The following is a 48,827-nucleotide window of genomic DNA, read 5'->3' as shown; positions in this document are numbered from 1 at the left end:
AACATCCAGAGCGATGGTCAAAAGAAGAGCGAAACTGGCAACCAATAGGCGCTGTGGCGTTAAATCCAGAGCAACATAAAGAAGTTGCTTAACAATTTAGGCGACAACTGTCTTGAAAAACGCCGCATTACTAAAATTAGGCCAACAGGCCTGTATCAAGCAAATCTAATCTAGGCATGCGAAACAAGCTTTGGGGCATAAATGATTTGCATACCTTGCTTGCAATTGGTGTGATTCAACTCTGAACTTGAGGACGTTGAAGAAAATAGCGTGAGCCTGACAGGACGTCAGGCTAGCTTTCGCGGTACAGGATGTACCATCGGAAGCGTTAGCATTTTCGAATAAGTCCGAGGCCGATTCCAAATAAAGCCCAAAGCTGGATCAATCCCCATGGCGACCTTTTCGCAGCTGTTGTTTTGTAAATAGCGAAAATGTTGCGGGGCGGCTGGGAGTTCCAAGAGGGAACAGCCGTTGGTTTCCTCTTGGTCTGGTGTGGGCGAAGCGCCACGACCTTTGTGGCCGTAGGCCATTTCAAATAAAAATATACTACGGTTATTTACCGTCCATCGCTCGACGTTTTTTAAAGTCAGATTCTTCTAGCCATTTTGGCCAGTCGTTGTTGTTGGCAAGCTTTTCAATAATGTCACTGATTAAAGCGAGGTCTTGCTCGACTCCGCCTAAATTCCAGCTGGCATCATAATCGTCAGCATCTTGATGATATTTATGAGCAATGTAGTCTGGGTCTGTATCACCTAGGCTCATAAACATTAACCCTGGCACTCCTTGTTGGGCTAAGGCAAAGTGGTCTGAACGGAACATTAAGCCATTTTGTGGACGAGGATCTGCTTTTACAGTGCGCCCTTGTGCTTTGGCGGCATCATCTAAATAGGTCTCTAACTCAGACACACCCTGGCCGTAACGCAGGATGTAATTAACACCTTTACCAACGTTCATGCCGTCTATGTTTAAAAACGACACGAGTTGTTTAGTCGGTACCGGAGGATTGGCAGCAAAGTATTGCGCACCAATAAGGCCTGTTTCTTCTGCGGTAAAGGCAGTAAACAATATAGAGCGTTTAGGGACTTTATTTTGTGCTTTGAAATGACGCGCTAACTGTAATACTCCGGCAACACCTGAGGCATTATCGACAGCACCGTTATAAATGCGCGTTTTGCCATCTTGCACTGTTTTACCTAAATGATCCCAATGCGCATGCATAACAACCCATTCATCGGCTTGTGAACTGCCAGGTAACATACCTGCTACGTTATAAGAGGTGGCCAATTCGATTTGGTTTTTGAGGGTTAAATTGGCTTTAAGTTTTAGTGGTATCGCTTTAAAACCTGGCTTTGCGGCGGTGAGTTTCAGAGTGTCGTAATCAAGGCCTGCTGCGCTAAAGATTTTTTGTGCACCGTGATGTTGAACCCAACCCATGACACCGATGTGAGATTGATTTTTGTGGTTATCCACTAAGGTATATTTGGTATTGGTGTTGCTGTTTTCAACGACGTTCCAGCCGTAGGCTGCGGGTGCAGTTTCGTGCACAATAAACACCGCTTTGGCGCCCTGCCTTGCAGCTTCTTCGTACTTGTAAGTCCAGCGGCCATAGTAGGTCATGGCATTACCTTTAAAAACATCAGGGTCTTGAGTGGCAAAACCTGGATCATTGACCAGCATAATCAGCGTTTTACCTTTCACATCAACATTGGCGTAATCGTTCCATTGGTATTCTGGTGCATTGATACCGTAACCCACAAAAACAACGTCGCTGTTGTCTAATGACACTTGTGGCTGAATTTGTTCGGTGCGGGCGGTAAAGTCGCTGCCGTTATTTAGCACCACATCAGCAATGGTTAGCTGCATGGTTTGATCGGCTGTGATTTTAGCCATAGGCACAGCTTGACGGTAGCTGTCGCCAAAGCCCGGTTTGAGCCCTATCGCTTTGTATGCTTTCTCTAAATATTCAACGGTCAGTGTTTCACCCTTAGACAAAGGCCCACGACCTTCAAATTCATCACTGGCCAGGGTTTCTACATCTTGACGGTAGGTTTTTTCATCAAATTCAAATGGCGCGGCATTTGCGCTTGGTAATAAAAAAACGCCACATAAGGCTATTAAACGAAAGGTATTCACAGACAACATCCTTTGTAAATAATTAAGAAAATTTATTGTAACAATGACTAGGCATTAGAGCGGACTTCATCCTGCTAGAACACTGCGCGACGATAAAGACTAGGCTAACCAATATAGTCTGATGCGATAATCAGTGCTAGCGCTTTTTTATCGCTATTCAACGGGTTGTCAAAAGCGGTAAGCTAAGCCCGGGTTGGCCTGGTGCTGCTAGGTAACGTTTGTCTATCCATAATCCTATTGCGGCAACTAACACATCACCGTAAAAAATTAATGGAATTTGCTGACGACGCCATGGCGGTATATGACACTCCTGCCAAAGCTTTTTAAGCTCACGCGGTTTGCTGCGCTGCGATGTGGCAAACTGTGGCTGACATTTAATTGCACCAGATGCACCATACTGCACAGTGATTTGTGCTTGATCTAAAGGCAAGGCAAGTAATGGCGTTACTGATGTTGAAATATCTTGCTGTGCAAGCACCTGTGTCTGCATTTGCACACTAAACACCTGCTGCCCTATTTTGCCCGTGGCTTGATTTAGCTCGCCTGCTAATACTGCGCGAATATCATTTTCAAGCTTTGTGGCATCGACAGGTTCAAGCGCTTGATGGCTTAACACATATGCGATATTGGCAAAGCGTTTAACTTGATAATCGCCCCATTGAATGGCCACATTGGCATCATCTTTTGCATCAAGCAGTTGTGACAGTATTTGCTGTAATTGCGATTGCGATGGCAAACTCACACCACAATGCTGTAAATAACCTCGAAATAACAATGCTTGCCATGCAGGCGTTAATTGGCTCAACTGCGTCAGTTTAAACCCACTAGACTCAGTGATTAACCCATCGGTATCGGTGGGTAGAGTTAACCACTGGGGTAAGCGATGACTCACTTCATCATCAATCACTTGTTGTTGCTGTGCACACAATGCGGCGCTTCTTGCTGCTGTGGTGGCAACGCTTGGCCAGCGTTGTTTTAGACGAGGAATAATCTCTAGGCGTAAAAAGTTACGGTCGTAACTGTCGTCTTGATTACTCTCATCTTCTATGTGGCTTAATTGGTATTGGGCAGCAAACTGCTCTATTTGCAGACGGCTAATGGCTAACAGCGGTCTAAGCAACCAGGATTGCTTATATAATTGCATTGGCGCCATAGCGCCCAGACCTTTGGGGCCCTGACCACGTTTTAATGCCAGTAATAAGGTTTCGAGTTGATCATCTTGATGGTGGGCGGTAAGTAAGATATCGCCGGGATTAAGGTAGCGCTCAAACGCTTGATAACGCGCATCACGCGCTTTGGCTTCTAAGCTTTCCCTTGGGCCTTTTTCTACCTTAACCCGCTCTATTTGTACCGGCAGTTGGTAATGATTCGCACGGCTAATACAGTGCTCCACCCACACATTAGCATTAGGGCTTAAACCGTGATGCACGTGAATAAGCAAACATGCAATGTGTGGATGTTTTTGGGCGAAGGCACTTAAGCCAAACGCTAAGACCTCAGAGTCAACACCACCACTGTAAGCCAGCACTAACTTTGGCGCATGCTCATTGAGTTGCACACCTTGTTGGTACAAAGGCAGCACGCTATTTTCTATCAAGGTTAATAGATGTGCGGTTGTTATATTGTCTGACTTCTGCGTGGCATGAGTCATGATATCTGCCTAATTAAACGTAATTTTAACGTTATGTGAACCGAGTAATCGTTCAAGCGACAGCATTAACTCATCGCTTGGGTTGACCCGCCATTCATCACCTAAAGTAATCTTGCCGCTGGCTTCTGGCTTAACATAATTGATCACCACTGGCACCGCGCCATTACGCCATGGCGTTAGGGTTTGCTCGAACGTTTCTAGCCATTCAGGGGTGACATCATTGCCCTGGACATTAATTTCAACCGCTTTGGCAAAGTGACTGCGAGCTTCACCAATTTCGATCACATTACGGGCATTCATACGGTTGCCACCGGAGAAATCATCAAAACTGACATCGCCTTCACAAATGAGAATGCGATCTTTTTCTAGCAAGTGACCAAATTTTTCAAATGGCTCGGTAAATAGCATGATTTCGAGACGCGCACTTTTATCGTCAAGGGTAACTAGACCCATTTTAGAGCCACGCTTGGTGATCATCACTCGGGTTGCTACCACTAACCCAGCCGCTTTAACGGTTTTGCCACGCTCAGTTGGATGAATGTCTTTTAAACGGCCATTAGTGTATTGCTTGAGCTCTTTTAAGTACTGGTTAATCGGGTGTCCGGTTAAGTAGAGCCCTAAGGTTTCACGCTCACCTTCTAACCAAATTTTATCAGGCCATGGCGTGCATTGAACAAAGTTTTGCTTGCTGTCTTCTGGCTCGCTATTAAGCAAACCAAACATATCATGTTGGCCAATCGCTTCAGCTTTGGCATGCTGGGCTGCTGCGCTAATGGCTTCGGGTAAAGTTGCCATCATTGAGGCGCGATGTGGGCCTAGGGTGTCTAATGCCCCTGCTAGAATAAGTTTCTCGATGACGCGTTTGTTGAGCTTTTTTAAGTCGACACGAGCACAGAAATCAAATAAATCGATAAAAGGGCCGTCTTTGCGAGCGTCTAAAATCGAATCAACAGGGCCCTCGCCCACGCCTTTAATAGCGCCAATGCCATAAACAATATTAAGGTCGTCATCAACGGTAAACTTAAACAAGCCTTTGTTCACGTCTGGCGGAATAAGCGGTAAGCCCATGCGCTCGCATTCATCAACTAAGGTGACGATTTTGTCGGTGTTATCCATGTCGGCAGACATTACCGCGGCCATAAACTGCGCCGGATAATGGGTTTTAAGCCACAATGTTTGGTACGACACTAAAGCATATGCAGCCGAATGCGATTTGTTAAAACCGTAACCCGCAAACTTTTCTACCAGGTCGAAAATTTTCATCGACAGCTCGCCGTCGATGCCATTGTTGATAGCGCCTTCTTTAAAGGTGCCACGCTGCTTGGCCATTTCTTCCGGTTTTTTCTTACCCATTGCACGGCGGAGCATGTCCGCGCCGCCTAGGGTGTAACCAGAAAGTACCTGAGCAATCTGCATAACCTGCTCTTGATACAAGATAATGCCGTAGGTAGGTGACAGTAACTCTTTTAACGATTCGTGTTGATATTCAGAGTCTGGGTAAGACACTTCTTCACGGCCGTGCTTACGTTCGATAAAGTTATCAACCATGCCCGACTGCAGCGGCCCTGGACGAAACAGCGCCACCAATGCAATCATATCTTCAAAACAATCTGGCTGTAGACGTTTAATCAAGTCTTTCATACCGCGGGATTCGAGCTGGAATACCGCGGTGGTTTCGTAGCGTTGCAACAACCTGAAACAAGCAGGATCGGCAAGCGGGATGGATTCGATACGAACCGGCTCTTTACCTTCTTTAACTTGGCGCGGATTAATCATCTGCAATGCCCAGTCAATAATGGTTAAGGTCCGTAATCCCAAGAAGTCGAACTTAACTAAACCGGCGGTTTCAACGTCGTTTTTATCGAATTGGGTAACCGGGTTTAAACCTTCAGCGTCGCAATATAGCGGCGCAAAGTCAGTGATCCGTGTGGGGGCAATCACCACACCACCGGCATGTTTACCCGCGTTACGGGTGACCCCTTCAAGGCGGCGACACATGTCGATTAGCTCTTTTACGTCTTCATCTGCGGCGTAGGCTTCGGGTAGCGCTGGCTCAACCTCAAAGGCCTTGGCCAATGTCATCCCAGGTTCTGCTGGGATCATTTTTGTTAAGCGCTCAACAAAACCGTATGGATGGCCTAATACTCGGCCAACATCACGTACAACCGCTTTTGCCGCCATGGTTCCAAAGGTAATAATCTGTGATACCGCTTCACGGCCATATAGCTCGGCTACGTGGTCAATCACCTCGTCACGACGGTCCATACAAAAGTCGACGTCAAAATCGGGCATCGAGACACGTTCAGGGTTTAAGAAACGTTCGAACAGTAAGTCATACTCTAACGGATCAAGGTCGGTAATTTTAAGCGCATAGGCCACCAGCGATCCCGCACCAGAACCACGACCAGGCCCGACAGGAATACCGTTATCTTTACCCCACTGAATAAACTCCATTACGATAAGGAAGTAACCAGGGAAACCCATCTGGTTAATGACTTTGAGTTCAATTTCGAGGCGTTCGTCATACTCACCACGCTTTTCAGCTCTTACCTGTGGGTCAGGAAATAAAAACTCGAGTCGCTCTTCTAAGCCTTTTTCAGACACATCAACTAAAAAGTCTTCAATTGATAAATCGCCAGTAGGGAAGTTCGGTAAAAAGTACTCGTGTAATCGAATGGTGACGTTACACCGTTTAGCGATTTCGACGGTATTTTGTATCGCTGATGGGATATCGCTAAACAGTTCACACATCTCATCTTGACTGCGTAAATACTGTTGGTCGCTGTAGGTTTTAGGGCGACGAGGATCCACAAGGGTAAAACCATCATGAATCGCCACGCGGATTTCGTGAGCTTCAAAGTCATCTTGCTTTAAAAACACCACCTGGTTAGTGGCAACTACCGGCAAACCTCTGCTTGATGCCAGCTCAACCGCCATGTGTAGGTAACGTTCTTCATCGGCGCGCCCTGTTCGGATTAATTCTAAATAGTAGCGGTCGTCAAAGTGTTGTTGGTAAAAGCTCACTAAAGCGTCAACCTGGTTTTGATTGCCTTTTAATAACGCCTTACCAACATCACCTTCTTTAGCACCCGATAAAATAATCAAACCACGGTTAAATTTAACTAACCAATCTTGATCAATCACCACCCGGCCATCAATTTGACCACGTAAGTAAGCTTCACTGATTAATTGGGTCAGGTTTTGATAGCCTTCGTTGTCCATCGCTATAATAGTCAACGCGCAAAATTCTTTTTCAAAGCCTGGCGTTTGCACCCAAAAGTCGGCACCGACTATGGGTTTAATACCCGCGCCATGGCAACCACCATAAAACTTTACCAAGCCGCAAAAGTTGTTTTGATCGGTTAACGCTATTGCCGCCATGTCGAGGCTTTCTGCCGCAGCAATAATGGGCTTAACTTTTGCGACGCCGTCAGACATCGAAAAATCACTGTGAACGCGTAAATGAACAAAACGAGGATCGGACATAGATTAATTATTCTTCGAAAAAGATGAATGTAATAACATGAAAAGCGGGATTTAGACTATCAAACTAAGCAACTTTCTCCAATGATTAAGTCGGTTATTGTCTTTAATATCAAGATTTATTCTGCAGTAAAATACGTTCAGCAACCGGTTTAAAGCTTTTACGATGCTCAGGCAATACGCCGTGCAATGCTAAAGCCTCAAAATGAGCTTTAGTTGGGTAGCCTTTGTGTTTAGCAAAGCCATATTGAGGATATTGTTGGTCTAACATATCCATTTCAGCGTCGCGGGTCACTTTAGCAATAATAGAAGCCGCACTAATGGCTGCTACTAAGCCGTCACCTTTAATCACGGCATGACTCGCAATACCAAAGTCAGGTACGCGATTACCGTCGACGAGTACGCGGTGCGGCTGAATACTTAATCCGGCAACTGCTCGTTGCATGGCTAACATGGTGGCATGCAAAATGTTCAGCTCATCAATTTCTGCCGGGCTAGCTCGGCCAACACTGACACTCAGCGCCTTGTCGATAATATCTTGATATAAGGCATTACGGCGTTTTTCGCTGAGCTTTTTAGAGTCATTTAAACCTGCAATAGGCTTATTGGGATCTAAAATCACAGCCGCTGTCACCACGTCGCCCACTAATGGGCCGCGGCCAACCTCATCAACGCCAGCAACAACACCTTGCGATATCAAATTGACTTGTTCAGGTGTGATGTTTTTTATCACTACCGGCATAGTATCAAGCGTTATCATTAGGATTGTCCTGTTACCAGTAAAGCATCTACAGCATCTGCTGCGCGCTCACTGGCATTGCATTTAAGTAGCTGATGCAATTGCTCAAATCGGGCATTTAACGGCGCAAAATCTTTATTCAACTGATCAATTATCGCGTCTGCAATTAATTGAGGTTGGCAATTTGCTTGCATCAATTCAGGCACAATCGTTTCATTTGCCAGTAAATTAGGTAATGAATAATTGCTGATGTTCATCATCCGAATGGCGATAGCATAAGTTATCGGACTCACACGGTAAGAAACCACCATAGGACGCTTAACCAGCATCGCCTCTAAAGTGGCAGTGCCAGACGCTAATAAAATACAGTCTGCAGCCGCCATCACTTCACGAGAATGACCATCAATAAGATGAATTTCTAAATCAGGAGCATATTGCTTTAACGCTTCAGTAAATTGTTTTTTGCGCGCCTCATTCACTAGAGGCGTCACTAACTTAATGTCTGGATAGGCCTGTTTAACTAATACTGCTGCTTTAATAAAAGGCTCGGCAAGCTGGGCTAATTCGCCCCCACGAGAACCGGGCAATACCGCGAGGTATTCAGCCGTTGGGTCGAGGCCTAACTCAGCACGTGCGGCCAGTTTATCGCTTTGCATTGGAATATCATCAGCCAATGTATGGCCAACAAATGTGCACGGAACTTGATGTTTATCGTAAAAGGCTTTTTCGAACGGCAATAAAGACAGCACCATATTGGTGGCTTTGGCTATTTTAAAAATGCGTTTTGGACGCCACGCCCATACCGAAGGGCTAACGTAATGCACTGTTTTAATGCCTTTGGCTTTTAATTTAAGCTCAACACCAATATTAAAATCAGGCGCATCGATGCCTATAAAGCAATCAGGTGCGAGTTCGGTAATCTGTTTGATCAGACTTGAACGGATCTTGAGTAAACGTGGCAAGCGTGACAGCACTTCGACCAGGCCCATTACGGCTAACTCTTCCATTGAGAATAAGCTTTCAAAACCGAGCGCTTGCATACGCGGACCACCAATACCAATGAAACGGGCATCAGGATGGCGTTTTTTAAGTGATTTAACTAAGCCAGCACCTAAAATATCGCCGGAGATTTCTCCGGCGACAATGGCAAATATTTTTTGAGAACGTTGAGTCATCGTGTCTTCTATCGAATAATGCCGCGACCAGGATGATTAATAAATTCCATAAAGGCTTTTACATTTTCATCTTTTTCAGCCATCTCACTCACTTCAGCGTTGGCTTCTTCAATGGTTAAGCTTTTACGGAACACAGCTTTATACGCATTTAAAATCGCACGCTGGCTTTCTTTGCTAAAACCACGACGTTTTAAGCCTTCAAGGTTTAATCCACGTGGTGCGGCGGGAGAACCCGCTGCCATCACAAATGGCGGCACATCTTGTAATATAAGAGAGGCACCTGCGGTGAAAGCATGATTACCAATGCGAACAAATTGATGCACACCTGTCATACCGCCAAGAATAACCCAATCGCCGACATGTACATGGCCAGCAATTGAAGCATTGTTAGCCATGATCACATTATTACCCACAACACAGTCGTGAGCGATATGCACATAAGCCATAAATAAGCAGTTTGAGCCGATACGGGTTTCGTGATTGTCTTGTGTGGTACCACGATGAATGGTGACAGATTCACGAATGATATTGTTATCACCGATAATTAAGCGTGTTTGTTCGCCAGCATACTTTTTGTCTTGGCACTCTTCACCGACTGATGCAAATTGAAATATGCGGTTGCCTTTACCAATCACGGTTGGGCCTTTAACAACCACATGAGAGCTTATCCATGTGTCGTCGCCAATTTCAACGTTTTCGCCAATGTAGGTCCAAGGGCCTATCGTTACATTTTGTCCGATTTTGGCTGTTGGGTGAACAAATGCTAATTTATCTATCACTTTTTAATCTCTCTACGTGCACACATAATTTCTGCAGAACAAACCAGTTCCCCATCAACTAATGCTTCACCAATAAACACACCAATGCCACGGCGCTCTTTAATCATTTTGACGTGAAAATGTATTTGATCGCCGGGCTCAACCACACGTTTAAAACGCGCTTTATCGATACCAGCAAAATAGTACAATACGTCAGGAGAAGGCTCTGTACTCATGGTTTTAAACGCGAGTAAGCCTGTTGCTTGAGCCATTGCTTCTAAAATCAATACACCCGGCATTACCGGCTGTATAGGGAAATGGCCCTGAAAAAATGGTTCATTAATGGTGACGTTTTTAATCGCATGTAATTGCTCACCCTTGGTGAAATCAACAACACGGTCGATTAACAAAAATGGATATCTATGAGGTAGATATTTAAGGATCTCTTTAATATCCATGGTGTTTAGTTGGTTTGACACACTACATTCCTTAATCAAGGCCGAATATTAGGTTATTCGTCGCCCTTGGCACTTTTTTCGAGCTGTTTAACTCGGCTAAATAATTCATCTAATTGACGGAAACGCACAGTGTTACGACGCCAAAGTTTGTTTTCCATTGCAATAGTAGCAGAAGAATACACGCCTTTGTCACGAATAACACTCGTTACATTGGTCCCACCAGAGACATGAACACCGTCAGCAATGGATAAATGCCCAGAAATTGCACAGTTACCACCAATAATACAGTACTTACCAATGGTCGAACTGCCCGCGATAACCGTACCACCAGCAATCGCACTGTTTTGCCCAATAATCACATTATGGGCAATTTGAATCTGGTTATCGATAATCACACCGTCATGGATTTCGGTAGGTGACAACGCACCTCTGTCGATACTTGTGCACGCACCAATTTCGACATTATTACCAATCCTAACACCGCCGGTTTGGGGTATTTTAATCCAAGTACCACGCTCATTGGCATAACCAAAGCCATCAGAACCAATTACAGTACCAGACTGCACAAGACAGTGTTGCCCCATGTGAACATTATGATAAATGGTTACGTTAGCCCATAGGCGCGAGTCAGAGCCAATAATACTGTCTTGACCGATGACACAACCGGGACCGACTTGAACGTTCTCGCCTAAAATAACACCCGCTTCGATCACCGCATTCGCACCAATAGCAACACCGTCACCAATAATAGCAGAAGGGTCAATGTGTGCCGATGGATGAATTCCTAATGCTTGTTTAGGTGTGGTATCGAGCAGTTGTGCCACTCGGGCAAAACTCACATAAGGGTCAGCAACAATTAATGCATTGCCTTGATAAAATTCAGCTTCTTTTTCGCTCAGCAATACCGCACTAGCTTGAGTTGCCTCAAGCAGTGCACGGTATTTACCATTGGCTAAAAAAGAGAGTTGACCTTGAACCGCATCTTCAAGTGTTGCAACACTGGAAATTACCAATGCTGCATCGCCTTTAATCGTTGCGTTTAATTGCTGGCCAAGCTCTTTTAAAGTCACTTTTTGCATATTACTTATTTGCCTTTGCTTAAGGCTTCAACCACTTTACCGCTGATGTCAGCTTCTGGCTTAACAAAAATAACTGCACCACGTTGTAACACTAGGTCGTAATCTTCTTTACCAGCAATGGTATTTATCGCTTGTTGAACTTGAACTAATAGTTTGTTTTGCTCTTCACCTTGACGACGACGCATGTCTTCATCCAGTGCTTTGCCTTTTAATTGGAAATCAGACTTTAATGATTCCATTTTACGTACTAATTCAGTTTTTTGAGTGTCGCTCATTAATGCGCCGTCTCGTTGTTGCTTTTCAACTAACGTACGCATTTCTTCCTGCATTTTTTGAACTTCAGCAACACGATCGCCAAATTCAGTTTTTAATGACTTTGCAATTTGCTCGCGCTGTGGCAACTGCTCAAATACTTCACCCATATCAACCACTGCGATTTTCTCAGCGTGAGCTAGCATAGGTGTAGCAAGAAATGCCAAAGTAACTAGTGCGCGATTTACCATCTTTTTCAAAGTAGACTCCTTTTAAACTTGTTGTTATCAGCAAAACTTGCCGAGTGTATTTGTTTTAGAACGTTTTGCCAATATTGAACGAGAAAATCTCTGTTTCATCGTCTTCATATTCTTTAATTGGCCAGGCTAAACTGAATACCATTGGTCCCATAGGCGACAACCACTGTACGCTCATACCCCATGATGCCCGAATACGTTCAGGGTCGCTATAATCACTTAACTGAGAAAATTGATCCGAAGGTAAATAACGATAGCCATCATAATCAAATTCAGTATCCCACACGTTACCGGCATCGATGAAGAAGCTGGTACGTACCGAGTTGGTATAAGCTTCATCTAAGAATGGCGTTGGCACGATCATCTCAATACTGGCGGTTGCAATTGCGTTACCACCAATAGAGCTACCATCACTCACATAAACTGAGTCTGGGTCGCCTGGTAAGCTACAACCATCCGCTGATGGGTCTGGCGAACAAGATTCACTACCACGGTAGAGATAGAATGAACGTGGACCCACAGAGTTAGAGGAGAAGCCACGCAATGAACTTGAACCACCTGAGTAGTAGTTCTCCCAGAACGGTAAAATTTGATCATTGTCGTTATAGCTACCATAACCGTTAGCGTAACCTAAATGCGCTCGCGCTAACAAAACAAATCCGTGTTGACGAGTCATCGGGAAATAGAAGTTAGTTTCGAAGTCAGTTTTAAAATATTGTAAATCTGACCCCGGTATCGTCACTTTACCGCTAAAACGTTGCGACGAACCATCTGTAGGGAACGTACCACGGTTAAGCGTACTGCGATACCATCCTGCACTTAGCTCAAAGTTATCAAAACTTAAATCAGAATCGACATCATCAGTTTCACGGTAAATATTATAAAAACGCACCGCTTGTTCGTAAGATGAGATTTCAGAAATGGTGTTATGACGATAACCAATACCACCATTTAAACGGTTAGATTCGTTTACTGGGAAGCCTGAAGTCAATGCAACACCATAAGATTTGTTCTTATAACGCTCAAGGTTAGCTTCGTTAGCATCAAACTCGTTCCAATAAATGCTTCCGCCTAAACTGACACCGTCTTTGGTAAAATACGGATCGGTATAAGACAAGGTCGCACTTTTTGAATATTTGTTGGTGTTAATGCTCACACCGGCTTGGTTACCGGTACCAAGGAAGTTATTTTGCTCAACACCAAACTGTAAGCTAACGCCTGACTCTGTACCGTAGCCCACACCCGCGTTGAACGAACCTGATGGTTGCTCTTTAACGGTAACCGCGACATCAACAAGATCGTCACTGCCAGGCACTTGAATGGTTTCAGTTTCAACCGTTTCGAAGTAACCCAAACGGTTAAGACGAGTTTTAGATTGTTCGATTTGCGCTGAGTTTAACCAAGCCCCTTCCATTTGACGCAATTCACGACGCATCACTTCATCTTTAGTTACGGTATTACCGGTAAAGTTGATAGAGCGAACATAAACACGTTTACCAGGATTAACATTGATGTTGAGAACAACTTCTTTGTTTTCATCATCAATTTCTGGATAGGTTTTGACTTCTGGGTAAGCGTAACCAAAACGGCCAAGGTATTTACTGTACATTTCTTCGGTGAATGTCACATCTGCACCGTTGTACATATTGCCGGGTTTAATTGGCAAAATCGATTTCATTAACTCTTCACGGCCCATAAGGTCGCCCACTAAGTTAACGTCTTTAACCTTGTATTTTTCGCCTTCATTAACGTTAATTGTGATGTACAAACCTTTACGGTCTGGCGTCATCGCAACCTGAGTAGACGTCACTTCAAAGCGAATATAGCCTTGGTTGTGATAATACGTCTTAATGGTTTCTAAGTCGGCTTGTAGTTTTTGCTTTTGATAGCGACGCTCGCCGAATAAATCCCACCAGGCGACAAAGTCTTTAAGCTCAAGCATGCTAATCAGCTCTGAGTCAGAAAAGACTGTGTTACCTACTACGTTAATTTGACGAATTTCTGCCGCAAGGCCTTCAGTAAACTTAAATTTAAGTTCAACACGGTTACGCGGTAAATTTATGATTTGCGCTTCAACTTTAGCGCCATACTTACCCACGCCGTAATAGAAATCTTGCAGGCCTTTTTCAATGCCTGACAACATCGTTCTATCTAACGACTCACCTGATTTAACACCAGAACCATCAAGACTTTCTTGTAGCTGTTCGTCTTTGATGTCTTTGTTGCCTTCAAACGAGATAATACTGATGGTTGGACGTTCTTTGACGTTCACATACAAAATGCCATTTTCATGGCTAATACTGATGTTTTCAAAGTTGGTCGAACCATACAGGCTCTTAATGGCTTGCTGTAATTTAACTTCATCTATCGTGTCACCTACTTTCACAGGCAAACTTAATAGCGCTGCACCGAGAGCAACTCGTTGCAAACCTTCTACTTGAATGTCGGTCACTTCAAAAGGTTGGAAAGACTCTGCCCAACCATTCCCTGAAAAAGACGCGCCGACGAATAACATCGAGGCAAAAATTTTATTCAATCTCATAGAGCACTTCTAATTATTTGTCTGTCCTTGCTCAGAGTCGGGCAAAATCGTTGAATAAGGCTACGCCCATCAACATTAGCAGCAAAGCTGCGCCAAACCTGAAACCTATTTCCTGTACCTTTTCCGGTACAGGCTTACCAGTAATCACTTCTACAAAGTAATACAGCAAGTGTCCACCATCGAGCACTGGCAAAGGCATTAAATTAATAATGCCTAAGTTAACGCTGATGAGCGCGATAAACCCAAGAAAATACACTAACCCGTAACTTGCACTGGCGCCTGCGCCTTGTGCAATCGAGATAGGACCGCTTAGGTTTTTCACCGACACATCGCCGGTAAATAACTTTCCAATCATCTTGAAGCTGACCACAACGAGTTGCCACGTTTTGTCTGCTGCCGCGATGAGCGAATCTACTATGCCATACTCAAGTTCAAAGCGCATATTATCTGGCCATGGTGCTTGAGTTGGGCTTATGCCAACAATACCAATGGTTTGCCCATCTGCGTTTTGTTGTGCTTTAGGTGTCACATCGACATGGATGACTTGGCCATCACGTATCAATGTCATGTTGATTGTTTGGTTTGCCGATGTTTGTACCACATCAACAAAAGCATTCCAATCACTGTAAGGGTTACCGTTAATACTGGTTAAGGTGTCACCCACCTGTAAACCCGCTTGCTCTGCGGCACTGTCAGCACTGACAACGGCAATGGTGGGGTCAATACCTGGGCGGAAAATATGTAAACCTAACGAGGTGATAGGTGAGGTTTTTTCTGGGTCAAACACCCAGTCACTTGTATCTAACGTGACTGTCTTTGTCGGCATATCCATGCCCGACAAGGTTGCTAGCGGCGCGATGGTTAAATCGAGACTGCTGTCTCCAATGTGTCCGACTAAAGCCAGGTTCACTTCTTCCCAAGTGCGCACGTTTTGGCCTGACACAGCAATAATCTGTTGTGGCTCGACCACATTGATGATGCCTGCAGGACTGTCTAATTTGGTGCTATCGATAACCGGTTTAAGTGACGGGGTACCAATTATGTACATAATGTACAAAGCAACAATGGCAAAAATAAAGTTAGCAATGGGGCCTGCAGATACAATGGCAATACGTTGCCATACCGTTTTACGGTTAAAAGCCTGGTCAACTAATTCAGCAGGTACATCTTCAACCCGCTCATCGAGCATTTTAACGTAACCACCGAGTGGGATCATCGCGACCACATACTCAGTACCGTCTTGGCCTACTTTACGCCAAATGGCTTTACCAAACCCAATAGAGAAACGCTCCACTTTGACGCCACAACGACGAGCAACCCAGAAATGGCCGTATTCATGGGCAGTAATTAAAATACCCAATGCAACGATAAATGAACCAAGGCTCCACAAAAAATCTATCATTATTTCCCTGAATTAATTAAGTGTTTTAATTACTGACTTCGCGGTTACACGCGCCTGCTCATCGAGCTGTAAAATATCTTCAATGCTGGCGAGTCGAGTTTGTTGTACCGAATCTAAACAGCGATGATTAACATCCGCTATATCAGTAAAGCGTATCTGACCTTTTAAAAATGCATCAACAGCAATTTCATTGGCTGCGTTCAACACTGTCGTGGCTTCTTGACCTTGTTCACAGGCTTGCATCGCTAATTGTAAACATGGAAAGCGGCTAAAGTCAGGTTCACAAAAGCTTAATTGTCCGACTTTGAAAAAGTCTAAAGGTTCAACACCAGCGTGAATTCTTTGCGGATAGCTCATACAATGAGCAATTGGAGTGCGCATATCTGGATTTCCCATTTGTGCGATAACCGAACCATCTCGATACTGCACCATAGAATGAATCACGCTTTGCGGATGAATCACCACTTTCAGCTGTTCTTTTTGAGTATTAAACAGCCAGCGAGCTTCAATAAACTCTAAGCCTTTATTCATCATAGTGGCAGAATCTACTGAGATTTTAGGACCCATAGACCAATTAGGATGATTACAGGCTTGAGCCGGTGTCATGGCACTTAAGGTGCTTAGGTCGGTTTGTAAAAACGGACCGCCTGAACCGGTTAATAAGATATGTGAAATGCCATGTTGGCCAAGGTCGCAGTAGCCAAGTTGCCCCTGAACTTGCGCGGGTAAACATTGAAAAATCGCATTGTGCTCGCTATCGACAGGTAGCACGGTAGCACCTGAGGCTTTAGCTGTGTTCATAAACAATTCGCCCGACATCACGAGCGCTTCTTTATTGGCCAACAACACACGTTTACCCGCCTTTACGGCATCAAACGTAGGCACTAGACCTGCTGCGCCAACAATGGCGGCCATGACCGTATCGGTGCGACTATCAGTAACGAGTGCATTAAGCGCCTGTGCGCCTGTGGTTACCTCGGTAACGCAACCGGCTGGGAGCTGCGCTTTAAGCTGCATAGCGGCGTGTTCATTAACCATATGCGCGTATTGAGGCTGATGTTGTAAACACAGTGCCAGCATCTTATCGACACTGGCATTGGCCACTAGAGCGTAAACATTAAATTCAGTCGGGTTGTTCGCAATCACACTGAGCGTACTTGCCCCTATGGAGCCTGTTGCTCCTAATATCACCATATTTTGCATTGGCATTACATCCACATTGCAATATAGATAAAGGTAAACACGGGTAAGGCCGCAGTTAAGCTGTCGATGCGGTCTAAAATACCACCATGGCCAGGTAAGATGGTGCCTGAATCTTTAATATTGGCTGCACGTTTAAACATGCTTTCAGATAAGTCACCAAATGCAGAGGCCAATGCAGTGACTAACGTCACTGCAACCAGTAATCCAAGCTCTTGCTCAGGTGCAACATACATAACGCCAGCAACCACAACCATACTAGTAATCAACCCGCCAGCGAGGCCTTCTAAAGTTTTAGCTGGGCTAACGCTTGGCATCAATTTGTGTTTACCTAACGTGCGGCCCGCAAAATATGCACCAGTATCGGTAGCCCATACCACTAGCATCACTAAAAACACCAGTGCGCCACCGTAATAAGGATCAACATTGCTGCTTAACGATTTGAGTGCGATTAGCGAGGCAAAACATGGCACTAATGTGAGTTGACCAAACATCGATTTGAGCATTGGGCTGGTTTGCCAAAACTTGGCACTTTTAGGAAAGCTAAACACCAGCACTGAACTAACAAGCCACCAAAACACACCAATGGTGATGATTGCCAGGTACATTGGGTGTAATTGGCCTTTAAACCACAACACATCAACTGGTACGGTTAAATTAAGCGCGATAAGCAAAAAACCTAAGGTGGCCGTAAAAGACCATTGAGTCGCATTGCATTGAGGGTCAATAAAACTGCCCCACTCTTTTGCTGCAATTAAAAACACTGGTACTAAAACCCATGCAAAGTAATTTGCTGGTAGTAAAAATATCGCCCCGAGTACAATTGGGATTAACCACAATGCTGTTATTATTCGTTGTTTTAGCAAAAACTAATCCTCTTAAATTTTATATTGCGCGTATTTCTTCGATTTGACTCCCAGTCAAACCAAAACGGCGCTGCCGACTAGCAAAAATGACAAGTGCATCGCGAAATGCTTGTTCATCAAAGTCAGGCCACAGGGTGTCAGTAAACACCAATTCGGCATAGGCGGCCTGCCACAAAACAAAGTTACTAATGCGGTAATCACCGCCTGTACGGATCATTAAATCAACTTCGCTCTGATTTTGCATGCATAAATGTTCATTTAGTGCATCTTCAGTCATCTGACTGCTGCTGATTTCGCCAGTTGCGACTTTTTCGGCTAATTTTTGTGCCGCTTGTAAAATATCCCAGCGGCCACCGTAATTAGCTGCCACGTTCAATATTAAGCCAGTGTTGCCTGCCGTTTTTTCTTGTGCGGCGGCAATTTGCTTTTGCAAACGCGGTGAAAAACGGCTGATATCGCCAATAATATTGAGCTTGACTTGGTTTTTATCAAGTAATTTCAATTCGCGCTGCAATACCGTAAAAAACAGCTCCATCAATAAGTTGACTTCTTTGTCTGGACGCCGCCAATTTTCACTCGAAAAAGCAAACAGTGTTAATGATTTAATCCCTAACTGGCTGGCAGTGCTCACTGCACGACGTACCGCTTTAACACCGGCTTTATGGCCAAACACTCGGGCTTTTCCCTGCAGTTGGGCCCAGCGGCCATTACCATCCATGATAATCGCAACATGCTTAGGTAGAGATTGTTTTACAACATCAGATAATTGTCCCGGCAGCAATTGCGAAGCGACTAACTCCGGATCTGCATTTGGATCTGATTCAAACTCAACTGTAGATGACATCTACGGCAATCCTTTATAAAAACAAACGCCGTGTAGTATACCCTTACACGGCGTGTTAACTCTAGCGTCTATGTCGAGAGATTATACTTCCATCAACTCTTTTTCTTTCGCTGCTAAAATGGTGTCGATATTTTTGATGTAAGAATCAGTGTATTTTTGCACTTCGTCTTCACTGCGGCGCACATCATCTTCAGTACATTCTTTGGCTTTTTCAAGCTTCTTAACTTCGCTGATGGCATCGCGACGTACGTTACGGATAGCAATACGGCCATTTTCAGCTTCGTTTTTAACCACTTTGATAAAGTCTTTACGACGCTCTTCTGTCAATGCGGGTAACGGAATACGTAAGGTTGCACCCGCTGTCATAGGGTTTAAGCCTAAATCAGAGCTCATGATGGCTTTTTCTACTGCTTGAACCATAGTACGGTCAAACACAGTGACAGTTAATGTACGCGAGTCTTCAACACCGACGTTACCAACCTGGTTAAGTGGCGCCATAGAACCGTAATAAGAAACTTGAATAGAGTCTAATAAACTTGGGTGTGCACGGCCAGTACGCACTTTAGCCATTTGGTTTTTAGTCGCATCAACGCATTTACCCATGCGCTCTTGCGCATCTAACATAATAGTATCAATCACAATAATTTCCTTTTTGTCACAAATTCATGTGTGCTTGAGCTTTGGTCTAAGAATGACACAAGCAATAAAACAGCTCAAACAGTTAATTTACACTTTGATAAGAATAAATATTATTTGGTATAACTATTTTTTACTTCTGTGATTAAGCAGGTTTTTTACTACTAATAACAGTACCTTCATCTTCACCCATAATCACGCGGCGAAGTGCGCCAGGCTTGTTCATATTGAACACTAAAATTGGCATATCATGATCACGCGCCATGGTAAATGCTGCAAGGTCCATTACTTTTAATTCTGATTCAAGGACTTCGGCATAGCTTAACGTGTCATATTTAACTGCTTCAGGGTTTTTCATTGGGTCAGCAGAGTATACACCATCTACTTTAGTCCCTTTTAATACCACTTCAGCTTCAATTTCAATTCCGCGTAAACACGCTGCAGAATCGGTCGTGCAAAAAGGATTACCAGTACCTGCAGCAAAAATCACTACACGGCCCGATTTTAATAAGCTAATCGCTTCAGCCCAGTTGTAGTCATCACACACACCTTTTAACGGAATGGCTGACATTAGGCGAGCATTAACATATGCACGGTGCAAGGCATCACGCATGGCTAAGCCATTCATTACCGTTGCCAACATACCCATGTGATCGCCCACCACGCGGTTCATGCCAGCTTTTGCTAAGCCTTCACCACGAAACAGATTACCACCACCAATGACCACACCAACTTGAATGCCGAGTTCAACAAGCTCTTTTACTTCTTGCGCCATACGATCAAGTACTTTTGGGTCAATGCCGAAGCCTTCTTCGCCCATTAATGCTTCACCGCTTAATTTAAGCAGAATACGTCTAAACGCTGGTTTTGGATTGGTGCTCATAATTTTCGTCCTGATTATAACAAGACCGCAGCGGTTGCTGCGGTCTTAGGGTACTTAGAGAAAAAGCGATTACGCTTTTTTAGTTGCAGCGATTTGAGCAGCTACTTCAGCAGCAAAATCTTCTGCTTTCTTCTCGATACCTTCACCAACTTCTAAACGAATGAAGTTAGTTACTGTTGCTTTTTTCTCTTTAAGAATTTCGCCAACAGTTTTCTTAGGTTCCATGATGTAAGCTTGACCAGTAAGAGAGATCTCACCAGTGAACTTCTTCATACGACCAGAAACCATCTTTTCAGCGATTTCTTGTGGCTTACCTTCGTTCATTGCGATTTCTACTTGTAGAGCTCGTTCTCTTTCAACAAGATCTGCAGGTACATCTTCAGGATTAACGAATTCAGGCTTAGAAGCAGCAACGTGCATAGCGATATGCTTTAACGTTTCTTCATCAGCTTCACCAGTAACAACAACACCGATACGGTCGCCGTGGCGGTATGAAGATAGGTTAGCACCATCGATGTACTCAACGCGACGAACGTTGATGTTTTCACCAATTTTAGCCACTAAAGCAACACGCGTTTCTTCAAACTGTGCTTTAAGATCTTCAATAGTCACTTTAGATGCTGCAGCAACGTCTAACACTGCGTTAGCAAAACCAAGGAAGTTTGAATCTTTAGCAACGAAGTCAGTTTGGCAGTTAACTTCTAAAAGTGCAGCGAAACCGTCGCCGTTCTTGATTAGAATAGTACCGTCAGCAGCGATGTTACCCGCTTTTTTAGCCGCTTTTGCAGCGCCGCTCTTACGCATGTTATCAATTGCTAATTCGATGTCACCGTTAGTTTCAGTCAGTGCATTCTTACAGTCCATCATGCCAGCGCCAGTGCGGTCACGAAGTTCTTTAACTTGGGCAGCAGTAATTGCCATTGTTAAATCCTCTAATTTAATTCGTCTAATTATGCATTTATAAAACAGGGGCCAAAAGGCCCCTGTTCACCAATTATGTTATTGGCAAATAAGGGAGATGGTAACCATCACGCCTTATTAAACAGCTTCTACGAAACCGTCTTGCTCAGCTTGAACAGCTAAATCTTGACCACGGCCAGAGTTGGCAGCAGCAGCAACAGATGAAGTGTACAAACGAATAGCACGCATCGCGTCGTCGTTACCAGGAACGATGTAGTTAACACCGTCTGGCGCAGAGTTAGTATCAACAACTGCAACAACTGGGATACCTAGGTTGTTTGCTTCTTTAATAGCGATATGCTCATGGTCAGCACCGATAACGAATAATACGTCAGGTAAGCCGCCCATGTTTTTAATTCCGCCTAAAGACTTTTCTAACTTGTCTAATTCGCGTGAACGCATTAGCGCTTCTTTCTTAGTAAGCTTGTCGAAAGTACCGTCTACAGACTGGCTTTCTAGCTCTTTAAGACGCTTGATTGACTGACGAACAGTTTTCCAGTTTGTTAACATACCGCCTAACCAGCGGTGATCAACATAGTACTGGTCACAAGAAATTGCAGATTCTTTGATAGCTTCGCCAGCAGCGCGCTTAGTACCTACGAATAATACTTTACCTTTCTTAGAAGCAACGTTGCTAATGAAAGCTAAAGCTTCGTTGAACATTGGTACAGTGTGCTCAAGGTTGATGATGTGTACACCGTTACGAGCGCCGAAGATGAAAGGCTTCATCTTTGGGTTCCAGTAACGTGTTTGGTGACCGAAGTGAACACCAGCTTGTAGCATGTCGCGCATTGAAACAGTAGTCATTGTATATACCTTAATGTAAGGGGTTAGACCTCCACGCATCCCATGTTTTCGACCTTCTTATTACCGTTGTAATAAAAAAGCACCCCGAAAAATGTGTCGATACGTGTGTGATTTAGTATTTAAGTTAATTGCCATGTATAATGGCCGCCATATTTTACGGTTTGCCGAACTCTTTGTGATGTTTTGTTTAAAATGCCTATAAATAAGCGTTTAATGACAGACAACGACATCGAGCTAACTCGAACCGTACAACAACGATCTTATACACAACGGCGCGCTTTATACCATAATCGGCAACGAATTACAAATTTTTGCCGTAAAATCCTTGGGTAAAACAAGCCAATTTTGACCGCCAAATGATAGAGAGTTTTCATGAGTATTGTGATTAAAAATGCAGACGAAATAGCAAAAATGCGTGCAGCAGGAAAACTGGCTGCGCAAGTATTAGAAATGGTTGCACCTTTTGTAAAAGCTGGCGCGACCACGGACGAGCTTAACGAAATTTGTGCAAAGTATACCGAAGAGCAAGGCGCAATTTCAGCACCACTCAATTACCATGGTTTTCCAAAATCAATTTGCACCTCTGTTAATGAAGTCGTTTGCCATGGCATTCCATCTGGATACGCTTTAAAAGAAGGTGATATGCTCAACATTGATATTACTGTCATTAAAGATGGTTATCATGGTGATACGTCTAAAATGTTTTTAATCGGTGAAGTGTCAGCAAAAGACAAACGCTTAAGCCGAATTGCCCAGGAAAGCTTATATTTGGCGATTCGTAAGGTTCGTCCTGGTTTAAAATTAGGCGAAATTGGTACGACCATCGAAAAATTCATCAAGGCAAGCAAAACAGGGCTTGATAAGTACTCCATCGTGCAAGATTATTGTGGTCATGGTATTGGTTCTGGTTTTCATGAAGAACCTCAGGTTGTACATTACAAAAACAATGACAAAACCGTGCTTAAACCTGGCATGTGTTTTACTATTGAGCCAATGATTAACGCGGGTCGCCATACTACAATTTTAGACAAAAGCGATAATTGGACAGTGACCACATCTGATGGTAAAAACTCAGCTCAGTGGGAGCATACATTACTGGTTACCGAAACCGGTGTAGAAGTATTAACGTTACGCGAAGAAGAAGACTTCCCTCGTATCATTAATCACTAACAGAAAGAGTAAGGATATCAATGAAAACTGCGCTGGCCGCCAAAAATGCATTAATAGACTTAAACCAGCGCTTAGTTGAGCAATACACAGCAAAACACCCTATTGCTGATATTGTTAAGCATCGCAGTCAATTTGTTGATTCTTTATTAACCCAAGCATGGCAAGAATTCGCTTTAAATACTGGCGAACTTGCCTTGGTTGCGGTTGGCGGTTACGGCCGCGGTGAATTACATCCTCATTCTGATATCGATTTATTGTTTTTAGTTAACGATGAACCATTATCTGCCGAGTTAGAAAGCCAATTAAGTTTGTTTATTACTTACCTGTGGGACACCGGGCTTGAAATTGGCCACAGCGTTCGCACGCTTAGCCAAACCATTGAGCAAGGCAAAGCAGACATCACCATTGCCACTAACTTAATTGAAGCAAGGCTATTAACTGGCAGTGAAAACTTGTTCGATTTACTCTACGACAACATTCGTCAACAAGACTTTTGGCCATCTTATGAGTTTTACAATGCCAAAAGAGAAGAACAAATTGCCCGCCACAGTAAAGCCAGCGCCTTCGATTTAGAGCCCAATATTAAAACCTGCCCAGGTGGACTGCGCGACATTCAAACCGTGGCATGGGTTGCAATGCGTCATTTTGATGCCGCAACCTTAGAAGAATTAGTCGAGTATGATTTTCTTGCCCCTGCGGAGTTAGAAGAACTGCTTGAGTGTCAAAACTTTTTGTGGGAAATTCGCTTTGCCCTGCACATCACGGCAAATCGCAATGAAAACAGACTGCTGTTTGATTTACAGCGCCAGGTAGCCAGTTTACTTGGCTATGAAGACGCCACACAACTTGCTGTGGAGCAAATGATGAAACGCTACTATCGCACGGTACGCCGAGTGATGGAACTGAATCAAATGTTGCTGCAATTATTTAAACGCGCCACTCTTGGGCACACTCAAGCCTTAGAGATTCAGCCGATTAATCATCAGTTTCAGCGCCGTGGTCGCTATATTGAAGTATTAGACGATGAGTTATTTACTCGCGCCAATGAAGAGATTTTACGTTTATTTTTAATGATAGCGAAAAACTCTAACATTCAAGATATTTACGCCCCAACCTTACGTTTATTGCGTAATGCGCGTCGTGGATTAACCGCACCTTTGCAAGATAACCCTGCTTGTCGCAAAGTGCTGATGGAAATTTTAAAGCACCCTAGAGGCATTCAAGCGTTATCGTTTATGCACAAACACGGTATTTTATCTTCGTATTTACCCGCCTGGCGTAAAATTGAAGGTCAAATGCAGTTTGACCTATTCCATGCGTACACCGTCGATGAGCATACTCATAGATTATTACTCAATATTGAACGTTTTTCACAAGCCGAACAAAAAGATGAGTTCCCTCTTGGGGCGATTTTAATTAACCAATTACCTAAAAAAGGCTTATTGGTACTAGGTGCAATTTTCCATGATATTGCCAAAGGTCGTGGTGGTGACCACAGCAAACTCGGCTCAAAAGATGCCATCGACTTTTGTAAATTGCATGGCATGAACGATCATGACGGACGCCTAGTTGCATGGTTAGTTGAAAATCATCTAGTGATGTCTGTTACCGCTCAGCGCCGTGATATTTCAGATCCTGACGTAGTGGCTGAATTTGCCGATAAAGTCTACGACACAGTTCATTTAAGCTATTTGTATTGCCTTACCGTTGCTGATATCTGTGCCACCAATGAAAAAACCTGGAACAACTGGAAAGCCTCATTACTGCGCGATTTATATTTTTCGACACAGCGCGTATTAGCCCGTGGCAAAGAAAAACCTGTCGACGTAAAAGCGCGGGTAAGCGAAATTCAAGCTAAGGCTAAAAAAGAACTGATCCGCCGTGGCTTAAAAGAAAAAGACATGGACTTATTGTGGTCGCGTTTTAAAACCGATTATTTTTTACGTCATCAACCCAATCAAGTGGCTTGGCACGCTGAAGCGATTTTAAAGCATAACCGCGACGAACCATTAGTATTAATGTCTAAGCACACAACCCGAGGCGGCACTGAGCTATTTATCTACAGTAAAGATAAACCTAAGCTGTTTGCCACGGTAATGACTGTATTAGACAATAAAAACATCAATGTTCATGACGCCAACATCATGACCTCAAAAGATGACTACGTACTCGATACCTTTGTCATTTTAGAACAAGATGGCGAACCGATTATTCAGCTGTCGCGCATTCAAAGTATCCGTAAAGCGCTCGAAAAAGCCTTAGCTAGTGAGAACCCTAAACTGCCAAAGTTCAGAAAACTGGCGCGGATCATGAAACCTTTTAATGTTGCGACTCATGTGAGTTTCTTACCGAGTGCCCGTCATGGTACAAGTATGATGGAATTAATCACCTTGGATACGCCTGGCTTACTCGCCAAAGTTGGTGACACATTTTATCGTTGTGGCGTGACATTATTAGCGGCAAAAATCACCACTATTGGTGAGCGCGCAGAGGATTTCTTTATATTGCAAACCCAAAGCGGCGCGGCTTTAGACGAGCCACAGCAGCAACAATTATCAGAAGCCTTAAAATTGGCGCTGAAATCATCTAACTAATTTTTTAAACTCAATGTTTATGCTAATTTTGAGCTAATCATTACCTACTGGGAGAAAACAATGGAGGCTTTACGCCAACGCATTGAAGCAGCATTCGAAACACGCCAAGACATTTCACCAACAAGTGTCGATGCAAGTGTACGTGCTGATGTTGAAACTGTAATCAACATGCTAGACAAAGGCGAAGCACGCGTTGCTGAAAAAATTGACGGTGAATGGCATGTTCATCAATGGCTTAAAAAAGCAGTGTTACTGTCATTCCGTATTTTCGACAACGGTGTGATTGACGGTGGCGACACTAAATATTTCGACAAAGTTCCGCAAAAATTTGCTGACTATGACGAAGCACGCTTTAAAGCTGAAGGCATCCGAGTTGTGCCACCAGCGACCGTACGTAAAGGCTCATTTATCGGGAAAAACACCGTATTAATGCCATCATATGTAAACTTAGGCGCTTACGTTGACGAAGGCACCATGGTTGATACATGGGCAACGGTTGGCTCATGTGCACAGATTGGTAAAAACGTTCACTTATCAGGCGGTGTGGGTATTGGTGGCGTATTAGAGCCATTACAAGCCGGCCCTACTATCATTGAAGACAACTGCTTCATTGGCGCGCGCAGCGAAATCGTTGAAGGCGTTGTTGTTGAAGAAGGCAGCGTGATTTCAATGGGCGTTTACATTGGCCAAAGCACACGTATTTTTGACCGTGAAACCGGTGAAATACATTACGGCCGTGTACCAGCAGGCTCTGTTGTTGTGTCTGGTAACTTGCCATCTGCTTGCGGTAAATACAGCTTATATGCTGCGATTATCGTTAAGAAAGTAGACGCTAAAACTCGCGGTAAAGTGGGTATTAATGAACTGCTGCGCATTGTTGATTAATCATCGTATTCGATGCATTCATTAACTAAAAAAAGGCGCTGATAAGCGCCTTTTTTAGTTAACCTGATGTGATGGTTAGTTAGGTTATTTTTTTAAAATGGCATTGGCCAATAATTGCCAGGTTAACATCCCCAATACTTGCTCTTTGTCATTTTGAACCAGTAAATAATTGGCGTTGGTTTTCTCTAGGGTGATTTTAGCATCATTTAAAATAGTATGGTCGCCAATCAAATTCATTTTATGAGTCATAATTTGGTGGGCACGCTTATTTAATAAACTTCTATCGGCCGCTCGCTCTGCTGCAGTATCAATAAAAGGACTGTGCCAAAATGCCAACGTTTGGGTATCAATAATCCCTATTGGTTTACGTTCTTGCTCAGACAATACCACGGCAACGTCCAATTTAGCCTTTTTCATCATGGCTTCAGCGTGCTCTAAGGTATGGTACTCCTCTAAAAACACCACAGGGATTAAGGGTAAACTCGATACATATTCTTCTTCTTTAAAATCTTCTACGGCCAAAATTTCTAAACAGGTATCAACCACATCGGCATCAAAGCGTGTACCACGTCCTTTCATTAACTCCTGAGTGAGTACATCCATACCCAGTGATGGACGATAAGGGCGATGGCTTAAAATAGAGTCGGCAATATCTGCAACCGCAATAATCTTAGCTTCAAAAATAATGTCCTTACTTTTAAGCCCTTTAGGGTAACCTGAACCGTCTAAACGCTCATGATGTTGTAAAATCATTTCTTTAATTGGCCAAGGAAACTCAACCTCATCAACAATCATTGCACCTTGCTCTGGATGCTGTTTCACTAATTCAAATTCAGCATCGGTTAACCGTGAAGGTTTAGCCAAAATTTGGCTCGGCAATGCCAGTTTACCGATATCGTGGATTAACGCGCCTAATTTAAGCCCTTCTAAGCGTTCAGGTGACAAGCCCATTTTCTCGCCCATTAAATAGCTTAATTGCGCCACCGACTTTTGATGGCCTGCGGTGTAAGCATCTTTGAGCTCTAGTGCTTCAGATATAGCTCCAATCAATTGCACCAAAATCAAGGTCATTTTTTCTTTTTGTGCCTTGATAATGCCAGACTGATGCGACACTGCTTTCATGGTTCTTGGCAGCTCAACACTGTGCCATAAAATAGTGGCAAAAATAGTTAATGATTTGGCATCAACATCGGTATATGGCTTGTCTCGATTACCCACACCAATAATACCTACCAGCTTTTTTCGATAATGCACGGGAATACAAAGATGATTTTCAAAGGCAAAGTAACCGTCTTTTTGGCTTTTGCCTTCAATGACAGTGCTTAAGTCATTTTGAATAACCGCTTTACGGGTGTTAATTGTTTCAGCCCAAATCCCAGTATCTGCTCTGTAGGTTTGTTTTTTAGGTATCGAGAAGTAATCACCAACGTCTTCATCCCAAGCGGTTTGGACAATTTGGTTGGCTTTTTCGTTAAAAATATGAACATAACCGACTTTAGAGTGGGTTAATGCTAAGGCTTGTTTAATTGCCGTGACAAACACTAAATCGCCGCTGGCATTAATAACCTCTTCAATCTGCTCGAGCCATTTATCACTTGACTGGATTGCTTGGTGATAATCAGGATGAAGTTCATTTAGCCAAGCTTTATCGAGTTCTATTTCGATAATGCTAAGGCACCAATGTTCGACACTTTCTGTTAATGGAGTAAATCTAGCTTGCAGTGCATGGCCTTTGTCATCAACAAAGTTAATCACATGAGTACTGTCGCGTAGGGAAAAATCAATGTCGTCGAGTTTTAATGTAGGAAATGCATTTGACAGTGGTTGCTTTAAAATCGCCGAAATCGGCTTTTTAACCAAAGTATACAAGGGTTCACTTAGCTTAATTAACTCAAGCCGATTGTTTACAATGCCCCAACTCAGTTTTGCACTTTTGGGTACTTCAGATGGTTTTAAGAAAAAATCAGCTTTTTGTAGCATCAACAACCCTATAAAAATTAAAATTTATCCACTATCAAATGACATAAAACACAAATAACCTAGTGCTGACAATCCGTTGATTTTTGCTTGGACACCAATCTGATTTAGTATCTAATCCGTTTAAAGCGTCTCAAGTTAACTATTAATGCTACATACAACATAACGCTAAATTTGAATCCACTAGCCACTGGCGGGTTTAATGGCGTTGTTCTGTACTTGAGCCTTTGCCCAAGCACGTTATTGTAGAATTGTGGGCAAGCTAGTGTGAATAGCTACCCAAACATCGTGAAACAATTTCTTACAACTGTGATTATAGTGATTAACAATAACACAATAATTTATATCGGCCACAATACGGCATAACTTAAATTCAATTTGCCATAAAACTGAGTTTACCCACTAGAACTTACCCACTAATGGTATAACGATTAAAACACCACTGTTTTGTTGCCGTAGACAACAACTTGTTCATTTAATACCAATTGTAATGCTTTACTCAATACACTCTTTTCAACATCACGGCCGTTATGCGCAAGCTCTTCAGCACTGTAACTGTGGTCTACAGAAATAACATCTTGCTTAATAATCGGACCTTCGTCGAGGTGATTATTAACAAAATGAGCTGTGGCTCCAATAATTTTAACGCCACGCTCCCACGCTTGCTTATACGGTGATGCGCCGATAAAAGCCGGTAGGAATGAATGATGAATATTGATGATTTTATCTGCAAAGGCTGAAACAAATTCAGGTGTGAGTACTCGCATGTATTTCGCCAATACCACAAAGTCAGGATCATATGGCTTAATCACTTTAAGCATCGCTTGTTCATGCTCTTGACGATTTAACCCTTCATGACTGACATAATGAAACGGAATATCAAATTTTTCTGTTAATGGTTGCAATACATCGTAATTACCGACGACTGCGGCAATCTCAACATCTAAACCACCATAATAAGATTTCATTAAAATATCGCCCAAACAATGGGCTTCTTTGGTCACCATAATGACAATGCGCTTGGTGCACATATCGACAAGTCTCATGTGGTTTTGTGCAGGAAGTACCTCTCGCAACTCGTTCAACAGGCGTTCATCATCAAACTGCCCTTCAAGTTCTGCTCGCATAAAAAAGCGGCCTTGAGCATGATCCACAAACTCAGTGTTTTTAATAATATTAAGATGATTAGCAAAACACACACTGGTAATTTTAGCGATTAATCCTTTCGCATCAGCACAATCAGTAATTAACACTTTGCGCTGTAATTCTGTTGGACTGGTTTTATTTAATTGATGACTCACGCTAACAACTCCCGTATTGCGATTAAGATTAACCTTGTCAGTTTGCCACTGAATATGCAGCTTTGGGGAGATTTTTTAATGATAAATTCTCATAAAGACTCAAAAAAGCCCATTTAGCCACCATTTGCTACGCAATCATGAAAGAACAATTAAAGAGTCGTTAAATAACATCGCATTATTTTCGAGAGTCGAGATACTTTTGCAGCAATTTACGTAACGATTCTGCCTTCGTGCCATAAACCACTTGTACCCCTTTACCCATCACAACAACCCCTTTGGCACCTAAACGCATTAATCGTGCTTTATCGATTAAATTGGCTTGATTTACACTAATGCGCAAACGCGTTAAACAGGCATTGATTTCAACGATATTGTCACGTCCACCGAGTGCTGAAATCATTGCACGTAAGCTTTCTTTAGGTTCTGATTCCTGGTCGGTTTGCTCTAATCTTCCGGGCGTTTTTAAGTTAAAGGCTAAAATACTGGCGCGAAATAACGCGTAGTAAATAATGGCGGTAACCGGCCCAAGTAGCCAAATCCAGTACGTATTAGCTGAGCGGGAAAACAGCAAACTAAAGTCCACTAAACCGTGAGAAAATACGATGCTGTGGTGCACTTCTAATAAAATACACACACTGTAAGCCACACCGGTTAATAAGGCATGAACAAAAAACAGTAACGGTGCGATAAACATAAAAGCAAATTCAATCGGCTCGGTTACCCCTGTTAACCAACTTGCTGTAGCCGCTGAAAGCATAATACCTGCCACGCGGTTACGTTCTGATTTATCAGCACAGCGCCAAATAGCCAATGCGGCGGCGGGTAAGCCCCACATTTTAATTAAATAACCCCCGGCTAAATTTCCTGCTAGCGGATCGCCTGCCAGATAACGGGCCACCTCACCTCTCACGACAGTGCCTTGGTTAATGTATTGGCCAACTTCAAGGTAAAATGGGGCATTCCAAATATGGTGAAGCCCTAACGGAATTAATAAGCGTTCAACAGTGCCATAAACACCAAAAGCAATTGCAGGGTCTTGATATACCGACCAGTCTGATAAATGCTCAATCACGAATGATAAAGGCGGCCAGACATGACTGAGCACATAGGCTAATATCATCGACAATGGAATAACGATAATAGGCGCGCTTCGTCTGCCTTCAAAAAACGAAAAAATTGCCGGCAATTTAACATGGTAGCTAATCTTCACCGCGAGGCAGGTAATGGCACCTACCAACATGCCACCAGCAATACCAGTATCGATGGTTTGCATTCCCCACAGTGGCCTTGACACTAATCCGTAAATGTCGGTCAGCGCCCCCATGGTTGATAAAAATACGCCAAAACCAAACACCGCAGAAAATGCAGCAATCCCTTGATCACGACAAAACCCAATGGCCACCGCCACACTAAATAGCAAAGGCATCATGGTAAAAACCAAATTGCCTACGGCTGATAGTACGATGTTAAGTTCACTTGGAATAAAAGGTAATGGATTCACCGTGAGGCCGAGCATGACCCCTGCGGCAGGCAATATCGCAATAGGGATCAGCAGCGCTTGACTTAAGCGCTGGGCAAATTTAAACCATTGTTGCGTAAAAAAGTTTACGCTTCGTTGGCCGATGTGACGGCGTTTTGCCAACAGGTTATCCATGTTTCGGCTTCAATTTCGGGTTCCATTGTTTCACACGCATCGATTTCAAGTGTCTCAGTAAGCGGCTTGGCTCCTAGCTCTGCTAACAGCTCATCAAACTGTTTGATTGCACCACAAAAGGTGTCGTAGCTAGAGTCGCCTAAACCAATTAAGCTGTATTGTAATGCAGGTAGATAAGGTGCATTCGATTTGAGTTCGTTAAACCAAGGGGCAATATCTTCAGGGATATCACCTTGCCCTGTGGTCGAACATACCACAATTAACAATTCATCTTGTGGCGGAACAAATCCCAACAGTTCATTGGGTTGCAAAAGTTTAGTGACAAATCCTAATTTTGCAATGGCCTTACTAACAGTTTCAGCGGTATATTGGGCACTACCATAAACAGTGCCGAAAACAATATTGACCTTTTTCATGGTATACTATCCCCTTAAATGAAAATCGATATAAAATGCTTTGAGACAGAATAACTTACTTCAAACATTTAACCACTTTCAAGTGTATTAATTTTTGTCATAGTGAGTATCAATCATCAAAAAGCTAAGTGCGTGAAGATCATCGACACCCAATGGAAGCAGTAGTATGCGACAAGTCAGCAGAAAGCGAAAACTCAAACTCCAGCATAAATTCGCGCATATACGCCGTAATTATTACTTCCATGTTGAGCAACAAGATCACGATCTTCTGCCTCCTATTGCTGAATTTGAAAAACTCAAAAAAGCTATCGCGGATCACATGGAATAACATCAGTATTTCACTGTAAAACGTCATACTGATGCCATAAACATGACTAACTCAGTAACATACTCGGCATTGATGATAATTGATCATCATTCCAGCCAAATGCGTCAAACACAGTCAGCCACTCTGCTTCTAATTCCGTTTCAATATGCATGGCTTGTTGTGTCACCGGATGCACAAACTGCAAACTTTTAGCAATTAACCATAACCGGTTGATGTTAAAGTGTTCTCTAAAAAACTTATTTTGCTTACCATCGCCATGAGTCGTATCACCCACAATAGGATGGCGTAAATGCGCCATATGCCTGCGCAATTGATGTTTACGACCGGTATGCGGGCTTAAACGGATTAACGCATAGCGACTACTAGGGTAACGACCCGAGCTAAACGGTATTTCGGTATTCAACAACGGCTGAAAATCGGTTACCGCCTCTTGCGCGGCTTTGTTAGGGTCAACGTGTTTATCGCCAATATCGTCAAACTCTTGCTTTAAAGCGTAATCTAAGGTGCCAGATTCGTGCATATTACCGCGCACAATGGCTAAATATTGTTTTTTAATGCTGTGATCGGCAAACTGCTCACACAATTGACGTGCAACCTCACTGGATTTAGCAAACAGCAAAACCCCAGATGTTGGTCTGTCTAAACGATGCACAGGAAAAACATGACACCCGACCAAATCGCGGGTCATTTGCATGGCAAAAAAACGTTCTTTACGCGCCAAATAACTGCGATGAACCAACAGCCCAGCAGGTTTGTGTATCGCCACGATGTGCTCATCTTGATATAACACTTCAATCACTGGCGGCTGTTCATCAGCCTCTGTTGCAACATCTGTGCTCGTTAAAGGTGCAGCCTCTTCAACAAACTCTGGCTCATAGCACTCGTCGTTATCAATGGCTGATAGCGTATCGTTATCTTTAGCATTCATTATGGGTATCACTTAACTTTAGTGGGGCTTAAAATTTAATGGGTTATTGTTGGCTTAATACTGAGTCAAAGTTGTGTAAATGACGTATCAGCTCTGCGTAATCAGTCATACCTTGCCAAACATGTTCAGCCATAGGCGCAATGGCCATATTGGTCGGTAACGGCTGCTCGAGCTCAATAAGTTCACTCATTTGGGGTATAAAAATAAACTGCAACCACTGCTCAAATGCCATGGTGTCGCAGGCAAAAGGGGCGCTGCTCGCCATAGCGTGCACACTGGGCGCACTATCAGCCCATAAAGAACACTGCTTAAGTGTTTGTTCTAAAATAATTAAATGGTTTTTACAGGTTAAATAAAGCATAAACATGAACGACAATATCGAGGCTAAGTCGGATTATGATATCATTTAGCTTCTTGAATACCCATCCAACTCGTTTGATTTAGTGAAGACACCATGACCGAAATAACCACCTTAAGCCAATTTCTGACCACCGCCAATACCCAATTCCAAATTTACGATTTAGGCCGCCGTGTTCAGCACATTGATATGTTGGCATTTCACCAAATCGATTCTTTATTGGCACCCTATCCGTATCCTATTCAAGGGCATGCGCAGTTTGCCATCGTGTTTTGGCAGCAACAACAGCAACCGTATATCTGGTTTGTTAAGTTACCCTTAGACGAGCAAGGCTTGTTATCTCCAGCCCCTCGCACTCAATTTATTAAAATGATTTTAGAGGCTCTTGGGCGCGATCCTACCCAAGCATTAACCGATGAGCAGCAAGAACAACTCGCTAACCATCCTTTTAGCTTTAAACCAAATCAAAATAAGCTCGCACTGTTTAATGCCTTAGTCAGGCTGCAACTTGGACAAGCGGCATCTAGCCAGTATGAATTTGCAGCACAATATTTGTCTGGCCAGGCGCCAACAGACAACTGGCAACAATTAGGTTTACAAGGTTTGGCGGATATTTGCGTTCGCGCACATCAATTTGATCATCTTAATGACATTATTAATGCATTCGACCAGGCGCCAATAGAGGTGCAATCGGCGTTGTGCCAGTGCTTGGAACACATCACTGTTGATGAAGACTTAGCTGAACGGTTATTTGCAAAAATGTCGCAAGCTGAACCTGAGTTAAAAGTAATGTATTTAGCTGCTCTTGCATCAAATACGCAACTGAGTATGTCTGCGATTATGCAACTGGATGAACAGCAATTATTAAACGACAATAGTTTAATTACCATTGCTGCGCGTAATTGGTTGGCACTAAAAGATGATGCAACCCGCAAAGTGTATTTAGAAGCATTAGCAAAACAGCCACAGCACTTCTTTAACCAAGTATTTGCTGATATCGTGGCGATACCAAGCTTACGTCAAGGATTACTGTCAGATTTACGTCATCCAGACCGCAGTATTCAATTAGCGACCGCCATTGGCGGATTATTTAAGGCCACCAGCCTATGATGAGTGATTTTTTATTAATTGTTGCTTTAGTTGTTGTCGGCGCGTTTTTTTGGCAACTGAGGCAAATGGCTGAACTCAGCCGTAGGGTTGCTGAGCAATCATGCAAAAAACAAAATGTTCAAATGCTGGCTATTGCAATGGAGTCCGCACGTCCAAGTATTGGCGGCTCTACCGGTATTTGTTGGAAAGCCACATTTATGTTCGAATTTAGTACCGATGGTATCAATCAATTCCGCGGTCATATTATGATGCACGGTAATCGAGTGACTAAAATTCAATGGCCTATTTTCCCTGAACCAGAATGGATGGACGCCCCTATGGCAAGCGGTAAGTTTGGTGGGTGTGGTTCAAGCCAAAGTTGTAACTCTGGTAAGTGCCACTAGCTCAGCATTGAAGTACCGTTTATTACGCCAAGTCAGCAAACATACTAAAAAACGCTATTTTTAACTAAATAGCGTTTTTTGCTTTGATTATTGGATTAGGTTTGTGGCTTATCCAATATTTTATACTCGCTATATGTCACTTTATGTATGCTGTCTAATGATTTAAAAATCGCAGCGGTACCATTAATGGTGGTTGAAGTGTGCGCAGGCATCACCAATCCTTCAAACACATCAAAACCCAACTCCAATTCAAATTTGGTTAGGGTGACTGAAAAAGCAGGGTTTAATTCATCGGTATTGCTGATTAAAATTTTGCGTAACTGCTTCGAGCGCTTATCTAGGAAAATAGTCCCAGTTAATGCATTATTATCTAACTTGTCGATATTGGGTGTAAACGTAAATGCGACACTATCTCCTCCCTCATCCACTAATGCTAAAGTCGATAAATTAATCAGATCAGAAAACGCCAATTCATGGGTGTTTTCGTCTTTATCTTGCAGGAGTTCTTGCTGATGTTCACGGTATTCTTGTAAGCGCTTTTTGTCAGGCGTTTCACCATTTTCTGTCACTAAGATCCAGCGTTCAGTGTCGGGTAAAGAGGCATTAAATTGTTCAACTCGGGTCATGTCTGGCATCACAGTGTGTTGTGAGTACTGCCAACGCACTTTAGTATCGTCAGTATTACTATTGATATCGCTTAACGCTTGCTCGACCCATTGTTGTTGCTCTTCACTCACTTGTGCATTGGCGTGATAGCAAACGGATGAAATACCCATCAATAGTGCAATTTGAAACCCTTTCATGCTATCTCCTTATACAATGGCGACTTAGATGTTGTTTACTCAAATGAGGTGTTAGCTCATAGGCACTTTACAATTGGACAACATATCACTACAAAGTTCCATCACTCAGCAAAAATGCAAAAAGAAAGGCCGCGACAGTAACTGTCGCGGCCTTTTTATCTCTTGTTAAGCCATCCCGCTATTACAGTGCTCCCTGCACCATCCATGCGTCTAACTTGCGTCCTGCTCAATCCTTGGTCATTCCGTGATGATCCGTGTACTTGCGTACTTTCCTTCTTACTCGATTATCCATTGACCGAGCCTGCTCTGTCCTAAGCGTGTCCTTGTATCATCCATGAAATCTTTACATATCCTGTCGCAAATCATTTGCTGAGTATTGTGCGTCCTGCAACATTATCATCCTAATAATGTTTAAAACCCGTTGTTCACTTTAAGCGTATAACGTGTTTTGCGTTTCATCCTGAAACAGTAATTCGTCCATCACATCCATTTGCTTGTGGTCATCTATGACCTATTTACTTCCTTGTGATTGTTCCGTCCTAGGAACAAGATAAATAATAGTTCATTTACCTCCACGTAAACAGGCCCTATCAAGTGAATAATTTAGCACCATAATCGCATAAAAAATAAAATCACATAAAATTAATAACTTAAGATTTTTATAGATTATTTACTCAAAAACAAAGTGATTAATCTCACATTGCTTGTGAGATATATCTCACAAGGCGGCAGGCAAAAATGGCAGCGATCACGCTACTTATTAACAAAAAAACAACAAACAGTACGGTGTGAGTATAATATTTGTACTTTAGGTTGTTGCGCTTGAACAAATAATCACTCCACATGTTGATTAAGGTTTGTGTGAAATAAACGTGAATATCTGTTGAATAGCCATAACAAAAGGCAGAGAGTGCGAAGAAGAGTAAGGCGTTAGGGTTAAATTTACCCTAATTCAAACGAGTACTTAAATAAGCTAATTAGGCGTTATTTGCTTAAAGTTATTCAGATTTAATCATCTAAAACAACATACGTTCTGCAGTATGTGCCAGATAAGGGCATTACTCAATTACCCAGTTTTTATGTCGATAAGGATATTGCTAATTATCATTTGGTCGACATTTTATCGAATTTTGCTCCCGCACCGTTGCCGATAAATTTACTTTATCCATCGCAACGCCTAATTAGCCCTGCAATCAAAGCATTAATTGAATTTTTAGTCGACTTTTTGCGGCTGCATGCCGCCAGTCATTAAGGTAAACAAATATAAAGCGGTTGATTTTAGGCTATAAAAGCAAAAAGGCACAACCTTAATAATAAGGTTGTGCCCGTAACGCTTTTTGTCAGCAATCCAGCTGAAATTGTGCTCCCTGCATCATCCATGTAAACATGCATCCTGCATCCGTTTCCTTGTGCTCATTTCCTTGATTCTTTGTAAACAAAGTATCTTATGAGTGTCATTCCGTTGAACAGCCTATCCGTCGACTGAGCATTCAATCCGTTGAGTCATCCTTGCTGCGTCCTGCAGTCCTATCCCTTTTTCCTTGTGTCGCTTGCGCTTCACCCTTCCTTGATTCGGTTATCCATTTACCGAGCTTATGCCTAGTTCCGTGGGCGTGTCCTGTGCATCATCCTTGAAATTCTGTACTAACAATCTACTTTAGCAATTGGTTTCAGCTCTCAAGCAAACTCACCTTTATTTCTCATCCTAAGAAAACCAGTTCGTTATTTGCTTTCGATGGGTACATTTTATCTAAAAAGCATTACATGGAAAGTCACTAAAACTGACTGACATAAAAGATTCACATATCAAAAAACGCACCAAAAAACGCAACATACTGTTTAATATGTAATTTTAATCATGATCAATGCTAAATGCTGGCAACTAAAGATAAGATAACCTACATCAATGTAGGATAATGCTTACAAGAGTGTGAGCGAGGCTCTACTTTGCCCCAATAACGTTGCGCCACTGCCGTTTTAACATTTGTCCAAACATCACCCAATCTCCCCACAAACTGTACAGTGGATAGGTAAAGGTTGCTGGACGATTTTTTTCAAATATAAAATGCCCTAACCAGGCAAAACCATAGCCAACAACCGGCAATAAAAACAGTTGCCACCAATGTTGGTTAATAAGTGTATTAACAATAATCACTAAAATAATGGTGCTGCCCACATAGTGTAATCTACGGCATACAGGGTCTTGATGTTGCGACAGGTAAAACGGATAAAACTCGGCAAAAGAGGTATAACGTTTGGGCTGCATAACTCACTCCATAATGTATCTAACTAACAACGGATAACAACAAGCCACCGTTGAGAATATTAGGTATTGACGGTCATCGGATTAAATCTGGCCTTGATTGGCTGCTTCTTGTTTGTTGTAAAATAAAATTTCGCCATCAACCTGACCAATATTGACTTCTGCTAGGCTGATAAATCCTTGTTGCACAAACACAGCATGATGATAGGGGGGAGTGACAAATACACCAATACCATCCAATCGTGGTTGTTCGTCGCACCAACTCAGTACCGCCTCGACTAATCGCGAACCGTAGCCCTTTTTTTGCTCATTTGGGGCCAGGGCAATAAACTGTAAAATGCCACATTTATCCGACGGAAGATGTTCTAATATACAGTTCTCTTTTTCCATTAATCCCTGGGTTGACTTCCACCCTGTACCCATCACCATTTTTAAACGCCAGTGCCAATAGCGTGCCTCGCCTAAGGGGATTTGTTGTGTTATCACACAGGCCACACCGATAAGACGTTCTTGATCAAATAAGCCAATTAGCGCCTGTTCTTGTTGCCACAGTTCATTTAACTCTTCGCGGATCGCCGCGCGGAGTTTTTGTTCATATTGTTGAACATCTTGCTTACCCAACACCTCAATAAAATAAGGATCATCGTGGTAAGCGTTATAGAGGATTGAGGCCGCCACACGTAAGTCTTCAGCAGTTAAATACACTGCTCGTAAGGTTTCCAAGGTATTATTGTCCATTATTGTTATTCCTTGTGTTATGACTCCTGTTAACTTAGCAAGTTAACAAGTTTGAAACAATCAACAAATTTTGTTTACCTTGTATAGTTGATAATTCGCTTTCTTGGCGAGTTCTTTGCAATTTTAGTGCGGAAGATTAATACTGAAATAATTGCAATGAGTCACCTAGGGAGTCGTGAAAATGGATACCACAGAAAATGATTTAAGCCATTTATTTCAACAATTAGGGCTAGGCCATAAATCAGAAGACATTAATGAATTTGTTAGCCAGAATAAGTTAGCTAAACACACTTTGTTAATTGATGCCCCGTGTTGGAATTCGAGCCAGCGTGCTTTTATAAAAGAAGCATTAGTAGAAGACGCCCAATGGTCAGAAGTCATCGACCAATTGGACGTCATGATGAGAGAATAGAACCAATACTTACATTAGCTTAAATTTGCTGATATGCCGTGTCACCCCAGCCCACTAAGAGATTATCTCTAAACACCACTGGGGTGCACTCATCTTTAGTGGTTTTACCGTCGCCTTTTGCCCACTGAGTACGATAAAATAAGACTTTTATTGCCTGGTCTGTATTAGCTGAATTAGTTTTTGAATACGCTTCACTGAAATCAGCAGTGCCCATTAGTGTCACCACTTGTTCGCTGGTCATGCCGAGTGCAAGGTTAGCCAGTAAAGCACGGTTTTTATCTTGTTGTTCTTGCCAATACTCATGGCTTTTACCTGATTCATGATCGCCTACGCTAATCACACAGCCACTTAATCCCACTGACATTAGCGCCACGACACTTGCCGCAATAAGTTTTGATTTCATGTTGCATCCTTTTTGTTAAAATATAACCCACATTGTGTTGTGATCCTTAAAGCTAGAATCATGCCAAAAAATAAAACATTGAATTAATTAGGTTTTACCTTTTAGTTCTGCAACAGTAGTGATTCTGACTACCAAAAATTAAGGAATTTAACTAACAATGAGTCCAATTGAACAGGTGTTAGCCGCAGCAAAGTCCATTGCCATTAATGGCCATACACCGAGCTTAGCGTTAATAAAAAGTCGTTTAGGCAGTCGCTTCCCGATGCCAGTGCTGATCCAGGGATTGCAACAATTTAAAGCTTTGCCAAAATCTGAATGGCAGAACTTACCTGAGTTAAGTGATATCCCAACACCTGAAACCCCAATTGACGAGCTCGCCAGCCCAATTGCGCAATTACAGCAGCAAGTCGACACCATGCAGCAACTGATTAACCAGCTCAACAGCCGCGTGAATGAACTTGAGCAACAAGTTAACCAACATTTGCCAACCACCTCCCCTAAGGCCGAATAATCCATGTTTGTTTTTGAACTTCGCTTTGAATGCTTTGCCGACACCACCATTGATGCCGCCGAAAAAGCTATTAACGGCTTACTCGAAGCACTGCGCGCTAATGGACAAATACTGGGGCGTGAGTTTGCCGTTGCGTTTAATGACGGTGAGTTTAAAGTGCGCTTGTTATTGCCAGAAAAAACCAGTTTAGCCAATCGTTATAACAGCCCGTGGGTAAAAACGGCATTAACTGAGCTGACACAAGCCAAGCTGCTGGCGCCAAGAGAGAAATTTATTGGTCAGGACATTAACTCTGAAGTGAGCAATACCGACGAGCCGTCTTGGCAATTGTTATATACCAGCTACGTACACATGTGCTCGCCACTGCGCAGTGGCGATAACTTATTACCTATCCCGCTGTATCAACTACCAGCCACCTTCAATGGCGACCATAAACGTATCATTAAATGGCAAACCGAATGGCAAGCCTGTGATGAACTGCAAATGGCTGCAGCCACCAAAGCAGAATTCGCGGCATTAGATGAAATCACTCGGGCAGACAGTGACCTGTTTAGACGGGGTTGGGATTTACGTGGGCGGATAGAATACCTAACTAAGATACCCACTTATTATTACTTATATCGCGTGGGCGGAGAGTCATTACAAACAGAACTCAACCGCCCTTGCCCACGATGCGGCTCACATGATTGGAAGCTCGAACAACCGTTATTAGACATGTTTCACTTTAGGTGTGAGCCTTGCCGCATTGTGTCTAACATTTCATGGGATCATCAATAAATCTAATAACGTTTACCACGTAACATATTCCACATGGTTTTAATCCGCTGCCAAATACCAGGGTGCTCAACAATTGGCGCACTCTCTTCAACGGGCTTTTGCGGCGGTTTGATCATTGGCGAAATAATCTGTAAAAACTCGGTTAGCGACTCCGCTAATTTTGTGCGTTGTTTTTCACCTGGAATTTCAATCCACACACTGCCATCGTCATTATTAACGGTGAGCATTTCATCGCCATCACCTAGCACACCAATAAACCAAGTTGCTGGTTGTTTGAGCTTTTTCTTCATGATCAAATGACCAATTACATTTTGTTGCAAATTTTCAAAGTCTTCTTGGTTCCACACTTGCAATAACTCACCATCACCAAATGGTGCAGTAAACTGTAATGGCGCTGAAAAATACTCACCATAAAATGCATGAATATCTTGGTGTAGTTGAATATTTAATGCATGCTCTACATTATTAAAGTCAGCCGCATCGTCACGTTTAACCGGCTGCCAAAACACAGTATCATCAGTGTCTGAGTTAAATTTTCCTTGAATACATATTGAGTCTTCGCCCAAAGGATAATAGCGCGGAAATTCAGACAAGGTATCTTGGTAAGATTTAAGATAGTTATTTATAAAGTTTTCTAATGCAGATGAACAAGACACTTAAGCCACTCGTAGTTTATAATAAAACCATATTTTGACACGGAAACCGATTAGATGACACACAATCACGACCCTTATAGTGATGCTGATGCACTTAAAGGCCTAACCTTAGGCCATGCAACTGTATATCAAGCTGAGTATGACGCGTCACTGCTGCAAGGGGTTCCACGCAAACTTAATCGAGATGCAATTGCATTAAGTGGTGATTTACCTTTCCATGGTACTGATATTTGGACCGGCTATGAATTGTCATGGCTAAACGCCAAAGGCAAGCCTGTTGTGGCGTTATTAGAAGTGCAACTGGATATCAATAGCGCCAATCTGATTGAATCAAAATCGTTTAAATTGTACTTAAATAGCTTTAACCAAACCAAGTTTGATAGCGTTGAAGACGTGCAAGACACCTTAAGCCGCGATTTAGCACTGTGCGCCGACGGTGATGTTAGCGTTAAAGTCATTGAGCCTAAGCATTTTAACCTTGAACGTATTGTCGACCTATCCGGCAGCTGCATTGACGATTTAGACATCGAAGTCACCGAGTACCAGTTTAATCCAGACCATTTAGTTGACAGTACAGACCCTGACAAAAATGTCGCTGAAACGTTAAATTCAAACTTATTAAAGTCTAACTGCTTAATTACCTCACAACCTGACTGGGGCAGCGTGATGATCCGCTATCAGGGCCCTAAGATTGATCGTGAAAAACTGCTGCGCTATTTGATTTCTTTCCGTCAGCATAATGAGTTTCACGAGCAGTGTGTTGAGCGTATTTTTGTCGACCTAAAAAAATACTGCCAATGCACTAAGTTAACCGTGTATGCACGTTACACTCGTCGAGGCGGTTTAGACATTAACCCCTACCGCAGCGATTTTGAAAACCCGCCAGAATCTAACCGTCTCGCAAGACAGTAAAGACTAAAGCGACAAAGTAAAACATTAAAAGCCAATCATCATCGATTGGCTTTTTTTATTGCCGTATAAGCTTGTTTCATTAATGTCTCAATGGTTTCTCTAAGCCAAATACACGACTTATCTTGCGCATGTTTGCTGGGCCAAATGCTGAATAATTCAATCGGGCGTGTCTCAAAAGGCAGCTTAAGTAATTTAAGTTTAAATAACTGGGCATAACTTTGAGTAAAGGCATAGGGCGCAATGCCAATGGCATTAGACTTACTGATCAACGACAACATACTCAATAACGACGTGTGCTCGCTGTGTAAGGTGCGTGGTGGTAACGGTTCATGGGCAATAATATCGGCTACGCGCATATTGTCTCGATGAAAGCGATACATAACATGCTCAGCGGCAAAGTATTGCTCTAGGCTTACTTGCTGTTTAATGTGAGGATGTTGCTCGCGTACGACACAAACAATCTGCTCCTGAGCCACCTTTTGAAAGCTAAAGGTTTTCATTTTAGGCGGCACAATATCTATCACCAAATCCACTTTTTGCATCTGTAAATCTTGATATTGCTCTGCTTCTAGCACAGGCGAATTTCGCAATACCACCCGCACCGATAAACTAGCCAGGGCTTTATCAAGCAGCGGCTGTAATAAATCGATGACCGACTCATTAGCATAAATCGTAAATACTCGAGTTGAGGTGTGGGGATCAAACTCGCTGATCCCCCTTAAGGTTTGTTCAATAGCATCAAGCATTGGCTGCACCGAATTAAAGATGTGCAACCCAGAAGCCGTTGGTTCAATGCCGCGCCCCACTCGAATAAACAACTCACAATCTAATGCCGTCTTGAGCCGATTTATCGCATTGCTCACCGACGATTGAGTGATCGCTAACTGCTCCGCAGCTCTTGTAATTGACGACTGCTGACATACAACACAAAACACCCGTAATAGATTTAAATCCAGGGTCGCTAATTTTTGGCTTTGTTTATCATCCATTGCTTATACTTAATACCTAAGATTTGCCCTAACACATTCATAATATGAATGTGTTTTAACTGTTTTACCATAGTTATATTCCGACATTTATTCACTAGGATAGGTTAATACCGCTCAATCGCTAAGCAACGCTGGCTTTAATTTCTTGAGGTTCGTTATGCAAAAATCTGCTCTTACGTTATCAACCATTACACGTTCAACAATCGCATTTTCATTTATCACCGCATTTTCATTGCCAGCTTTTGCGGCGCAGCACCAACATGACCACCTAACCGTAGACTATCAAGGCAAAGCCGCTTCAGCAGCGACGATTGCACATAACAAAGCGGTTGCCCAAAGCCTTAATTTTAATGACAAGGTCGCCTTTGAGCGCTTTAGTAAAAACCAAATTGCCGAATTTGACCAAGCTACCGCTGATATTTTACGTGCTGAATTTAGCTTTATTAGTGAACAGTTTCCAGACTCAGTTAACCCATCGCTTTACCGCCAAGCACAGCTTAATATGGTGCCAAATGGTTTGTATAAAGTGACCGAGGGGATTTATCAGGTACGCGGAACTGACTTATCGAATATGACCTTAATCCGCGGTAAAACAGGTTGGATTGTTTATGATGTGTTGTTAACAAAGCAAGCTGCAGAGCAATCAATAAAATTTGCCTTTGCAAATCTGCCTGAAGGTGCAGATTTACCGATAGTAGCGATGATTTACTCCCACAGCCATGCGGACCATTTTGGCGGCGCTCGCGGCATAAAAACCTTATACCCTAATGTTAAAGTGTATGGTTCAAACAATATCACCGCCGAAATCGTTGATGAAAACGTGCTCGCAGGTAATGCCATGAGCCGCCGTGCTAGCTATCAATATGGGGTGATGCTCGGTAAAAATGACCATGGTATTGTTGATGCGGCGCTGGCAAAGGGGTTATCAAAAGGTGAAATTACTTACGTAAAACCAGATTACCAACTCAATCAACAAGGCAAGTGGGAAACCTTAACCATTGATGGTCTGGAAATGGTCTTTATGGATGCCTCTGGCACCGAAGCGGCCAGCGAAATGATCACTTATATTCCGTCATTAAACGCACTGTGGAGCGGTGAGCTTACCTACGATGGAATGCACAACATCTATACCTTACGCGGAGCCAAAGTGCGTGATGCGCTAAAGTGGTCAAAAGACATTAACCAAATGATCAATGCATTTGGTCAAGATGTACAAGTGCTGTTTGCGGCTCACTCTGCGCCCGTATGGGGAAACGAGCAAATTAACCAGTACCTTAAAATGCAACGCGACAACTATGGACTCGTGCATAATCAATCGCTGCGCCTTGCCAATCAGGGTGTGGTAATACAAGATATTGGTGATGCCATCATGGACACCATTCCACAAACGGTTAAAGACACCTGGTACACCAAAGGGTATCACGGTACCTACAGCCACAATGCCAAAGCGGTTTACAATATGTATCTGGGCTACTTTGACATGAACCCAGCCAACTTAAACCCGCTGCCAACGCAGCAAGAAGCCATTAAGTTTGTTCAATATATGGGCGGCGCTGCGGCTATTATTGAAAAAGCCAAGGTCGATTATGCTCAAGGCGATTATCGCTTTGTTGCCACGGTACTCAATAAACTGGTGATGGCCGAACCCACAAACCAAGTCGCACGTGATTTACTCGCCGACACTTATGAGCAACTCGGTTATCAAGCAGAAGGGGCGGGCTGGAGAAACATCTATTTAACTGGCGCACAAGAGTTACGGGTAGGCATTTTACCTGGCGCGCCAAAGTCAGCCTCCGCCGATGTGATAAGTGAAATGGATATTGCCACGCTATTTGATTTTTTAGCCGTCAAAGTCGACAGTATTGCAGCGGATAAACTCGGTAATATCAGCTTAAATGTGGTGACTAAAGCGACAAACACAACGCCTGAAACTACCGTGTTTGTTGAACTGAGCCATGGTAATCTCAATAACATTGTGGTCGAAACAGCTAAAACGGCAGACGCCACGTTAACCGTCGATAAAGCTGATATGGTTAATGTATTATTAGGTAAAACATCACTTAAACAACTGCTTGAACAAGGTAAAGCCAGTATGACAGGTGACCCACAAGCCTTTGGTAAAATAGCCTCCACTTTAGTGCAATTTGATGAAAGCTTTGCCATCGTCCCTTTAAAGTAAATTTGAGTCGTAAAACAATTGCGAATAATGAGTGAAATATTGCTTCACTTAATTCAGCCGAAGCGATGCTTCGGCTGAATGGCTTTCTCGCATATTTTGATGCCTGATGATTTATAGATGATTCTTTATTGATGATTCTTTATTGAAAATTTGCGATTAACGACCTAGGCATTCGCATCTGCCAATAATTGTGTCAGCGACAACTGATAAACGGTTAACGCACTATAGCTACACTCAGCATTAGTCGACTCGAGCCCAATATCATGTTTATTTACGCCTAAAGTGATGGCAAAACGATATTGTTGATCAAGTCGGCCCAGTTGCGTTTGCCATGTCATCGAATTGGCAATATCTGCAACATCGGTAAAGTTAAGCTTAACCCCTTGATGTAATGCAATAGATTGCTCAATCTTGCCCTGCAATTGCACATGCCCTTCATTCCATTTACTAAAATCAACGGCAAAGGATTTAAGTGATAAGGCTAAACCTAACCCACGCGCTTTAATGTAAGACTCTTTTACCGCCCATAAATCAAAGAAACGTTGCCGCTGCAGCTCAATGGGTAACTGCAACAATGCCTCGGTTTCAACCTGGGTAAAATAGTGATTTAAAATTGGCACAATATCTGTATTGCTGCGCTCACGCTCAATATCAACGCCAAAACACAGGGAGGGAAGAAGCTCAGATTGAGTACTTTGGGTTACCTCAACACTAGGCTCAGACGTAAGGTTAACGTTATGCTGACTGCTCGCCACTTCAATCACGCCAATCATTAACCACTGACCACTGTGACTTAAATTGAAATGTAATCCGGTTTGCGCACACAATTCATGGCTTAATGCCGGTTTGCCTTTGGCGCCATAAATAAACTGCCATTGTGCAGGCTCAACATCGCTATAGCGCGATAATATTGCTCTTAGGGCCAGTCTAACTTGCAGGGCATTATTACGCGCCGACGGGCTTTTATAACGGGCAACTTTTACCTCTTCATCTTCGCTTAGCCAACCCAGGGCTAATCCAGTATCAAAGTCTGCAGGGGCAAGTTCTGCATCAAGTGGCACAAAGTAAACATGCGGTTTTATGGATGGATAACATTGATTTACATCAGCAATAATGGGCATTAAAACAACAAAACTCGAGTAGACGATAATAAGGTTAAATTACCGTAATATGTGCTGCTCAGCGAGTAATTTGTCTGTGCAGACGGTTATTTTCACCTAAGCGGTTGCCGAACGTTGCCATTTAATCAACAATCAGCACTATCGTATTACAGAAAACAGAAGATCCATGGGTAAATTCAGCGCCGTTATTGTCATCATATTATTTGCATTTAATTCGCACTCAGCCTTTGCCCAGTGGCACCAAAAGAGTTTCCATGTCATGGGAACCCTCGCCCATGTTGAATTTTGGTTAGATGATGGCGCAGTCCAAACAACAGCAGATGAACTCATAGTGTCGGTTGAGCAAGAGATGCAACGCATTGATCAAACCATGAGCCCTTATATTGCCACCAGTGCACTGAGCGTAATTAACCGTGATGCGGCCAACCACCCTGTTATTGTTAGCCAGGAATTGTTTGATTTACTCACCGATGCGCACGATATTGCAGTATTAACCCATGGAATGTTTGACATCACTTATGCCTCTATCGGTTATCAATACGATTACCGCAAGCATCAAAAACCCAATCAAGCTGCAATCAAACAAGCGTTAACCGCCATTAATTATCAAACGGTTATCTTAGATAAACCGAGCTTATCCGTTAAATTTACCGATGCTGATGTTAAAATTGATTTAGGCGGGATCGCCAAAGGTCATGCGGTTAAAAACTGTATCGCCATTCTTAAGAAAGCCGGCATTGAACATGCACTCATTAGCGCTGGCGGCGACACCACGTTACTTGGCGATCGTATCGGTCGCCCGTGGTTTGTTGGCATTAAACACCCTCGCGCCGAAGACAAAACTGCGGTGCAATTACCTCTGAGTAACGAATCGATATCCACATCTGGTGACTACGAGCGTTACTTCATCGAAGACGGCGTGCGTTATCATCACATCATTAACCCCAAAACTGGCGACTCCGCCCGCAATGTGGTGAGCGTATCGATTATTGGTAAAAACCCAACTTACGTAGACGCCCTCTCCACCGCCATTTTTGTGATGGGATTACAACAAGGTATGGCGCTAATCAATGAGTTACCTGAATTCGAAGCCATCATTATCGATAACCAACAAACCCTGCATGTATCAACGGGATTACAACAAGATTGATGCTATAGCTCTGCCATGTGTGTGAGAGTTTCTGGATGGCGCTGTACTAATTTCAAAAGAGTAATTGCTTGCCCATTTGGCGCACTGCGCTCTTGCTCTCAGTTCTCTCCTAAAAAGCCACCCAGAATTTGAGTCCTAAAAGAGCCACCCATTTTCCTAAAAAAGCCATATATGGCCATGTTCTATCTTTAGCCCATTCAACACAGTGTTATATTGTAATAATTCTCGCTAAGTTGATTCAGATCACATTGCCTTTTTTTTCTAATCATTACACTGATTAATATAATCCCAAGAAAACATTGGGCTATTTATTAAAGAAAAGGTCACCAGCCTTAATAGAGATAATGCAACCCAATCGAGGTGTGCTATATGGTATCTACACCACAAAAATCTAGCACAAATCAAAAAAATGATATTCGTCAAACACTGGGGCTAGATAAGCCTTCTAAACACCACAAGAGTTTCAACAAATATATTTGGTTCACAGGGATAATAGTGGTTATCGCTATTTTGTCATGGAAATTTATAGCCAATGGTCAGTCTCAAACCACACAATACATGTTCTGGTCTAATTCCATCGGACACTTAATTTTGAGACAGTATGGTCAATAAATTAAGAGGTCGATATGAGTTTAAAAAAATCACATAAGAGTTATCCGCAGGCATTTAAAGATGAAGCAGTAT

At 42.9% G+C, this 48,827-nt stretch carries 45 protein-coding genes and 1 pseudogene; 14 read left to right on the top strand and 32 right to left on the bottom strand.

The window, feature by feature from the left end; genetic code table 11:
* Positions 1 to 552: 552 nt before the first annotated feature.
* From IEY48_RS16120 to rpsB, 18 genes are all read right to left on the bottom strand, one after another.
* The gene (locus tag IEY48_RS16120; RefSeq protein ID WP_188922148.1) at positions 553 to 2,142 is read right to left on the bottom strand and encodes a M28 family metallopeptidase; all 1,590 of its coding nucleotides are present in this window, start codon (positions 2,140 to 2,142) and stop codon (positions 553 to 555) included.
* Positions 2,143 to 2,290: 148 nt separating this feature from the next.
* Entirely contained in the window at positions 2,291 to 3,784 is a 1,494-nt protein-coding gene (tilS, locus tag IEY48_RS16115) for a tRNA lysidine(34) synthetase TilS (protein ID WP_188922146.1), read from the bottom strand.
* Between the two features lie 9 nt (positions 3,785 to 3,793).
* Positions 3,794 to 7,270 carry a DNA polymerase III subunit alpha gene (gene dnaE, locus IEY48_RS16110; RefSeq protein ID WP_188922145.1) on the bottom strand — a complete coding sequence of 1,159 codons (3,477 nt, stop codon included), beginning with the start codon at positions 7,268 to 7,270 and terminating at the stop codon, positions 3,794 to 3,796.
* Between the two features lie 109 nt (positions 7,271 to 7,379).
* Complete coding sequence (rnhB, locus tag IEY48_RS16105; protein ID WP_188922156.1) at positions 7,380 to 8,009, bottom strand: ribonuclease HII; 630 nt, start codon at positions 8,007 to 8,009, stop codon at positions 7,380 to 7,382.
* Positions 8,010 to 8,026: 17 nt separating this feature from the next.
* Positions 8,027 to 9,181 carry a lipid-A-disaccharide synthase gene (lpxB, locus tag IEY48_RS16100; RefSeq protein ID WP_188922143.1) on the bottom strand — a complete coding sequence of 385 codons (1,155 nt, stop codon included), beginning with the start codon at positions 9,179 to 9,181 and terminating at the stop codon, positions 8,027 to 8,029.
* Positions 9,182 to 9,189: 8 nt separating this feature from the next.
* Positions 9,190 to 9,960: an acyl-ACP--UDP-N-acetylglucosamine O-acyltransferase gene (gene lpxA, locus IEY48_RS16095; protein ID WP_188922141.1), complete on the bottom strand. Its 771-nt coding sequence runs from the start codon at positions 9,958 to 9,960 to the stop codon at positions 9,190 to 9,192.
* Complete coding sequence (gene fabZ, locus IEY48_RS16090) at positions 9,957 to 10,418, bottom strand: 3-hydroxyacyl-ACP dehydratase FabZ (RefSeq protein ID WP_188922139.1); 462 nt, start codon at positions 10,416 to 10,418, stop codon at positions 9,957 to 9,959. Before fabZ ends, lpxA begins: the two co-directional genes overlap by 4 nt.
* 32 nt (positions 10,419 to 10,450) lie before the next feature.
* On the bottom strand, positions 10,451 to 11,476 hold the full coding sequence (lpxD, locus tag IEY48_RS16085) for a UDP-3-O-(3-hydroxymyristoyl)glucosamine N-acyltransferase (RefSeq protein WP_188922137.1): 1,026 nt from the start codon (positions 11,474 to 11,476) through the stop codon (positions 10,451 to 10,453).
* Positions 11,477 to 11,481: 5 nt separating this feature from the next.
* The gene (locus tag IEY48_RS16080; protein ID WP_188922154.1) at positions 11,482 to 11,979 is read right to left on the bottom strand and encodes an OmpH/Skp family outer membrane protein; all 498 of its coding nucleotides are present in this window, start codon (positions 11,977 to 11,979) and stop codon (positions 11,482 to 11,484) included.
* Between the two features lie 64 nt (positions 11,980 to 12,043).
* On the bottom strand, positions 12,044 to 14,527 hold the full coding sequence (gene bamA / locus IEY48_RS16075) for an outer membrane protein assembly factor BamA (protein ID WP_188922135.1): 2,484 nt from the start codon (positions 14,525 to 14,527) through the stop codon (positions 12,044 to 12,046).
* A gap of 31 nt (positions 14,528 to 14,558) precedes the next feature.
* Positions 14,559 to 15,929, bottom strand: coding sequence for a sigma E protease regulator RseP (gene rseP, locus IEY48_RS16070; RefSeq protein ID WP_188922133.1), 1,371 nt, complete (start codon positions 15,927 to 15,929; stop codon positions 14,559 to 14,561).
* Positions 15,930 to 15,941: 12 nt separating this feature from the next.
* Positions 15,942 to 17,132 carry a 1-deoxy-D-xylulose-5-phosphate reductoisomerase gene (gene ispC / locus IEY48_RS16065; protein ID WP_188922152.1) on the bottom strand — a complete coding sequence of 397 codons (1,191 nt, stop codon included), beginning with the start codon at positions 17,130 to 17,132 and terminating at the stop codon, positions 15,942 to 15,944.
* Between the two features lie 5 nt (positions 17,133 to 17,137).
* On the bottom strand, positions 17,138 to 17,995 hold the full coding sequence (locus IEY48_RS16060; protein ID WP_188922131.1) for a phosphatidate cytidylyltransferase: 858 nt from the start codon (positions 17,993 to 17,995) through the stop codon (positions 17,138 to 17,140).
* A gap of 19 nt (positions 17,996 to 18,014) precedes the next feature.
* Positions 18,015 to 18,839: a polyprenyl diphosphate synthase gene (gene uppS / locus IEY48_RS16055; RefSeq protein WP_188922129.1), complete on the bottom strand. Its 825-nt coding sequence runs from the start codon at positions 18,837 to 18,839 to the stop codon at positions 18,015 to 18,017.
* 81 nt (positions 18,840 to 18,920) lie between these two features.
* The gene (gene frr / locus IEY48_RS16050) at positions 18,921 to 19,463 is read right to left on the bottom strand and encodes a ribosome recycling factor (protein ID WP_283106270.1); all 543 of its coding nucleotides are present in this window, start codon (positions 19,461 to 19,463) and stop codon (positions 18,921 to 18,923) included.
* A 157-nt stretch (positions 19,464 to 19,620) separates the two neighbouring features.
* The gene (gene pyrH / locus IEY48_RS16045; RefSeq protein ID WP_188922125.1) at positions 19,621 to 20,358 is read right to left on the bottom strand and encodes a UMP kinase; all 738 of its coding nucleotides are present in this window, start codon (positions 20,356 to 20,358) and stop codon (positions 19,621 to 19,623) included.
* Positions 20,359 to 20,427: 69 nt separating this feature from the next.
* Positions 20,428 to 21,279: a translation elongation factor Ts gene (gene tsf, locus IEY48_RS16040; protein WP_188922123.1), complete on the bottom strand. Its 852-nt coding sequence runs from the start codon at positions 21,277 to 21,279 to the stop codon at positions 20,428 to 20,430.
* A 117-nt stretch (positions 21,280 to 21,396) separates the two neighbouring features.
* Complete coding sequence (gene rpsB / locus IEY48_RS16035) at positions 21,397 to 22,125, bottom strand: 30S ribosomal protein S2 (RefSeq protein ID WP_188922121.1); 729 nt, start codon at positions 22,123 to 22,125, stop codon at positions 21,397 to 21,399.
* Between the two features lie 372 nt (positions 22,126 to 22,497).
* Between rpsB and map the strand changes: the two genes are divergently transcribed.
* The 3 genes from map to dapD are packed head-to-tail and all read left to right on the top strand — an operon-like array spanning position 22,498 to position 26,774.
* Positions 22,498 to 23,295 carry a type I methionyl aminopeptidase gene (map, locus tag IEY48_RS16030; protein ID WP_188922120.1) on the top strand — a complete coding sequence of 266 codons (798 nt, stop codon included), beginning with the start codon at positions 22,498 to 22,500 and terminating at the stop codon, positions 23,293 to 23,295.
* Positions 23,296 to 23,315: 20 nt separating this feature from the next.
* Positions 23,316 to 25,889, top strand: coding sequence for a bifunctional uridylyltransferase/uridylyl-removing protein GlnD (gene glnD, locus IEY48_RS16025; RefSeq protein WP_188922118.1), 2,574 nt, complete (start codon positions 23,316 to 23,318; stop codon positions 25,887 to 25,889).
* A gap of 60 nt (positions 25,890 to 25,949) precedes the next feature.
* Positions 25,950 to 26,774: a 2,3,4,5-tetrahydropyridine-2,6-dicarboxylate N-succinyltransferase gene (dapD, locus tag IEY48_RS16020; protein WP_188922116.1), complete on the top strand. Its 825-nt coding sequence runs from the start codon at positions 25,950 to 25,952 to the stop codon at positions 26,772 to 26,774.
* 84 nt (positions 26,775 to 26,858) lie between these two features.
* Here dapD and IEY48_RS16015 read toward each other — a convergent pair whose 3' ends face one another.
* The 4 genes from IEY48_RS16015 to IEY48_RS16000 form a co-directional block, all read right to left on the bottom strand.
* Positions 26,859 to 28,754 (bottom strand): HD domain-containing phosphohydrolase, encoded by a 1,896-nt coding sequence (locus tag IEY48_RS16015; protein ID WP_188922114.1) that lies wholly within the window; start codon positions 28,752 to 28,754, stop codon positions 26,859 to 26,861.
* 428 nt (positions 28,755 to 29,182) lie between these two features.
* A complete protein-coding gene (gene purU, locus IEY48_RS16010) occupies positions 29,183 to 30,052 on the bottom strand; it encodes a formyltetrahydrofolate deformylase (RefSeq protein ID WP_188922112.1) in 870 nt (289 codons plus the stop codon).
* A 175-nt stretch (positions 30,053 to 30,227) separates the two neighbouring features.
* Positions 30,228 to 31,706 carry a PTS transporter subunit EIIC gene (locus tag IEY48_RS16005; protein ID WP_188922110.1) on the bottom strand — a complete coding sequence of 493 codons (1,479 nt, stop codon included), beginning with the start codon at positions 31,704 to 31,706 and terminating at the stop codon, positions 30,228 to 30,230.
* Positions 31,658 to 32,122: a flavodoxin gene (locus tag IEY48_RS16000; protein ID WP_188922108.1), complete on the bottom strand. Its 465-nt coding sequence runs from the start codon at positions 32,120 to 32,122 to the stop codon at positions 31,658 to 31,660. The genes IEY48_RS16005 and IEY48_RS16000 overlap by 49 nt, the downstream gene beginning before the upstream one ends.
* A 166-nt stretch (positions 32,123 to 32,288) precedes the next feature.
* Here IEY48_RS16000 and IEY48_RS15995 point away from each other — a divergent pair, with 166 nt between their 5' ends.
* Positions 32,289 to 32,450, top strand: a complete 162-nt coding sequence (locus IEY48_RS15995) for a hypothetical protein (RefSeq protein ID WP_188922106.1) — start codon at positions 32,289 to 32,291, stop codon at positions 32,448 to 32,450.
* Positions 32,451 to 32,496: 46 nt separating this feature from the next.
* Here the strand turns inward: IEY48_RS15995 and truC are convergent, their stop codons facing one another.
* Entirely contained in the window at positions 32,497 to 33,378 is an 882-nt protein-coding gene (truC, locus tag IEY48_RS15990) for a tRNA pseudouridine(65) synthase TruC (RefSeq protein ID WP_188922104.1), read from the bottom strand.
* Positions 33,379 to 33,421: 43 nt separating this feature from the next.
* Positions 33,422 to 33,739 carry a YqcC family protein gene (locus IEY48_RS15985; RefSeq protein WP_188922150.1) on the bottom strand — a complete coding sequence of 106 codons (318 nt, stop codon included), beginning with the start codon at positions 33,737 to 33,739 and terminating at the stop codon, positions 33,422 to 33,424.
* A gap of 93 nt (positions 33,740 to 33,832) precedes the next feature.
* Between IEY48_RS15985 and IEY48_RS15980 the strand changes: the two genes are divergently transcribed.
* Positions 33,833 to 34,846, top strand: coding sequence for a DUF3549 family protein (locus IEY48_RS15980; RefSeq protein WP_188922102.1), 1,014 nt, complete (start codon positions 33,833 to 33,835; stop codon positions 34,844 to 34,846).
* Positions 34,843 to 35,229, top strand: coding sequence for a DUF3301 domain-containing protein (locus tag IEY48_RS15975; RefSeq protein ID WP_188922101.1), 387 nt, complete (start codon positions 34,843 to 34,845; stop codon positions 35,227 to 35,229). The genes IEY48_RS15980 and IEY48_RS15975 overlap by 4 nt, the downstream gene beginning before the upstream one ends.
* Before the next feature lie 95 nt (positions 35,230 to 35,324).
* Here IEY48_RS15975 and IEY48_RS15970 read toward each other — a convergent pair whose 3' ends face one another.
* Positions 35,325 to 36,032 (bottom strand): hypothetical protein, encoded by a 708-nt coding sequence (locus tag IEY48_RS15970; RefSeq protein WP_188922099.1) that lies wholly within the window; start codon positions 36,030 to 36,032, stop codon positions 35,325 to 35,327.
* Between the two features lie 1,042 nt (positions 36,033 to 37,074).
* On the opposite strand from IEY48_RS15970, the gene IEY48_RS20635 reads away from it, so the two are divergent.
* Positions 37,075 to 37,284, top strand: coding sequence for a LysR substrate-binding domain-containing protein (locus tag IEY48_RS20635; protein WP_188922097.1), 210 nt, complete (start codon positions 37,075 to 37,077; stop codon positions 37,282 to 37,284).
* A gap of 690 nt (positions 37,285 to 37,974) precedes the next feature.
* On the opposite strand, the gene IEY48_RS15960 is transcribed toward IEY48_RS20635, so the two are convergent.
* Both IEY48_RS15960 and IEY48_RS15955 read right to left on the bottom strand, forming a co-directional pair.
* Entirely contained in the window at positions 37,975 to 38,298 is a 324-nt protein-coding gene (locus IEY48_RS15960; RefSeq protein WP_188922095.1) for an Mpo1-like protein, read from the bottom strand.
* Between the two features lie 81 nt (positions 38,299 to 38,379).
* Positions 38,380 to 39,033, bottom strand: a complete 654-nt coding sequence (locus tag IEY48_RS15955; protein WP_188922093.1) for a GNAT family N-acetyltransferase — start codon at positions 39,031 to 39,033, stop codon at positions 38,380 to 38,382.
* 181 nt (positions 39,034 to 39,214) lie between these two features.
* Here IEY48_RS15955 and IEY48_RS15950 point away from each other — a divergent pair, with 181 nt between their 5' ends.
* A complete protein-coding gene (locus tag IEY48_RS15950) occupies positions 39,215 to 39,445 on the top strand; it encodes a DUF2789 domain-containing protein (protein WP_188922091.1) in 231 nt (76 codons plus the stop codon).
* Positions 39,446 to 39,464: 19 nt separating this feature from the next.
* Here the strand turns inward: IEY48_RS15950 and IEY48_RS15945 are convergent, their stop codons facing one another.
* Positions 39,465 to 39,848 (bottom strand): DUF3192 domain-containing protein, encoded by a 384-nt coding sequence (locus IEY48_RS15945; protein ID WP_188922089.1) that lies wholly within the window; start codon positions 39,846 to 39,848, stop codon positions 39,465 to 39,467.
* Between the two features lie 157 nt (positions 39,849 to 40,005).
* Between IEY48_RS15945 and IEY48_RS15940 the strand changes: the two genes are divergently transcribed.
* Positions 40,006 to 40,359 (top strand): hypothetical protein, encoded by a 354-nt coding sequence (locus IEY48_RS15940; RefSeq protein WP_188922087.1) that lies wholly within the window; start codon positions 40,006 to 40,008, stop codon positions 40,357 to 40,359.
* 3 nt (positions 40,360 to 40,362) lie between these two features.
* Positions 40,363 to 41,136: a Zn-ribbon-containing protein gene (locus IEY48_RS15935; protein ID WP_188922085.1), complete on the top strand. Its 774-nt coding sequence runs from the start codon at positions 40,363 to 40,365 to the stop codon at positions 41,134 to 41,136.
* 2 nt (positions 41,137 to 41,138) lie between these two features.
* Here the strand turns inward: IEY48_RS15935 and syd are convergent, their stop codons facing one another.
* A complete protein-coding gene (gene syd, locus IEY48_RS15930) occupies positions 41,139 to 41,792 on the bottom strand; it encodes a SecY-interacting protein (RefSeq protein WP_188922083.1) in 654 nt (217 codons plus the stop codon).
* 54 nt (positions 41,793 to 41,846) lie between these two features.
* Here syd and queF point away from each other — a divergent pair, with 54 nt between their 5' ends.
* Positions 41,847 to 42,704 (top strand): NADPH-dependent 7-cyano-7-deazaguanine reductase QueF, encoded by an 858-nt coding sequence (gene queF / locus IEY48_RS15925; RefSeq protein ID WP_188922081.1) that lies wholly within the window; start codon positions 41,847 to 41,849, stop codon positions 42,702 to 42,704.
* Positions 42,705 to 42,742: 38 nt separating this feature from the next.
* Here the strand turns inward: queF and IEY48_RS15920 are convergent, their stop codons facing one another.
* Complete coding sequence (locus tag IEY48_RS15920) at positions 42,743 to 43,693, bottom strand: LysR family transcriptional regulator (RefSeq protein WP_188922079.1); 951 nt, start codon at positions 43,691 to 43,693, stop codon at positions 42,743 to 42,745.
* A gap of 157 nt (positions 43,694 to 43,850) precedes the next feature.
* On the opposite strand from IEY48_RS15920, the gene IEY48_RS15915 reads away from it, so the two are divergent.
* Positions 43,851 to 45,872: an alkyl/aryl-sulfatase gene (locus IEY48_RS15915; RefSeq protein WP_188922077.1), complete on the top strand. Its 2,022-nt coding sequence runs from the start codon at positions 43,851 to 43,853 to the stop codon at positions 45,870 to 45,872.
* 164 nt (positions 45,873 to 46,036) lie between these two features.
* On the opposite strand, the gene IEY48_RS15910 is transcribed toward IEY48_RS15915, so the two are convergent.
* Entirely contained in the window at positions 46,037 to 46,993 is a 957-nt protein-coding gene (locus IEY48_RS15910) for a 4'-phosphopantetheinyl transferase family protein (RefSeq protein ID WP_188922075.1), read from the bottom strand.
* Positions 46,994 to 47,159: 166 nt separating this feature from the next.
* On the opposite strand from IEY48_RS15910, the gene IEY48_RS15905 reads away from it, so the two are divergent.
* Complete coding sequence (locus tag IEY48_RS15905) at positions 47,160 to 48,143, top strand: FAD:protein FMN transferase (protein WP_188922073.1); 984 nt, start codon at positions 47,160 to 47,162, stop codon at positions 48,141 to 48,143.
* A gap of 2 nt (positions 48,144 to 48,145) precedes the next feature.
* On the opposite strand, the pseudogene IEY48_RS20610 reads toward IEY48_RS15905, so the two are convergent.
* Positions 48,146 to 48,241 (bottom strand): annotated as a pseudogene (locus IEY48_RS20610) (helix-turn-helix domain-containing protein); the annotation flags it as partial.
* A gap of 271 nt (positions 48,242 to 48,512) precedes the next feature.
* On the opposite strand from IEY48_RS20610, the gene IEY48_RS15895 reads away from it, so the two are divergent.
* Entirely contained in the window at positions 48,513 to 48,755 is a 243-nt protein-coding gene (locus tag IEY48_RS15895) for a hypothetical protein (RefSeq protein ID WP_188922070.1), read from the top strand.
* The last annotated feature ends 72 nt before the right edge of the window (positions 48,756 to 48,827 follow it).

Origin of the sequence: Shewanella saliphila, from assembly GCF_014648295.1 — a bacterium.
In the GTDB taxonomy this organism is placed as follows: domain Bacteria; phylum Pseudomonadota; class Gammaproteobacteria; order Enterobacterales; family Shewanellaceae; genus Shewanella; species Shewanella saliphila.
Note: the sequence above shows the minus strand (reverse complement) of the source record. Positions and strands in the feature narration are given on the sequence as shown.

Bases quoted from the DNA above. Each gene is read 5' to 3' on its own strand.
- ispC (WP_188922152.1), bottom strand. From the start codon at position 17,132: ATGCAAAATATGGTGATATTAGGAGCAACAGGCTCCATAGGGGCAAGT.
- IEY48_RS16005 (WP_188922110.1), bottom strand. From the start codon at position 31,706: ATGGATAACCTGTTGGCAAAACGCCGTCACATCGGCCAACGAAGCGTA.
- rnhB (WP_188922156.1), bottom strand. From the start codon at position 8,009: ATGCCGGTAGTGATAAAAAACATCACACCTGAACAAGTCAATTTGATA.
- frr (WP_283106270.1), bottom strand. From the start codon at position 19,463: ATGTTAGATGCGCAAGAGCGCATGGGTAAATGCGTTGATGCGACTAAA.
- IEY48_RS16080 (WP_188922154.1), bottom strand. From the start codon at position 11,979: ATGGTAAATCGCGCACTAGTTACTTTGGCATTTCTTGCTACACCTATG.
- IEY48_RS15960 (WP_188922095.1), bottom strand. From the start codon at position 38,298: ATGCAGCCCAAACGTTATACCTCTTTTGCCGAGTTTTATCCGTTTTAC.
- IEY48_RS15905 (WP_188922073.1), top strand. From the start codon at position 47,160: ATGGGTAAATTCAGCGCCGTTATTGTCATCATATTATTTGCATTTAAT.
- IEY48_RS15910 (WP_188922075.1), bottom strand. From the start codon at position 46,993: ATGCCCATTATTGCTGATGTAAATCAATGTTATCCATCCATAAAACCG.
- IEY48_RS15955 (WP_188922093.1), bottom strand. From the start codon at position 39,033: ATGGACAATAATACCTTGGAAACCTTACGAGCAGTGTATTTAACTGCT.
- map (WP_188922120.1), top strand. From the start codon at position 22,498: ATGAGTATTGTGATTAAAAATGCAGACGAAATAGCAAAAATGCGTGCA.
- IEY48_RS16000 (WP_188922108.1), bottom strand. From the start codon at position 32,122: ATGAAAAAGGTCAATATTGTTTTCGGCACTGTTTATGGTAGTGCCCAA.
- tilS (WP_188922146.1), bottom strand. From the start codon at position 3,784: ATGACTCATGCCACGCAGAAGTCAGACAATATAACAACCGCACATCTA.
- pyrH (WP_188922125.1), bottom strand. From the start codon at position 20,358: ATGAGCACCAATCCAAAACCAGCGTTTAGACGTATTCTGCTTAAATTA.
- truC (WP_188922104.1), bottom strand. From the start codon at position 33,378: ATGAATGCTAAAGATAACGATACGCTATCAGCCATTGATAACGACGAG.
- IEY48_RS15980 (WP_188922102.1), top strand. From the start codon at position 33,833: ATGACCGAAATAACCACCTTAAGCCAATTTCTGACCACCGCCAATACC.
- IEY48_RS15915 (WP_188922077.1), top strand. From the start codon at position 43,851: ATGCAAAAATCTGCTCTTACGTTATCAACCATTACACGTTCAACAATC.
- bamA (WP_188922135.1), bottom strand. From the start codon at position 14,527: ATGAGATTGAATAAAATTTTTGCCTCGATGTTATTCGTCGGCGCGTCT.
- dnaE (WP_188922145.1), bottom strand. From the start codon at position 7,270: ATGTCCGATCCTCGTTTTGTTCATTTACGCGTTCACAGTGATTTTTCG.
- lpxD (WP_188922137.1), bottom strand. From the start codon at position 11,476: ATGCAAAAAGTGACTTTAAAAGAGCTTGGCCAGCAATTAAACGCAACG.
- IEY48_RS15940 (WP_188922087.1), top strand. From the start codon at position 40,006: ATGAGTCCAATTGAACAGGTGTTAGCCGCAGCAAAGTCCATTGCCATT.
- rseP (WP_188922133.1), bottom strand. From the start codon at position 15,929: ATGATAGATTTTTTGTGGAGCCTTGGTTCATTTATCGTTGCATTGGGT.
- lpxB (WP_188922143.1), bottom strand. From the start codon at position 9,181: ATGACTCAACGTTCTCAAAAAATATTTGCCATTGTCGCCGGAGAAATC.
- IEY48_RS15975 (WP_188922101.1), top strand. From the start codon at position 34,843: ATGATGAGTGATTTTTTATTAATTGTTGCTTTAGTTGTTGTCGGCGCG.
- IEY48_RS15985 (WP_188922150.1), bottom strand. From the start codon at position 33,739: ATGCTTTATTTAACCTGTAAAAACCATTTAATTATTTTAGAACAAACA.
- IEY48_RS15950 (WP_188922091.1), top strand. From the start codon at position 39,215: ATGGATACCACAGAAAATGATTTAAGCCATTTATTTCAACAATTAGGG.
- IEY48_RS15970 (WP_188922099.1), bottom strand. From the start codon at position 36,032: ATGAAAGGGTTTCAAATTGCACTATTGATGGGTATTTCATCCGTTTGC.
- IEY48_RS15945 (WP_188922089.1), bottom strand. From the start codon at position 39,848: ATGAAATCAAAACTTATTGCGGCAAGTGTCGTGGCGCTAATGTCAGTG.
- dapD (WP_188922116.1), top strand. From the start codon at position 25,950: ATGGAGGCTTTACGCCAACGCATTGAAGCAGCATTCGAAACACGCCAA.
- queF (WP_188922081.1), top strand. From the start codon at position 41,847: ATGACACACAATCACGACCCTTATAGTGATGCTGATGCACTTAAAGGC.
- glnD (WP_188922118.1), top strand. From the start codon at position 23,316: ATGAAAACTGCGCTGGCCGCCAAAAATGCATTAATAGACTTAAACCAG.
- uppS (WP_188922129.1), bottom strand. From the start codon at position 18,839: ATGTCATCTACAGTTGAGTTTGAATCAGATCCAAATGCAGATCCGGAG.
- IEY48_RS16120 (WP_188922148.1), bottom strand. From the start codon at position 2,142: ATGTTGTCTGTGAATACCTTTCGTTTAATAGCCTTATGTGGCGTTTTT.
- rpsB (WP_188922121.1), bottom strand. From the start codon at position 22,125: ATGACTACTGTTTCAATGCGCGACATGCTACAAGCTGGTGTTCACTTC.
- tsf (WP_188922123.1), bottom strand. From the start codon at position 21,279: ATGGCAATTACTGCTGCCCAAGTTAAAGAACTTCGTGACCGCACTGGC.
- IEY48_RS15920 (WP_188922079.1), bottom strand. From the start codon at position 43,693: ATGGATGATAAACAAAGCCAAAAATTAGCGACCCTGGATTTAAATCTA.
- IEY48_RS16015 (WP_188922114.1), bottom strand. From the start codon at position 28,754: ATGCTACAAAAAGCTGATTTTTTCTTAAAACCATCTGAAGTACCCAAA.
- IEY48_RS15935 (WP_188922085.1), top strand. From the start codon at position 40,363: ATGTTTGTTTTTGAACTTCGCTTTGAATGCTTTGCCGACACCACCATT.
- IEY48_RS15995 (WP_188922106.1), top strand. From the start codon at position 32,289: ATGCGACAAGTCAGCAGAAAGCGAAAACTCAAACTCCAGCATAAATTC.
- IEY48_RS15895 (WP_188922070.1), top strand. From the start codon at position 48,513: ATGGTATCTACACCACAAAAATCTAGCACAAATCAAAAAAATGATATT.